The organism is Actinopolyspora biskrensis, assembly GCF_013408175.1.
GTDB lineage: Bacteria > Actinomycetota > Actinomycetes > Mycobacteriales > Pseudonocardiaceae > Actinopolyspora > Actinopolyspora biskrensis.
Genome location: NZ_JACBYW010000002.1, coordinates 288,358 through 346,028 on the forward strand (window position 1 = coordinate 288,358; position 57,671 = coordinate 346,028).

Below are 57,671 nucleotides of genomic sequence, written 5' to 3' on the forward strand. Positions count from 1 at the left end.
GGCTGGCCGAGCGCTCCGGGATCACGTTGTCCCTGCGGGACTGGATGCTGCGCACCGCGTGGACACAGCTCGGCGAGTGGCACGCGCAGGGGCTGTGCCCGCAGCTCGTCGCGGGGCTGAGCCCCAACCAGTCCCGCGACCCGGACCTGGTGGCCGTGGTGCGCGACCTCGTGGACGGGGGAGCGCTCGATGCGGGGTGGCTGCGGCTGTGCGTGTCCATGAAAGCTCTGATGAGCAGTGGTGGTGAAGCGCGGGACAACGTCACCACGTTGGCCGGGACGGGTGTGCAGACCGCGGCGCACGAGTTCAGCGGCGCTCCGTCCGAACTGCGCTTTCTTCGCGAGTTCCCCACCTATGCCGCTTTGCTGGCTCCGGACGTGGTGCGACTGGTCGGTGAGTGCGCGGGCGAGGAGGAGACCCCGGAGGCCCGTGCGTTGGCCGGGGTGATCCCGTTGGCGCGGGACTGCGGGGTGCCGGTAGCCGCCTCGGGGGTGAGCACCGAACGACAGGTGCGCTGGTGGCGGGAAGCCGGGTGCGAGATCGCCTCCGGCCCGTACTACGGCACACCGCTGGACGCGGTGGGGATGACCGAGCTGCTGCGGAGCGGAGTACCTCCCTACGGTCTCGCGGGATGACGGCGCTGGGCGGCCTCCCCGTCACGTGCTCGAGTCGTCTCCACGGAAGGCGCGCAGGACGCGTTCGGCGGCCATGCCGGCGGTCACCTCGCCGTCGCGCACCCGCTGTTCGATCTCCTCGCGCGTCCGCTTCACCCGCGGATTCCCGAGGAGCTCGCTCATGAGCTGGTCCCGCACCAGTTCCCAGGTCCACTCCAGCCGCTGCCGGCTGCGTTTCTCCTCCAGATCTCCTGCCTCGGACAACGCCGCGTGGTGCTCCAACACCTGCTGCCAGAGTTTGTCCAGCCCCGTTCCGTTGAGGCCGCTGCAGGTGGTGATCCGCGGTTTCCAGGACGCGTGCGGCGGGGTCAGCAGCCGCAGCGCGCTCCGCAGTTCGCGGGCGGATCGGCGGGCCTCGTCCTCGTGGGGACCATCGGCCTTGTTGACCGCGACCAGATCGGCCAGTTCCAGCACACCCTTCTTGATGCCCTGCAGTTGATCTCCGGTGCGGGCCATCGTGAGCAGCAGGAAGCAGTCCACCATCCCCGCAACCGTGATCTCGGACTGTCCGACCCCGACGGTCTCCACCAGCACCACGTCGAATCCGGCCGCCTCCATGAGCACGATGGTTTCCCTGGTGGCCCTGGCCACCCCGCCGAGGGTGCCCGCCGTGGGGGAGGGGCGGATGAAGGCGTCCGCCTCGGCGGCGAGCGCGCCCATGCGGGTCTTGTCACCGAGAATGCTGCCCCCGCTCCGGTTCGACGAGGGGTCCACGGCCAGCACCCCGACCCGGTGTCCCTCACCGACCAGTTTGGTGCCGAGCGACTCGATGAAGGTGGACTTGCCGACCCCCGGAACGCCGGTGATGCCGATGCGGTGGGCGCCACCCGCGTGCGGCAGCAGTCGGGTCAGCAACCGCTGCGCCTTGTCCCGGTGTTCGGGACGGGTGGACTCCACGAGGGTTATGGCCCGTGCCAGCGTGGGGCGTGACCCCGCGAGCACGCCCTCGGCGTAGGTGTCGACATCGATGGTTCGTGACATGGTTCAGGTCTCGTTTCGCCGCGGGCGTCGCCCGGACGGCCAGTTCGCGTCCGGGCGCCCCGCTCGGACGAGTGCTCTTGGAACTTCTGACGGAGGGCCTCGTTCGGGGCGGGGCCGTTACTCGAGGTGCCCTGCAACGCGGCAGGGCGCCGACTCACGTGACGGCTACCCGACCAACCGCGCAAAGCTCTGCCGCGGGCCTCAATCCTCGTCGTGTCCCAGCTCGGTGCGCAACCGTCGCAGCAGCCCGTCCGCCGCTTCCGCGATCACGGTGCCCGGTCCGAACACGGCAGCCGCTCCGGCCTCGTGCAGTGCTTCGTGATCGGCAGGCGGGATCACGCCGCCCACCACGATCACGATGTCGTCCCCGCCGACCTCGTCCAGGGCCGCGCGCAGGGCGGGCACCAGGGTCAGGTGGCCCGCGGCCAGCGAGGACACGCCGACCACGTGCACATCCGACTCGACCGCTTGCCGGGCGACTTCGGCGGGGGTCTGGAAAAGCGGCCCCACGTCGACGTCGAAACCGAGGTCGGCGAAGGCGGTGGAGATCACTTTCTGGCCGCGGTCGTGGCCGTCCTGGCCCATCTTCGCCACCAGGATCCTGGGCCTGCGTCCTTCGTCCCGGGTGAACTCCTCGACCAGTGAGCGCGTCCGCTCGATCGTGGAGTCGTCCCCGGTCTCCTCGGTGTACACCCCCGAGATGGTACGGATCTGCCCCGAGTGCCTGCCGAACGCGGTTTCCAACGCGTCGGAGATCTCGCCCACGGTGGCGTGGGCCCGCGCCGCGTCCACGGCCAGGGTGAGCAGGTTGTGTTCCAGGTCGTCGGGACGCTGGTCGTCCACGGTGGCCTGCGCGGCCGCCGCGAGCTTGCGCAGCGCGTCGTTGCAGGCCTCCTCGTCGCGGTGTTCCCGCAGGGTGCGGAGCTTTTCGAGCTGTTCGGCGCGCACCGCGCTGTTGTCCACCTTGCGCACCTCGGGGGCCCCGTCCTCGGTGGATCCGGCGGGGCGGTGGCGGTTGACGCCGATCAGCGGCTGCCTGCCCGAGTCGATACGTGCCTGGGTGCGTGCGGCGGCCTCCTCGATGCGCATCTTGGGGATCCCCGCGTCGATGGCCGCGGCCATGCCGCCGGCCCGCTCGATCTCGTCGATGTGGGTCTGCGCCCGCTCGGCCAGGTCCTGGGTGAGGCGTTCGACGTAGTGGCTGCCGCCCCACGGGTCGATGACCCTGGTGATCCCGGACTCCTGCTGCAGCAGCAGCTGGGTGTTGCGGGCGATGCGCGCCGAGAAGTCCGTCGGCAGCGCCAGTGCCTCGTCCAGCGCGTTGGTGTGCAGCGACTGGGTGTGCCCCTGGGTGGCCGCCATGGCCTCCACACAGGTGCGCGCGACGTTGTTGAACGCGTCCTGCGCGGTCAGCGACCAGCCGGAGGTCTGCGAATGCGTCCGCAGCGACAGCGATTTCGGGTCGGTGGGACCGTACTCCGAGACCAGCCGGGCCCACAGCAACCTGGCCGCGCGCAACTTCGCCACTTCCATGCCGAAGTGCATTCCGATCCCCCAGAAGAAGGACAACCGGGGAGCGAAGGAATCGATGTCCAGGCCCGCGTTCAGCCCGGCCCTGATGTAGTCCAGCCCGTCGGCGAGGGTGTAGGCGAGTTCCAGGTCGGCGGTGGCTCCGGCCTCCTGGATGTGGTACCCGGAGATGGAGATCGAGTTGAACTTCGGCATCCGCGCCGAGGTGTAGGCGAAGATGTCCGAGATGATCCGCATCGAGGGTTGCGGGGGGTAGATGTAGGTGTTGCGGACCATGAACTCCTTGAGGATGTCGTTCTGAATGGTCCCCGCGAGTTTCTCCGGCGGAACCCCCTGCTCCTCGGCGGCGACGATGAACAGCGCCAGCACCGGCAGCACCGCGCCGTTCATGGTCATGGACACGCTCATCCGGTCCAGCGGGATGCCGTCGAACAGCTGCCGCATGTCGAGGATCGAGTCGATGGCGACCCCTGCCATGCCCACGTCGCCGGCCACCCGCGGATGGTCGGAGTCGTAGCCGCGGTGGGTGGCGAGGTCGAACGCCACCGACAACCCCTTCTGCCCGGCGGCGAGGTTGCGCCGGTAGAAGGCGTTGGACTCGGCCGCGGTGGAGAAACCGGCGTACTGGCGCACGGTCCACGGCTGGTTGACGTACATCGTCGAGTACGGGCCGCGCAGGTAGGGCGCTATACCGGGGTAACCGTGCCGGAAGCGCAGCCCTTCGGTGTCCGACTCCGCGTAGAGCGGTTTGACGTCGATGCCCTCGGGGGCGTGCCAGGTCAGCTGCTCGGGGGCTTGACCGGTCGTTTCCCGCACCGCCCGGTGCCACTGCTGCCCGTCCTCAGTGGCCGGAGGCTCGTCCAGCTCGACTTCGGTGAAGTCGGGAATCCTGTCGTGGCTGGTCATGATGTCGCTTTCGGAACGGCCGCGGTGGGCGAGGCCCACCGTTGGTGGATGTCGGTCAGCGCTTGCGGCACGTCGCTGCGGGCGTGGACGAAGCCGTCCACCCCTCGGGGAGCCGGGTCCTGGGGGGTGCGGGCCAGCAGCACGAGCCGCGCGCCCGCCGCCGCGAGGGCCGTGGCGGTGTCCTCCGCGCGCTGCTCGTAGATCTCGTTCGAGGAGCACAGGACCACCAGGGTGGTTCCCGAACGTTCGAACGCCTCCAGCACCTCCCCGGTCGTTTCGGTCTCCCCGGCCTCCTCGGTGGTCACTCCGCCCGTGGCGAGCAGGTTCCGCGTGAAGGAGGCACGTGCGGTGTAGGAGGCCAGCGGGCCGAGCGTCGCGAGGAAGACCTTGGGGCGCCCGGCGGGCAGCTCCTCGGCCATGCGCTCGGCCTCGTCGCGGAGCCGTTCGTAGTCCTCGGCGTAGCGGTGCCGGGGCAGCCCGCCCGTCTCCGGTTCCGGGGGGCGTGCGCGACGGGTGAGCGGCCGTTCGTTCGGGTCCGGGTACTCGCTGACTCCGGTGAGCTGGTCGGTGCGGTGGGCGAGTGCCTCACGGCGCCGTTGCCAGGTGCTGTCCAGCCGTTCGGCGACCATCCCCGAACCGAGTGCCTCGGACAGGCCTCCTGTCGCCTCGATGTCCTGGAACCAGCTCCACGCGGTTTTCGCGAGCTCGTCGGTCAGGGACTCCACGTAGTACGAGCCGCCCGCCGGATCGATGACCTGTCCGATGTGGGCTTCGTCGGTCAGCAGGGCCTGGGTGTTGCGGGCGATCCGGCGGGAGAAGGAGTCGGGCAGCCCCAGCGGGGTGTCGAAGGGTCGGACCGTGACGGACTGCGCGCCACCCGCTCCGGCGGCGAACGCGGCGATGGTGGAGCGCAGCATGTTCACCCACGGGTCGTGACGGGTGAGCATCGCCGAGGAGGTCACGGCGTGCTGCCGTTGACCCCGCGCGTGCTCGGCGACTCCGCAGGCACGCAGCACCCGTTCCCACATTCGCCGGGCCGCCCTGAGCTTGGCGATGGTGGTGAACTGGTCCACTGTGGCCGCGAAGCGGAACTCCAGCAGTCCGGCCGCGTTTTCCGCGGGCAGGTCCGCTTCGGTGAGCATGCGCAGGTAGGCGACCCCGGCGGCGACGGCACAGCCGAGCTCCTCGGCGTCGGAACCGCCTGCGTCGTGGTACGGCAGCCCGTCCACGCTGATGGCGTGCATGCCCGGATACTTCCGCGCGCAGCGGCGGGCGAGCTCCACGGCGGGACCCGTGTCGTGGGGGGCTCCCGTCCGAGCTCGCAGGCCCACGGGGTCGGCTCCGAGATTGCCGCGCAGCGATTCGTCGGCCACGCCCCACTGCTCGGCCAGCCGCAGCAGTTCCGCGGCGGCGCTTTCGTAGTGCTGTCCGGGATGGAGCACCACACCCGCGAGGTCGAGCCGGGTCCCGTGCAGCGCGTCCCCGAGATCTTCCACGGCGATTCCGCCGGGGCCCGTCCGCAGCCACACCGAACCGGCTCCGCCCTCCAGATCGGCCAGTATCTCGCGGTTGCTCGTGGCCGCGTCCGGGTCGTCGTGGTACTGACGAACGTCCCAGCCCCCGTCGACCGCGCCCGCGGGGCGGGAGTGCCTGGTGAACGGGGCCAGCCCGGGCAGTCCGTTCGCGGAGTGCCCGGCGCGCGCCGTGTACAGCGGCTGGACCTCGATCCCGTCGTAGGTCTCGGTTGCCAGCGCCTCCTCCGGTCGCTCCCGGGCGGGTGCGTCCCGGGGCAGCAGACCGGACTTGCGCAGCACCTGATCGACCTGCGCCTGCCACTGCCCGTGGGTGGGCGGTTCGAACCCGGCCATCAGATCGAGCCGGTCTCCGTGCTCGCTCGACGTTGAGCGCTCCGACGCCGTCATGGAAGCCGATGGTATGCCCGTGCTCGGCGAATCGAGACCGGCGTCGGGTGTGACGCGCGTCCCAAATTTGTTAGAGCTCGTTAACCGGAGCTGGGAGTCGCTCCGGGGAAGTGCTCACGCGGGAGCCCGCCGTGAGTTCCGAGTTCGTTCGGTGTTCGTCCGGGTGAAAATCGATCTTTCAGTTGTGCTAATCAGCAGTGCAGAAAGTTTCACTTGTGCTACCTATTTTGAGGGCGCATCCTCGTGTTGATCGACGAAAAGAGCTCCGCTCGGGAGACGGAACGAACCCCGGAGCGGTCACACCGGACGGGAGAGGACGATGACCGGACAGGCCACCGACGAATGCGCCACGCTGCCGCGTGAGGCTCGGGAGGAGATCTTCGGGGGTGACGGTTCCGGACCGCGGGAAGCGCCCCTCGAACGGCAGGACGAGTTCGCCACCCCGGAACCGCCGTCCGTCGGGCGGGAGGACTCGATCCCGGCCGAACAGGATGAACGGGATCCGGTCGAACAAGGACCGGTCGATCAGGATCGGGACTACGTCGAAGCTCCTCCGGGGGCGCGATCCCTGTTCGCCGCGGTACTCGCCGAGATCGGGAGCTGGCGCGCGGACGTCCTCAAGTGACGTCCGCGCGGTCGAACTCGAAAGACTGCCCGCGCGGAACCGTGGCTCACCGCTGCTCGAGCTGCCTCTCCAGGCCGGACACGATTTCGCCGAACCGGGGAAGCGCGCGGAACTCCCGTGCCATGGCCCGGGTGCGGTGGCGGTGGGCGGAGTCGGCGAGCACCGTCCCCAAGGCCGTGCGCAGCGAGTCGTGGGTGAGGTCCTCGAGGTTGAGGCGTTTGCCCGCCTCCAGCTGTTCGACTCGTTCGGCGTTGGCAGGCTGCTCGGCGGATATGGGCAGCACCACCATGGGAATTCCGCTGCTGAGCGCTTCCCGGACTCCGTTGAAACCGCCGTGGGTGATGAAGGCTTCGCAGGCGGGCAGCAGCAGTTGTTGCTGTGCGAAGGAGGTCAGGTACACATTGTCCGGACGGGATCCGGTCCAGTCCTCGGGAGAGACGCCGTCGCCGAGGGCGACCACACCCGTGACACGCAGATCGCCGAGTGCTTCCACGATGGTGTTCAGCAGGTTGAGTTCGCCTCCGCCGAGCATCCCGGCCGCGTTGGAACCGAGGGTGGCCAGCACCAGGGGGCGGTCTCCCGGCAGTTCCGCGATCGCCGGGTCGAGCTGTCCGGCCCTCGCCGGGGGAGCGTTGTAGTAGCTCGCGGAGGGGAGCCGCAGCGACTCCGGGTAGAAGCTTTCCGGGGCCATGCCGATCCTCCCACCCCGGAAGGGGTGCAGCGGATCGGTCACCGGTTCCAGGTCGAGCCTGCCGCGCTGCTCGTTGATCCTGGTGAGCATCGCCTCGGTGTTGAACGGGGCCAGCGGTCCGATGTCCAGGGCGGTGTGCCGCACTCCGAGGTATTCGGCCGCGTAGTAGCTCGCGTGGTCGGTGGATTCGCGGACGAGCAGGTCGGGGGCGAAGGATTTCAGCACCTCCACGGCCTCTTCCGCGCTGTCCCCCGCGACCGGTCCGGCGAACATGGCCGCGAAGTGGTCGTCCTGTGCGCGCAGCGTCTTCCGCCCCAGGTCCTCGAGGAACGCCAGGTCCAGCCCGAGTCGTTCGTGCAGTTCGGGGCGTTGGAGCATCTCGCGCGGGCTGATCGCGTTCCGCAGGGGAAGCGGGGTCAGTCCGAACGCGTGGATCTCTTCGGACAGTTCGGGCGAGGTCAGCACCGCCACTTCGTGTCCGGCCTCGGCCGCCAGCCGAGCGAGTGGAAGCACGGCCGGAACGAGGTGGGAGTAGAGGGGTTGGCTGCCGAAGGCGATACGCAAGACGACTCCAGAAGACGGTGCTGAATCGTGAGTGGTGCTGAATCGTGATCGGGCTCTCGAGATCGACGGTACGCGCCGAAGCGATCACCATCGGTGAGATGGTTGTCACACAACGCTTTCGTGTGGTCTTCGGGAGCCGACTCGCACGGTCCCGAACGGGTCGGGGGCCTCCGTGCCAGGAGCCCAGCGTAGGACGGCGGCCGGTGGGGGGCGGTGGAGGTCCTAACGTGGAGCCGTGCTGATAGCCCGTTCCATCGCCCTGTTCGTGTTGGCCGCTTTCTGCGAGATAGGCGGCGCCTGGCTGGTTTGGCAGGGCGTGCGCGAGCACCGGGGCTGGCTGTGGATCGGAGCCGGTGTGGCGGCGCTCGGGGCGTACGGGTTCGTGGCAACCCTGCAGCCCGACGCCCACTTCGGACGGATCCTCGCCGCTTACGGGGGCGTGTTCGTGGCCGGGTCGCTGGCCTGGGGAACGGCATTGGACGGCTACCGGCCCGACCGCTACGACGTCGTCGGTGCGCTGATCTGCCTGCTCGGCGTGGCCGTGATCATGTACGCCCCGCGTGTTCGGTGAACCACAGTTGCAGGCGAAATCCCGAGGGGCTTCCTCGGACCCGGCGGGCGCCCTTCCGCCGGGCGGGTTGCGCCGTATTCCCGGAGCACTCCCCCGAACGAGTGTGTTCGACCCCACGTGCCCACCACGGACGCCGAACGGGAAGATGGAGGGGAGATGACGCTTACCGACCAGCTCCCCCCGACGCCCGATGCCGATCCGGACACGCTCCTGGAGGGCTTCACCACCTGGACCGCCGATCAGGGGTTCGACCTCTATCCCGCTCAGGAAGAAGCGCTGATGGAGGTGGTGTCGGGATCCAACGTGATCGTCAGCACCCCGACCGGCTCGGGGAAGAGCCTGATCGCGGTCGGCGCGCACTTCACCGCCCTGGCGAGCAAGCAGCGCAGTTTCTACACCGCGCCCATCAAGGCGCTGGTCTCGGAGAAGTTCTTCTCGCTGGTCGACACGTTCGGCCCGGACAACGTGGGAATGCTGACCGGCGACAGCAGCGTCAACCCGGACGCCCCGATCATCTGTTGCACCGCCGAGATCCTGGCCAACATCGCGTTGCGCGACGGGGAGCGCGCCGAGGTCGGCCAGGTCGTCATGGACGAGTTCCACTTCTACGCGGAACCGCAGCGCGGCTGGGCGTGGCAGGTGCCGATGCTGGAACTGCCGCAGGCCCAGTTCGTGCTGATGTCGGCGACGCTCGGGGACGTGACCGGCTTCAAGCAGGACCTCACCCGGCGCACCGGCCGGGAGACGGCCGTGGTCAGTTCCGCCGAACGCCCGGTCCCGCTGACCTTCCGCTACGCCATGACCCCGCTGCACGAGACCATCGAGGAACTGCTCGGTGGCAACCAGGCCCCCATCTACGTGGTGTACTTCAACCAGGCATCCGCCGTGGAGCAGGCGCAGGCTCTGGTGAGCATGAACGTGGCCAGCAGGGCCGAGCGGGACGCCATATCCGAGAAGCTGGGCGGTTTCCGATTCACGGCCGGGTTCGGCAAGACGCTCTCGCGGTTGATCCGGCACGGCATCGGCGTGCACCACGCGGGGATGTTGCCGCGCTACCGCCGTCTGGTGGAGCAGCTGGCCCAGGCCGGGTTGCTCAAGGTCATATGCGGCACCGACACCCTCGGGGTCGGCATCAACGTGCCGATCCGCACCGTGCTGCTGACCGGGTTGACCAAGTTCGACGGCAACCGGACCAGGCACCTCAAGGCCCGGGAGTTCCACCAGGTCGCGGGACGTGCCGGACGCGCGGGCTACGACACGGACGGCTACGTGGTCGTGCAGGCGCCCGAGCACGTCATCGAGAACGAGCGCGCGCTGGCCAAGGCGGGCGACGACCCGAAGAAGCGCCGCAAGGTCGTCAAGAAGAAGGCCCCCGAGGGCTTCGTGTCCTGGGGGCAGAAGACCTTCGACAAACTGGTCGCGGCGGAGCCGGAGCCGCTGGTGTCCAGCTTCAACGTCACGCACGCCATGCTGCTCAACGTCATCAGCAGGCCGGGTGACACCTACGCGGCGATGCGCAGGCTGCTCACCGACAACCACGAGAGCCGCCCCGCTCAGCGCAAGCACATGCTGCGTGCGATCGCGATCTACCGTGCCCTCGTGTCCGCCGGAGTGGTCGAACAGCTGGAGGAACCGGACGAGCAGGGCAGGCTGGTGCGGCTGACCATGGACCTGCAGTTCGACTTCGCGCTCAACCAGCCGCTCTCGCCGTTCGCGCTGGCGGCCATCGAGCTGCTCGATCCGGAGTCGCCGAGCTACGCGGTCGACGTGCTCTCGATCATCGAGGCGACGCTGGACGATCCCCGTCAGGTGCTGGGGGCGCAGCAGGCCAAGGAGCGCGGAGAGGCCATCGCCAGGATGAAGGCCGAGGGAGTGGAGTACGAGCAGCGGATGGAGGTGGTCGAGGAGATCACCCACCCGCAGCCGTTGGCCGACATGCTGGAGGCCGCCTACGAAACCTACCGGCAGGGCCACCCCTGGGTCTCCGAGCACGAGGTGTCGCCGAAGTCGGTGGCCAGGGACATGTACGAGCGCGCGATGAACTTCGTCGAGTTCGTCAACCACTACAGCCTGGCCCGTTCGGAGGGGCTGGTGCTGCGGTACCTGGCCGATGTGTACAAGGCGCTGCGGCACACCGTTCCCTACGACGCGAAGAGCGAGGAGCTCGGCGACATCATCGAGTGGCTCGGGGAACTGGTGCGCCAGGTGGACTCCAGCCTCCTCGACGAGTGGGAGCGGCTGCGCAACCCGACCGCGGAGCCCACGGACGGCGAACCGGTCGACGAGGGCCCCGCCAAGTTGACCGAGAACACCCGCGCCTTCCGCGTGCAGGTGCGCAACGCCATGTTCCGCCGGGTCGAACTGGCCGCACGGGAGCGGTTCGACGAACTCGCCGCGCTCGAGGGCGAGAACGGCTTCACCGCCGAGGACTGGCAAGCGGCGATGGACGAGTACTTCGAGGAGTACGACGAGCTGGCCACCGATGCCGACGCGCGTGGTCCCGCTCTGTTCATGGTCACCGAGGAGTCGCAGCGCTGGTTGGTGCGCCAGGTTTTCGCCGACCCCTCCGGGGATCAGGACTGGGGGATCAGTGCCGAGGTGGATCTGCCCGCCTCGGACGAGGCCGGGGTCGCGGTGGTTCGGGTCACCTCGGTGGGGCGGTTCGAACAGTACTGACGGAGTTCTCCCGAACGGCCCGTCGCTTCGGTTCTCCTTCCGAGGCGGCGGGCCGTTTTCGCGTCCGGAGCGAGTGAGCCCCTCCGCGCTGTGGTGATCGGTTCCGCTCCCGCTCTCCCCGTGGGCGGGTACGCACATAAAGGTTGCGCGCAATTTAGTTTTGGGCTATTGTTTCGGGTGTAGCCGGACAGTGCTCTCAGGAGGGCAGCGAGAATGACGACGTCCTACACGGCCGAGGCCACCGCGACCGGATCTGGCAGGAGCGGGCGCACCCGTTCCTCCGACGGGGTGCTGGATCTGGGACTGTCCGTTCCACGGGAACTCGGTGGAGCGGGCGGTGAGGGCACCAACCCCGAGCAGCTGTTCGCGGCGGGCTACGCGGCCTGCTTCCACAGCGCACTGCAGCTGGTGGCCCGGCGGGAGAAGGAGAACATCGAGGGGTCCTCGGTCACCTCGGAGGTGGGCCTCGGGCCCGACGGGAACGGCGGATACCAGCTGTCCGTGACGCTGCGCGTGGGGCTGCCCGGTTTCGAGCACGCCAGAGCGCTCGAGCTGGCGCGGGCCGCCGATCTCGTGTGCCCCTACTCCAACGCGGTGCGCGGCAATGTGGACATCGAGCTGAGCGCGGAGTGAGCAGCTCGGCGTTCTCCCGAAGCATCCGCTCCGGGAGAGCGCCGCCGCTCCCCGCCGTCGGCTGGAGGCGTCTCAGCCCTCGAGTCGCGCGGAGAGTGCGCACGAATTGCGGAGGACCGGTCCGAGACCCTCGTCGGCGGGCAGCTGTCTGCCGTGCCGTTCGGCGATGTCGGTGAACGACTCGCGCGAGGTGCTCCACCCCGCCGGGCGCAGCCGTTCGGCCGGGTCGGGTTTCCGCTCGCCGGGCACCAGTTCGGTCATGTCGATGCCCCACCGCAGCGCGATCTCGTTCAGCCGCGAGTTCCCGAGGTCCTCGGGCAGCTCCGCGTGCTCGATCATCAGCCGGCTTCCCGGGGCCGAAAGGGAGCGCACGCTGTCCAGCAGGTCGCGCTCCGCTTCCGCGGGAAGGTACGGGAAGAGCCCCTCTGCGAGCCACGCGGTGGGGAGCTCGGCGTCGAAGCCGGCTCGTTCCAACTCGTGGGCCCAGTCCGCGCGCAGGTCGACCCCGATGGAGTGGCGCTCGCACCGCGGTCGCACGTTTTCGGAGTCGAGGACCGAGTCCTTGAACTCGAGGACCTTCGGCTGGTCGACCTCGAACAGCCGGAATCCTTCCGGCCAGTCCCCGCGGAAGGTCCTGGTGTCCAGGCCGCTGGCCAGAATGACGGCTTGCCGAACACCGCGTGCGCCTGCTTCCGCGAACCAGTCGTCGAAGTAGCGGGTGCGTACCGCCATGTAGTCGGCCATCCGGTCCAGGAGGGGCGCCTCGTCGGCGGGGGAGGAGGGGAGCTCGATCGGGGACTCGGCGGCTCGTACGAGATCGGCCGCGTGGGGGTCCTCGACGAGCCGGTCGTTCCTGGCGCTTTCGAGGGCGCGCCCGCTCGCGACGGCGAGAGCCGTGACACCGACTCCGGTCGCGATGTCCCAATCGTTCAGCGCGGTCACCCGAGCACCTCCGAGTCGGACCAATTTATTTCGTTAGCAACACTAACTTTGCTGATTCGACTGGCAAACCGGTGTGATCGATATCGCGTTTTCAACGGTGCGGCGGGCGGCACGCCCCCTGGCGAGGTGCCGGTCGGCCCTCTTCCAGTGGCACGTGAGCACCGGAAACGGCCGTCAGCTCAGCCCGGGGAGGAAGCTCCGCTCCGGGGGCGGTTCTCGGCGCTGCGCGCCGTGGTGATCAGTCGCTCGATAGACTGCGCTCATGGGTCACGGACTCCGCGACGCGACCATCCCGACCGCGCGCCTGGACCACGATTCGGCCGTCTCCGTCGCCGAGACGCTGCAGGCGCTGGCCACGCCGTCCCGCTTGTTGATCCTGAGCGAGCTGCGCCAGGGAGCCCGTTCGGTGAACCAGCTGGCCGAGGCAGTCGGGATGGGGCAATCGGCGGTCTCGCACCAGCTGCGCGTGCTGCGTTCGCTCTGGTTGGTGAAAGGGGACCGGGCGGGCAGGGCTGTGGTGTACTCGCTCTACGACACGCACGTCGCCCAGTTCCTCGACGAAGCGGTTCACCGCGTGGAACACCTCCACCCGAACACGCTCGAACGTCGGCGATCCCTGTGAAAGCGGTTCGTCCCGGCTCGCACAGGAGGTCGGCACTCGAGTCGGTTCCTCGCAGCGCGGGCCGGGGCGGGACGGTGCCTCCGGAGGAGCTCCCGGAAGCACCCGCCCCGGCAGGCGCGGAACCTCCGTCCGGCGCCGGCGGGAAAACCCCGCCCCGAACCGACGACCCGGCCGGAAGAGCCCTGTCAGGACCGCTCCTCCAGCCAGGTGGTGTGCACCGCTCCCTCGGTCAACTCCCCGTCGTCGACCAACTCGCGATGAAGCGGGATCGTGTTCGCCACGCCCTCCACCCGGAACTCCGACAGGGCCTGGCGCGCACGTGCGTAGGCCTGCTGCCGGTCGGCTCCCCAGCAGACCAGCTTCGCGATCAGCGAATCGTAGAAGGGACTGATCTGCTCGCCCCTGGTGAGGGCGGTGTCGAGCCGGACCCCGGGGCCTCCCGGGGCCTCGAAGGAGGTTATCTCCCCCGGGGTCGGGAGGAAATCGTTGTCCGGGTCCTCGGCGTTGATCCGCAGCTCCACGGCCGCTCCCGAGTGTCGCGCCGAGTCCTGCGTGAGGGACAACGACGCACCGTCGGCGATCCGAAGCTGTTCGGCCACCAGGTCCACACCGGTGATGGCCTCGGTGATCGGGTGCTCCACCTGCACCCTCGTGTTCATCTCGATGAAGTAGAACCGTCCGTCCGGATCGACCAGGAACTCGACCGTCCCCGCGTTGCGGTAGCCGACGTGCTCGCCCAGCCGTTTCGCCGCCTCCCCGAGTTCGTTCCTGGTGCGCTCGTCCAGCCCGGGCGCGGGAGCCTCCTCCAGGAGCTTCTGCCTGCGGCGTTGTACCGAGCAGTCGCGCTCGAACAGGTGAACCAGGTTCCCGTGGTGGTCGGCCAGCAGCTGCACCTCGACGTGCCTGGCACGTGGAAGCGCGCGTTCCAGGTATGCGGTCCCGTCCCCGAAGGCGGACTGCGCCTCGGCACGGGCCCCGGCGAAGACCTCGGTCAGCTGGGTGGCGTCCCGTACCGGTCGGATGCCTCGTCCACCGCCGCCCGCCGCGGCCTTCACCAGGATCGGATAGCCGATCTCCTCGGCGACGCGCACCGCGTCATCCGTGTCGGTGACCGGCCTGCTGCCCGGAACGACCGGAACTCCGGCCTCGGTCGCGGCGCTGCGCGCGCTGGCCTTGTCCCCCATCAGTTCGATCACCTCCGGGGGAGGGCCGATGAAGGTGAAACCGGCGGCCGTGACCGCGCGGGCGAAAGCCGCGTTCTCCGAGAGGAAGCCGTAGCCGGGGTGGACCGCGTCGACCTCGGCGTACTTGGCCGCCTCGAGGATCGCGTCGGTGTTGAGGTAGGACTTCGCCGCCGGGGAACCGCCGATGTGCAGCGCCTCGTCGGCCATTCGTACCCAACGCGCGTTCTTGTCCGTGTCCGAGTAGACCGCAACGGCCTCGTGACCCGCCGTGTGGCAGGCCCGCACTATGCGCACCGCGATCTCACCGCGGTTGGCGACCAGGATTCTGCTGCGTCCCGTCATGCTTCATCGACCTCGACAATGCCCTGACCCGCCTCGACCTCGTCACCGTCGCCGAGCAGGAACTTGCTGATGATTCCCGAGCGATCGGCCTTGACTTCGTTGAACGTCTTCATCACCTCGATCAGGGCGACGAGCTGTCCGGGTTCGACCGTCCCGCCTTCCTCGATGAAGGGGGCCTGTTCGGGAGAGGGACGTCGGTAGAACACACCGGGCAGCTGTGCGTTCATCGTGGACATGACAGCCTCCTTCGACGAGAGGTCCGCTTGAGCCGCTGCGCGTTGCTGACCGCCGGGGTGCTTCGCGTCCTCCGGCGCTCAACCAGTCAGAACCGTGCGGAGCTTGTGCAGCCACGCGTCGCGGTCCTGACGAGCTTGTACGGCGGAGTCGACATCGGTGGCGTTGAACCGCACGTAACCGCCCGTGCCGGTCTGGGCCACGCGATCGCGGTCGGCCGACACGACCGTGCCCACGGTCGCGTAACCGCCACCGGTGACAGCGTCGTTCAGCAGGATGATCGGCTCGTTGCCTCCGGGGATCTGGACGGACCCGATCGGATAGCCGAGGTCGACGACGTTGGCCGGATCGCTGCCCGCCCCGAAAGGTTGTTCCCGCTCGACGAAGTCGATCGTCCCGCCGCGAAGACGGTAGCCGATCCGGTCGGCGTCCTTGGTCACTTTCCACGTCGTGTCGAGAAAGGAGTCCAGCGCGTTCTCGGTGAGCCGGTAGGAACACAGCCCGACCACCAGGCGCAGTTCCACCACGTCGGGAAATTCGGGCAGGAACTCCTCGGGAACGGTGGTGCCCTCGGCGGGGGGATCCTGCGCCTGCCCGAGCGGAACGCGGTCCCCTTCGGCCAGCGCGCGGCCCCCGAACCCCCCGATCCCGGTGAGCTTGTAGGTGGAGCGGGAGTTCAGGTACTCGGGAACGTCCAGTCCCCCGCTGATCGCGACATAGGGGCGTGCGCCCGCCTTGAGCGGACCGAATCCGAGGACGTCGCCCGGTCCCACTCGCAGGCTCATCCACATCGGAGCGGAGGCTCCGCTGACCGTGACGGAACAGTCCGCTCCGGTGACCGCGACGGTGCGGGAATCGGTGAACTCGAGTTCCGGTCCCAGGTAGGTCGCTTCCAGCGCGGCGGTCGGCCCCGGGTTCCCGGCGAGGAGGTTGGCGATGGTGAAGGAGTAGCGGTCCATCGCGCCGGAAGGGGGCATGCCGATCGCGTAGTGCCCGTCGCGTCCGGCGTCCTGGACCGTGGTGTACAACCCTCCCGAACGGACTAGTACTTCGTTCATCGGTACAACTCCTCCAACAAGTCGCGGTTGACCGAGTCCGGGTCCTCGAGAAAAGCCGTGGGCGAGAACTCCACCTCACGAATGCGGTAGCGGAAGGTTCCGGCCTCCACCTCCGAGCGGACGTGGTCGTACTCGGCACGATCGATGGGGCGATAGCGCAGAATGTCGCTCGGCCGCGGGAACGCGATCCGGTCGTGGAAGTCGGGCAGGCTCTGGGTGCCGTCGAACACGGGGGCGGGTGCGATTCCGAACAGCTGGTACCCGCCCGCACCGCGAACCGGGTAGACGACCGCGAAAGCACCGCCGTAACCGAACGCCCGCTCCGGGGTGTCCGTTCGCGGGCGCACGTACTTGGGCACCTCGATCTGCCGCTCCCGCGGGACCATCTGGTAGCAGAAGGGCAGGCCCGGGACGAAGCCGAGCATGGTGACGATGAAGGGAGCGCTGCCGATCGCCTCGATCAGCTCTTCGACCGCGGAGAAGCCGTTGATCCGAGCGGCGTACTCCAGATCGGTCACGTTCGGGTCCTGGTGATTGTCCCTGAACCGGAGCAGGGTCTCCCTGGTCCAGGGGTCGTCGAAAAGCACCGGGACGTCCACTACCCGGGTGGAGACCACACGGGTCCCGTCCAGTTCGCCGGCCGAGTGCTCCAACCGTCGCAGTTCCTCGACCAGTTCGGTGGGGTGCAGTTTCCCGGGGTCCAGTCTGACCAGATAGGAGGCGTTGGAGGGGCAGATGTCGACGACCCCCTCCAGTTCCCGGTCACGCAGAGCCCCGGTGATCGCCATGGCCTTGAAGTTGGCCTGCAGGCTCATTTCCCGGTCCAGCTCGACGAAAACGAACTCGTCTCCCCCGAACTCGTAGCGGGCCTCTGGCAGTCGTACCGTCGTTTCCGCCATATCGACCTCCGGGGTTGACTGCGATCTGTCCGTGTGCACGAGCATGCATCGCGCGGATTGATGACGCAGGACTTACCCGCACGGGTTTCGCACGTTCGAGGGACAGGCTGATTGATTTCGCGACGCGCGACAACGTCCGTCTGCATGAATCGTCAATATGAAGTAGGGTGTTTGTGACCGGTCTCACTCGCCGTGGAGGTGCGGAATGCAGACGTTGGTGGACCTCAACGCCGATGCGGGGGAGAGTTTCGGACGCTGGACTCTCGGCGCGGACGACCAACTGATTCCGCTCGTCAACTCGGTGAACATCGCCTGCGGATGGCACGCGGGGGATCCGGGCACAATGCACAGGACGTTGCGGATCGCGCGGGACGCGGGGGCCTCGGTGGGGGCCCATCCCGGTATGCCCGACCTGGCCGGATTCGGGAGGCGGGCCATCGCGCTGAGTCCGCAGGAGGCGGCGGACGCGTGCCTGTATCAGTTCGGGGCGCTGCGCGGTATCGCCGACAGCTTCGGAGTTCCCGTCACGCACGTCAAACCACACGGAGCGCTGTACGGGCTGACGCTGCGGGACGAGAACGTGGCCGACGCGGTGGTCGACGCGCTGGCCAACGCCGCCCCCGAGACGAACATCGTGTTGCTGGCCGGACACACGGCCCAACGGATCGCTGCCAAGGGATACCCCGTGGTGCGGGAGGCGTTCGCGGATCTGGACTACGACGACAGCGGGCACATCGTCATCGAACCGGTGCCTCGGGCGAAATCCCCGCAGCAGTGCACCGAACAGGCGATGTCAGTGCTGCGGGGTGAACTCGTCTCGATGAACGGTGAGACGGTTCCGGTGGACGCCGACACGATCTGCGTGCACGGTGACCGGCCGAACGCGGTCGAGATCGCGGAGACGATCCGTTCCCGTTTCGACGCGGAAGGGGTCGGAACCGCGCCGATGGCCACCGTGCTCGCGAAGCGCGGCTGAAAACCGGCCGCGCCTGTCAGCGGTCTCCGTCAGTCAGGTGCCCCGGACGAACCGGAAGACCCCCTTCCGGGGCAGCCCGTACCGGTCATGTGGCGGGCAGCAGTTCGTGCCGGAGGGAGACCCGGAGGTCGCTGTAATGATCACCTTCCGGGCTGAACGGAGGAATCCGGTCCGGGACGCAGTCGCTGACCAGCAGTGAGTCCACCGAGCGTTCCTCCGGGCCTGCCGCCACCAGAGCACTCCCGTCCGGCGCCCACACGCCGGAGTTGCCGCGGTACTGCCAGTACCCGCGTTCCGTGCTTTCCCAGCCGCGCCGATTGGCGTAGGCGACGAAGACACGCCACACCGAGGCCATGGCCGGAATGATGTGCTCTGTCGCGTCCGGGTAGGGGACCCGTGTCGGTGTTCCGTCGTGCAACACGAAGTGCTGATCCGCGGCCGTGGGGCCGACCACGAGACCGGCCCCCCGCTGCACCAGACTCTGGTAGAGCGGGGGGAACTCGCATTCGTAGCAGTTCAGCAGTCCCACCGGATACTGGTTGATCTTGGACACGGGCGGGAGCTCGGTGCCTGCCGTGAAGTTGGCACGTTCGGCGGCTCCGTAGAGATGGGTTTTGCGGTAGTTGGCGACGAGTTCGCCGTCGGAGACCAGCGCGATCGAGTCGTGCACGGTACCGCGGGAAGCGCGTTCCACGTAGGGCAGCGCGATGGCCGTTTCGTAGCGCAGGGACAGTTCGCAGGCGGTTGTGACGGTGTCGCCCGAGCTGGGCTCGGCCAGCTGCTGGCACTCATCCGGGCTCAGCGCGTAACCGGTGACATAGCACTCGGGGAAGACCGTCAGCTGGCAGCGGTACATGCTCGCCATGCGAACGGCCTCGTGCAGCCGCCGCAGGTTCGCCTCAACCGCGTCCGGCGTTCCCACCGGGTTCTCGGCCTGGAAGATTCCCAGACGTATTCCACTCCCCGCGTAGGGAGGTTCCTGACTGTTGAGCCTACAGACGGCACGGATCGGCGACATTGCCGCTCCTTTCATCCGGTTGGTGTTCGAAACGGTCCGGAGCGCTGTACGGGCCCCGGAAACTCGACGTGGCCGTACGAACTTCCGCAGAGGAGGGGCTTCCGGTACGGGGGCCTCTTCCGGTACCGGGACGGGGCGGCCACGGAGAATCTGTGGCGACTTCAGGGCGTGGTGACGAAACGCCGCACGTTCGACAGCAGGCTTTCGGCCTCTCCCCGAGTCATGTCGTCACGTATCACCACACGCAGCACGTCCGTCTCCTCCATATCGGGCGGAAGTGCGTAGACGGGAACGGACCAGCCCAGCTGGCCCAGGTAGTCGGACAGTTCGTGCAGCTTCCACTGCACGTGGTCCCGGAGCCGAAGCGCCACCACGGGCAGTTGGCGGCCGTCTCCGAGTATTTGGAACGGCCCCGTCTCGGCCAGTGCGTCGGCCAGCATCGCGGCGGTCTCGCGGGTCCGTGCGTGCGCGGCGCGGTAACCCTCGAAACCGAGTCGAACGAAGTTGTAGTACTGCACCACCACCGGTGCGGCGGAACGCGAGAAGGTCAACTCGTGGTGCGTGCGGGGACTGCCCAGATAGTTCGTCCGGAAGTTCAACCATCCGGTGCGTGCCTGTCGGTTCCGCCAGAGCATCCAACCCAGCCCCGGGGGGACCAGACCGTACTTGTGTCCGGAGGTGTTGATGGACTGCACCCGGGAGAGCCGGAAGTCCCATACCAGTTCGGGGTCGAGGAACGGTGCTATGAAACCGCCGGAAGCCGCGTCGATGTGCAACGGCACGTCGACACCGCCCGACTCGGCGAGCTCGTCGAGGGCGGCGGCGATCTCGGCAATCGGTTCGTAGCTGCCGTCTATGGTGGATCCGAGGATGCCGACCACCCCTATGGTGTTCTCATCACACAGCTCGGTGACCGACTCGGGGGTCAGGTGCAGTGCCTGTGGTCCGACCGGGGCGACACGGGGTTCGACGTTCCAGTGCCTGCAGAACTTGTGCCAGCAGACGTGTGCGTTGGCCCCGAAGACCAGGTTCGGCCGAGCGTTCCGGCCCCGGTAGCGGGAGTTGTGCTCCCACCTGCGAAGCAGGGCCGCTCCCGCGAGTAACGCGGCCTCGCTGGAACCGGTGGTGGCTCCGCCGACCACGCCCTTGGGATCGCCGTTCCACAGCTCCCCGAGGATCCGGACGCACTGCTGCTCGATTTCGGTCGCCGCGGGGTACTGGTCCCGGTCGACCAGGTTGTATTCGAGATATTCACTGAACAGCTGGGCGGCTTCCGGCTCGTAAGAGGTGGCCAGGAAAGTGGCGAGGTTCATCGTGGGGGACGTGTCACCCCCCAGGCGCTTCCTGAGCACATCCGCGGCAGCGGAAGCCTCCCTACCGTGTTCGGGCAATTCGCCTGGCGGTACCTGTGTGGAAGCTGGTGTGCCAGGTCGGCTGACCGCCGGCCTACCCGACATGTTCATCTCCTAGGAATCGAGTTGTCGTTGTACCGACTTTCCGAAACCTATGGCGGGAGAGCGGTGCGAGCACATAGGAGGAAGGTTCCACTCCTCGTGATCACGGGCTGGAATGGCGGTTGGCTTTAATGGTCCGTTAGTACGAATTCTATGAACAGAAGTGCTAAATCGACGCCGGGAAGGTGGAATGTCCCCTCGGACGTGACGACAACCAGGATGGTGTCCGAGCCGGCCCCGGCCGCGAAAAGTGACCGAGATCACCGCGGTGGCTCGAAACACCGCCAGGGGACCGTCAGGTCGATAGGTGGCAATGGTGGAGAGTGGCGGGAGTCATTTCATGATCGATTCTTACCGGAAGGCACTCGATTCGGCAATCACGGCGATGCTGCGCGAGGCCATGGAGCACTCGGAGGCCTTGGACCATCTGGTCGACCAGATCAACCAACTGGTCACGCTGCGGGTGAGGCTGGCTGGGTACCAGGGGGAGGACCAGGACGGCGACGGGGAGGTCGTGAAGTCCGAACCTTCCGGGCTCGACCGGCTGACCCGGCGTGAGGGGGAGGTCCTCGACCACTTGGTGCGTGGCAGGTCCAATCGTCAGATCGCGCGCTCGCTGTCGATATCGGAGCGGACCGTGAAAAATCACCTGCACGGTATATTCACCAAGTTGGGTGTTGCGGACCGCACTTCTGCGGCGATCACCGCGCTCGACGAAAGTCGGGATTCTTGATCATCTTCTCGGTGGCGCTTCGACGCGGGAAGCCTTTTCGCTGAAATGATCAAGTTGGGTCGGTCGATGAGCGGGAAGCGGGGATAAAACGTGCCTGTGTGGAGCTTCGGCCGTGCGAGCACGAAGTGTTTGGCACGATGGTGTGAGAATTTAAAACGAAAAATATTCGGAAGATTTCCGGTTCTCACGTCGCGGAGAACGGTCGTCTTCCGGTGTCGTCGCCGGGCAGCCTGGAAACATCGGCACGTGTGCCCCGGAGGTCCGCTGTCGGCCACCTCGTACCACGGCGGTGCCCGGCACGGGCCGAGAAGGTGCCGGAAGCCGACCGAGCGGAATCGGCGCCGTCACCGCACCGAGTCACCGCACCGACCCGACGGTTGTCGTGACCGGTGCGGTGCGGGCGGAGCGGGAGCGTTCAACTCAATCCGACGACCTCACCGCGGTCGTCGATGTCGATCCGTTCCGCTGCGGGGCGGGAACTGAGCCCCGGCATGGTGCGGATATCGCCGCAGATCGGGTAGACGAACCCGGCTCCCACCGAGGCGCGGACATCGCGTACGGGCAGCGTCCACCCAGTCGGAGCCCCGAGCAGGCTCGGGTTCGAGCTCAGCGACAGATGTGTCTTGGCGACACATACCGGCAACGAACCGAAGCCGTTCTCCGCGTAGCTCTTCAGCGCTTTCGCCGCCGCGGGCTCGTAGGAGACGTCCTCGGCCCCGTAGACCCGGGTGGCTATCGTCTCGATCTTGCTCCGCAGGTCGGCGGAGTCGGGATAGAGCAGCTCGAACCGGCTCGGTTCCTCGGCGGCCTCGGCGACCGCCTCGGCGAGTTCGACAGCTCCCTTGCCGCCATCGCTGAAATGGGTGCTGATCGCGACCCTGGCCCCCGCCTGCTCGGCGATGTCACGGATCGCCTGGTGCTCACTGGCGTAGTCGGACGGAAAGGCGTTGACCGCCACCACCGGGGAAACACCGTGCAACCGGAGGTTGTCGATCTGCTTGCGCAGGTTCGCCGCCCCGGCCAACACGTCGTCGGGGTTCTCGGCCAGCATCTCCTCCGGCAGGTCCTTGCCCGCCACCACCCGGAAACGACCGGAGTGAGCCTTGAGCGCCCGGACGGTGGCCACCAGCACCGCCGCGTCCGGGCTGAGCCCGGAGTTGCGGCACTTGATGTTGAAGAACCGTTCGGCCCCCATGTCGGCGCCGAACCCCGCCTCGGTGACCACGTAGTCGGCACACCTGCTGGCTATCCGATCGGCCACGATCGAGGAGTTCCCGTGGGCGATGTTGCCGAACGGGCCCGCGTGCACCAGCACGGGGGTGTTCTCCACCGTCTGCATCAGGTTGGGCTTGATGGCCTCGCGCATGATCACCGTCATGGCTCCGGCCGCGCCGAGCTGCTCGGCGGTGACCGGCCCGCCGTCGTAGGTGTATCCGACGACGATCCGTCCGAGCCGGGCACGCATGTCGTGCAACGAGGTGGACAGCGCGAGGACCGCCATCACCTCGCTCGCCGCGGTGATGTCGAAACCCGTCTGGTGCGGTGAACCGTCGTCGTTTCCGCCCAACCCGGTCACGATGTTGCGCAGGTCCCTGTCGTTGACGTCGGTAACCCTCCGCCAGGTGATGCGACGCGGATCCAGCCCCAGCCGGTTCCCCTTGTGCAGATGGTTGTCCACCATCGCGGCCAACATGTTGTTGGCGGCGGTGACCGCGTGCATGTCCCCGGTGAGATGCAGGTTCAGTGCCTCCATCGGCACGACCTGGCTGTAACCACCGCCCGCCGCCCCACCCTTGATGCCGAAGGTGGGCCCCATGGAGGGCTGGCGGACGGTCACCGCCGAGGTCTTGCCCAGGTGGCGCAGCGCCTGGCCGAGCCCGACGGTGGTGGTCGTCTTGCCCTCCCCCAACGGGGTGGGAGTGATGGCCGACACCAGGACGTACTTGGCACGGTTCTCCGTGCCGGCCTCCTCGAGGGCGTCCAGGGAGACCTTGGCCACGTCCCGGCCGTACGGTTCGAGCAGATGAGGAGCCAGCCCCAGCTGCGCGGCGATCTCCTCCAGCGACCTGCGCGGGGAGGATCGCGAGATGTCCAGGTCGGACGGCATGTTCATGCGGGCACCTCCTGCAAACGGTCGGCCGTTTCCATGGCCCACTGCCTGGTTTTGGTGATCTCGTTGAAGGTGAACAAGTGACAACCGGCGATGTTGTAGTCCGGATCCACGAGGTAAGGGGAGAGCTCGTCGAAGACGTTCTCCGGGGTGTAACGGGTGAGCAGCTTCCCGACCACCCCGTGCTGCTTGCGCAGGAACCTCATGGACTGCCCCAGCCCGATCTTCATCGAGATCCGCAACAGCTTGCTCGGATCGATGGAACCGGGAGCACCGATGTAGACCGGAAGGGTCACCCCTCTGGCCCGCATGGTTTTGACCCACGAGGCGATCGTGTTCGGGTCGTAGCAGATCTGTGAGACGATGTAGTCCGCGTACCGCGCCTTCTCGTCGGTGGCCTGGATCGTCATCTGGTCCGAGATGAAGGAGTGCGGTTCGGGGTAGCCGGTGATGCCCACCCGGTGCGGTCTGTTTCCGATCTCCTCCATCCCGCGGAGCAGGGAAAGCGCGTCGGTGAACCTGCCCGCGGGGTCGTCCGCGTCACCGGCGATCACGAACACCTCGGTGAGTCCCAGCGCCTCGATCCGTGCCAGCAGCTCGTCGAGATGCGCGTTGTCCCTGACGAGCCTCGCCGCCAGGTGCGGGACGACGTGCATCCCCGAACCGCGCAGTCTGGCGGCGAGATCCAGGGTGGCCTCGGTCCCCTTGGAAGGCGAGGAGGTCACGGTCACCGTCGTACCGGGGGGCAGCCCCTGCGCCTGTTCCAGTGCTCCGCGCAACGGCAGAACTTCGTAGCGAGCGTTGCGCAGGTAGTGCTGTAGCTGTTGCCGCGCGTTCGTGTTCATTTCGACACCGCCGCTTCTTCCTGCCGCTCGAGCTGCTTGGGGATCTGCTTGTTCGGGTCGAGGAAGGGCTTTTCGGCCACCACGGCGTCCTGCGGTCCGTGCTGGGTCTCGACGACGAGGGGAGTGCCCGTCTCGCGGTAGCTGATCGGCACCATGGCGTAACCGATGTTGCTCTCCACCCGCGGTGAGTAGCAGGCCGAGGTGACGTCTCCGATGTGCAGGCCGTTCGGGTCCCGCACGGGGAAGGTGTCGATCATCGAGCCGTCGTTGAAGCTGCCCACTTCCGGGCCACCGATCTTCACGCCCACCAGCCTGCGGCTGATCCCCTCGTTGTAGATGCGGGTCAGTGCCGACTTTCCGATGAAGTCGGCCTCCTGGTTGAGGTCGACCATCCAGGTCGCCTCGAATCCGTAGCCGACCTCGAACGGGTTGGTGTCGTAGGTGATGTCGCATCCCCAGGAGAGGATCCCGGCCTCGATCCTGCGGATGTGGCAGGGACCGATCACCTGCATGTCGTAGGGGCGGCCGGCCTCCCAGATCTTCTCCCAGAGTCGTACGCCGTCGCGGCTGGCGTTGTGCAGGTAGATCTCGTAACCGAGCTCGGCGGTGTACCCGGTCCGCGAGACGATCACTTCCATGCCGTCGAGTTCGCGGTCCACCGCGTAGTAGTAGGGGATGTCCTGGATGGACTCACCGAACAGGTCGATCATGACGTCGCGGGACTTGGGGCCCTGCACCTGCACGGGCCCCACGTCGGGTTCCCGGATCTGGACGTTCATGCCCATGCTGTAGGCGAGCCCCTTGGCCCAGAGGAGCACGTCGCTGTCGGCCAGCGACAACCAGAAGTGGTTCTCGCCGAGCCGCAGCAGCACGGGATCGTTGATGATCCCCCCGTCCTCGGAGGTGATGAACACGTACTTGCACTGCCCGACCCGGCACTTGTTGAGATCACGGGGGACCAGCATGTTGGTGAAGTCGAAGGCGTCCGGCCCGGTGATCTCGACCTGCCGCTCGACGCCGACGTCCCACAGGGTCACACCGTTCAACAGGTGCCAGTACTCGGCGACGGGGTCTCCGTAGTGCCTGGCGTGATAGGTGTGGTTGTACACGCTGTACATCCCCACCCCGTGCCTGCGCGAGGCGTAGAAGAAGGGCGACTTGCGGATGCGGGGGTACTGCAGGATCGCAGGGGTCGGGTTGATGCTCATGGGGGACTCCTCAAGGGGTCATCGGGTTGAACGGATCATCCCCATCGCTTCGCGGAGGACGGTGGGGACGACGATCGGGGGGATCGGTTCGGATGCGCTTCAGCAGCGCATCCGTTTCATCTCGGGGTCGAAAACCGGATCGGACATCACCGTCGCGGGGTGCCGCTGTCCGAAGTAGGAGACCTCCACCGGAGTTCCCGCCTCGGACAACTCCGAGGGCAGCCAGGCGTAGGCCAGGCTGAGCCCGATGCTGTGGCCGTAGCCCGTGCTCGTGGTGAAGCCGCAGGCACGCCGGGCGGTCGGGTCGGGAAAGACCGGCTCGGATCCCATGACCACGGTGCCGTCGTCGACCGACAGACAGCACAACTTGCGTCGAATCGGGTTCTCGCGGCGGCGGAGAAGAGCGTCACGACCGATGAACTCGCCCTTGTCCGGTTTGACCGCGAAGGCGAGCCCGGCCTCGTCGGGAGTGTGCTCGCTCCACATGTCGCCGCCCCAGGCCCGATATCCTTTCTCCAGCCGGAGGTTGCTGAAGGCGCCTCTGCCTCCGGCGATGACGCCGTACTCGGCGCCCGCGGCGGAAAGCAGGTCCCACAGTCGGAGACCGAAATCCGCCGAAGTGTAGAGCTCCCACCCCAGTTCACCGACGTAGGACAGCCGTAGCGCGGTGACGGGGACGTCACGTACGAACATCCTTTTTGCCCGGAAGAAGCGGAATCCCTCGTGGGAGACGTCCTCGTCGGTCAACGACTGCAACACGGCCCTGGCGTAGGGGCCCCAGAGACCGATGCAGCAGGTTCCGCCGGTCGTGTCCCGCACCGTGGTCGTCTCGTCCGCGTGCTCGCGCATCCAGGCGATGTCGCGCTGCCCGTTGCAGCCGACCTGGAAGGTGTCCTCGGACAGCCGGGCCACCGTGACGTCGGAGCGAACTCCTCCGGTGGGGTCCAGCATCAGCGTGTAGGTGACGTAGCCGGGGGCGCGGTCCAGCTGGTTGGTGGTCAGCCGCTGCAGCAGGTCCAGGGCGCCGCGGCCGCTGACCTCGGCACGGCACAGTGAGGTCATGTCGTACAGGGCGACCCGTTCGCGGGTGATCTGGTGCTCGGCTCCGACGATCGGGGACCAGTACCGACTCGCCCACTCGCCGGGGGCGACTATCTCGCGCTCGGCGGTCAGCGGTGCGTTCGACTCGAACCAGTGCGGGCGTTCCCAACCGCTGGCTTCGAGGAACACGGCGCCGAGTTCCCGCTGCCTGGGGTAGAACGGACTGGTTCGCAGCGGACGCGGGTGTTCCGGGGGCTGTTGGGGGTGGATGATGTCGTAGACCTCGCGGAAGGTCTGCGCGCTGCGCTCGGCCACGTAGCTGTCGCTGTGGGCGAAGTTCTCGAAGCGGCGTACGTCGGCGGACCGCAGGTCGGTGCCGGGGACACCGTCGGTCATCCACTCGGCCACGGCTTTGCCCACACCGGCCGAGTGAGTGATCCACACCGCTTCGGCGAGCCAGAAGTTGTCCACCTCGCGGGTCGGTCCGAGAACCGGCCCGCCGTCCGATGTGAACAGGAAGACTCCGTTCATCCCCTCGGAGATCTGGGTCCGCCGCAGCTCGGGGACGAGTTCGCGGCCGCGTTCGAACGGTTCGGCGAAGTCCTCCGGAGTGAAGGGGTGCACGGAGGACATCCCCTTCCAGCCACCGCCCTCCGGAGGAGCTTCGGTCCCTTCGCCGGGAGCGGAGGTCGGGCCGATCTCCTCCGTGGAGACCGGGATGACGCGGTGCCGGTAGGAGCCGACTCCGTAGCGGTCGTGGATCTGGCGGAAGTACATCGAGCTGTCCTGCTGCCGCAGGATCGGCTGTTCGACCTCCTCGGAACCGGCCGTGAGCCCGGGAACGGGCTCGGTGACGGCGTACTGGTGCGCCACCGGTTGCACGGGGACGGAAACTCCGGCCAGTTGTCCTACCCGGGGTCCCCAGATTCCCGCGCAGCACAGCACGGAATCGGTTTCCACGGTGCCGGCCGAGGTGTGTACGGCGTGCACTTTGCCGCCCGAGACGTCGAAGCCGGTGACTTCGGTGTGCTCGGCGAAACGGACACCGAGCCGCTCGGCCTCGTGGGACATCGCCTCGGCCGCGCGCACGGGCTTCGCGATCCCGTCGGTGGGAACGTACAGCCCGCCGTAGATGTGGTCCGGGTCCACCTGCGGGATCTTTTCCCGCACCTCCTCAGGGGTGAGCAGTGTGCCGTGCACTCCCCACGCGGTGGCCAGGCCGAGCTTGCGGTGCAGGTCGTCCCACCGGGCCCGGGTAGTGGCCACCTCGATACCGCCCACCTGGTGGAAGCAGGGGCGGTCGTCGACGCTCAGCGAGTTGAACAGCTCGACCGTGTAGCTGGCGAGCTGGGTCATCGTCTGGGACCCGCTCGTCTGGAAGACCAGCCCGGGGGCGTGTGAGCTGGATCCTCCGGTCGCGAAAAGCGGGCCCTGCTCGATCACGAGCACGTCCGTCATCCCGCGTTGGGCGAGATGATACGCGGTACTGCATCCGACGATTCCGGCACCGATTATCACAGTGCGTGCACGCGAACCGAGCGCCGAAGCCATAGCCGCCCCCTGTCGAAGTCGGGAACCGGTGTTGCGTTTAGAACAACAATCTGCGTCACTCGCAACAGTGCGCCCGGTGGTCTGGGTGCGTCAAGACACACATTCGGGCGAAAGGTGGTTGTTCCGGGCAAGTGGAATCACGCGTTTGAACAGGGAGTTCCCGAACATTTCTTCGGGTTTCGGCGGCAGGGCGCGGGCGGCGCCTCAGATGGCCCGGCGGATGGCGCTCTCGAAGTGATCGACGTGCTCCACGGCGATGCGGTCCGCGCGTTCCCCGTCGCCGGAGACCACCGCCTTCAGCAACTCTGCGTGCTCGGTGACGTGTCCCGTCACGTCGGGCAGTCGATCGAAGAACAGTCCCCAGATGCGCAACGCCAGGTTGTAGTACTGGCCGAGGGTGTTTTCCAGGTACCCGTTGTGGGTGCAGCGGTACAGCGTGCGGTGGACGCGCGCGTCCACGCCCATCACCGCGTCCCGTTCCTCCGGCAGGTGCTCGACCGCCCCCGCCAGCTCGCCGAGTTCCGCGCGCTCCGCTTCGGTGGCCCGTTCGGCCGCCCTGCGGGCCGCGTGTCCTTCGAGGCGGCGGCGCACATCGGCGATCAGTGCGTGGTCGGTGATGTTGACCTCGGTGACGAACGTCCCCCGGCGGGGGTAGATCGCGACGAGGGACTCGGCCGCGAGTCGTTTCACGGCCTCCCGGAAGGGGGTGCGCCCGAGGTCGAGTTCGCGGGTGAGGGCTTCCTCCTGCACTGGTGAACCGGGTTCCAGTCGTAACGAGAGGATCTCCTCCCGCAGGGTCAGGTAGGCCCGCTCCGCCTGCGAGAGGTTCCGGGGTGAGCCATCACCCGATGGGGAATTGACCGCTTCCGACACGGCTCGTAGTCTACCGTACAGACTGACATTTCAGTTGTTGGTTAGTTGTGTGTAACTATTCGTGTGCTGTGGCCATTCAAAAGTGGACCGCAACTCACTCCGGAGTGGGAACCGGCGAATTACGAGAACACTGCGAGCAATCCGAACGCACTCCCAGCAAGGAGCCCCGTTGGTCGTTGACGGACACACTTCTCCCGCTCCGGACCGGCTGTGGCGCAATCCGGAGCCGAAGAGCAACTACGACGTGGTGATCGTCGGTGCGGGTGGGCACGGGCTCGCCACCGCCTACTACCTGGCCCGCAATCACGGTGTGACGGACATAGCCGTCCTGGAGCGCGGTTGGCTCGCGGGCGGCAACATGGCGCGCAACACCACGATCATCCGCTCGAACTACCTCCTCGACGCCAGCGCGGCGCTCTACGATCACGCCCTGCGGCTCTGGGAGGAGCTTCCGGAGGAACTGGACCACGAGTTCCACTTCAGCCAGTGCGGAGTGCTGAACCTCGCCCACACCGAACAGGAAGCGCGGGACGCGCGCAGACGCGCCTTCGCCAACGAACTCAACGGGGTGGACGCCGAATGGCTGACCCCGGACGAGATAGCCGAGGTGTGTCCCATCCTGGACACCTCACCGCGGTTGCGATATCCGGTGATCGGGGCCACCTACCAGCGCAGAGCCGGGGTGGCCAAACACGATCACGTCGCATGGGCGCTGGCACGCAAGTGCGACGAGATGGGCGTGGACCTCATCCAGAACTGTGAGGTCACCGGGTTCGTCACGGCCGGCGACCGGGTGACCGGGGTGCACACGAGCAGGGGAACGATCGGTGCGGGACGGGTCGGACTGGCCGCGGCCGGTAGGACCAGCGTCCTCACGGACACGCTGGGGATCTCCCTGCCGCTGCAGAGCCACCCACTGCAGGCGATGGCCTCCGAGATCCTCGAACCCGTGCACCCGTGCGTGGTCATGTCCAACCACGTCCACGTCTACACCAGCCAGGCGCACAAGGGGGAGCTGGTCCTCGGAGCGGGAATAGACACCCACAACGGGTACGCGCAGCGCGGTTCGGTGCACGTGGTCGAGAACCAGCTGGCGGCGGCCGTGGAGCTGTTCCCGATCTTCGGCAGGGCACACCTGCTGCGCACCTGGGCGGGAACGGTGGACGTCACCCCCGACGCCTCTCCGATCATCGGCCCCACCCCCTACGGGAACCTCTTCGTCAACTGCGGCTGGGGAACCGGCGGATTCAAAGCCACGCCGGGGGCGGGGTGGGTGTTCGCCCACACCATCGCCACCGGAGCTCCGCACCCGCTCAACGAGCCCTACGGGATGGAGCGGTTCACGAGCGGGGCGCTCATCGACGAACACGGTGCTGCGGCCGTGGCCCACTGAGGGGGGAGATCAATGCTGCTCATCCGATGCCCGTGGTGCGGAGACCGCGACGAGGTCGAGTTCCGCTACGGAGGACAGGCCGATGTCGCCTATCCGACCGATCCCCACGAGCTCGACGACGCCGAGTGGGGGAACTTCCTGTTCGTGAGAGCGAACCCGATGGGGGCACTCACAGAGCGCTGGGTGCACACCGCCGGTTGCCGCCGGTGGTTCTCCGTCGTCCGTGACACCGCGACCAACGAGATGACGCCGGACATCCCCCGGCGCCGGGAAAGTCGGTAGCGCCATGATGAGTTCGTCCAATCCCAACCGGCTCAACGCCTCCGTCCGCTCCGGACGGATCGACCGCACCCGAGTGGTCAACTGCACCGTGGACGGAACCACGGTGCAGGGGCGCCCTGGAGACACCCTCGCATCGGCACTGCTGGCCAGCGGAACGATCGAAGTGGGCTCCTCCGTGCACCGCGGACGACCGCGCGGGATACTCACGGCCGACTGCACCGAGCCGAACGCGCTGGTGCAGCGGCTGGACGGTTGTCCGGAACCGATGCTCGCCGCCACCGAGATCGAACTGTACGAAGGACTGGAGGCCCGCACGCTGTCGGGCGTCGGCTGGCTGAGCGGGGAACGGGACACCGCCCGCTACGACAAGAAGTTCGTGCACTCCGACGTCGTCGTGGTCGGGGCGGGTCCCGCGGGCATGGCCGCGAGCCTGGCCGCGGCCCGCAGCGGCGCGCGGGTGATCCTGATCGACCAGCATCGTGAGCTGGGCGGCATGTTGCTGGACGGGCAGTCGCACATCTCGGGGCATCCCGCCACCGAATGGGTGGGCCGGGCCGCCAGGGAACTGGCCGAGAACCAGAACGTGCGGGTGCTGACCCGCTCGGCGGTGCTCGGTTGCTACGACCACAACTACCTGCTCGTGGCCGAACGCAGGACCGACCACCTGCCCACGAGCTCCGGTGCGGCCACCAGGCAACGGCTCTGGCACGTCAGGACGGGACAGCTGGTGCTCGCCACGGGTGCGCACGAGCGGCCCCTCGTGTTCGCCGACAACGACCGTCCCGGGGTCATGCTCGCCTCGGCGGTGCGTTCCTACCTCAACCGCCACGCCGTGCTGCCCGGGCGGAACGCGGTGGTGTTCACGACCTCGGACAGTGCCTACACCACGGCTCTCGACCTGCTCTCCTCCGGAGCGCGGGTTCCCGCGATCGTCGACACCCGGCCGGATCCCCCCGCGCGGCTGGTCGAACAGGCCCGTGCGGCCGGGGCGCAGGTTTACCCCGGTGCGGCCGTGGTCGCCACGGAGGGGGCCCCGCGGATTTCCGCGGTGAGAATCCGCGGCCTGGACACCGGCGGTGCGCTCAACGGCTCGCCCGTCGACGTTTCCTGTGACCTGCTGGCCGTCTGCGGTGGGTGGAACCCGGCCGTTCAGCTGTTCGCGCAGAGCGGTGGCACGGTGCGCTGGGACCCGGTTGTCGCCGGGTTCGTGCCGCTGAACACCGGGGGGCGCTCGACGCGAGTCGTGGGAGCGGCGCGCGGGACCTACGACCTGGCCGGTTGCCTGGCACAGGGGTTCGCGGCGGGCGCCGAAGCCGCGACCGTCGCCGGTTTCCGGATCGCGCCGCCCCCCGTGCCCCAGGTCGACGGGGACCGCCCCGGAGCCCGTCCCCGTCCCGTCTGGGCGGTTCCGGACGAATCGCGTCCACCGGAAGCCTGCACGGACCACTTCGTCGATCTGCAACGCGACGCAACCGTGGCCGACATCCACGCCGCCACCGAGACGGGGATGCGTTCGGTCCAGCACGTCAAGCGGTACACGACCATTTCCACGGGCGTCGAGCAGGGCAAGAACTCCGGGGTGAACGCGATCGGCGTGCTGGCCGAGACGCTCGCGGCGAACTCCCCCGGCGAGGTCGGCACCACGACGTTCCGCCCGCCCTACACGCCGGTGCCCATCGCCCTGTTCGCGGGCCGAACCCACGGGTCGCTCTACGACCCGGTGCGCACGACTCCCATGCACTCCCGGCACGAACAGGCCGGAGCGGTCTTCGAGGACGTGGGCCAGTGGAAACGGCCGCGTTACTACCCCCGTTCGGGCGAGGACATGCACAGCGCGGTCCTGCGGGAGTGCGCGGCGGCGCGCACCGGCGTGGCCATTCAGGACGTGAGCACGCTGGGGCGCATCGAGGTGGTCGGTTCGGACGCCCCGACCTTTCTCGACCGCGTGTACACCAACGGTTTCGCCAACCTCCCCGTCGGCAGAGCCCGCTACGGGATGATGTGCGGGGCGGACGGAATGGTCCTCGACGACGGTGTGTCGATGCGGCTGGCCGAGGACCGGTACCTGATGAGCACCACCACCGGTGGGGCGGCGAAGGTGCTGGACTGGCTCGAGGAGTGGTTGCAGACAGAATGGCCCGAACTGGACGTCTACTGCACTTCGGTGACCGAGCAGTGGGCGGCCGTCGCCGTTGTGGGACCCGATTCCAGGACGGTGGTGGGGCGCCTGGCCCCCGATCTGGACGTCTCCGCCGAGTCCTTCGGCTTCATGCGGTTCCGGGAGACGGTCCTCGGCAACGGGACGCCGGCCAGGGTGGCAAGGGTGTCCTTCTCCGGGGAGCTGGCTTTCGAGATCAATGTGGCCGGGTGGTACGGCCGGGCGCTGTGGGACGCCGCGATGGCGGCGGGCGCCGATCTGGACATCACTCCCTACGGCACGGAGACGATGCACGTGCTGCGTGCCGAGAAGGGGTTCGTGATCGTCGGGCAGGACACCGACGGCACCGTCACACCACTGGACCTGGGCATGGACTGGGCGGTCTCCCGCCGCAAGGATTTCATCGGGAAACGTTCGTTGAGCCGCCCCGAGATGCTGCGCGAGGACCGCAAGCAGCTGGTGGGGCTGCTGCCCGTGGACACCGACACCCTGCTGCCCGAGGGAGCTCATCTGGTCGAGCCCGATGCTTCCCGGCGTCCTCCGGTGCCGATGCTGGGGCACGTCACTTCGAGCTACCACAGCGCCGCTCTCGGACGCACCTTCGCGCTCGGGCTGGTCAGCAGGGGGCAGGAACGGGTCGGGGAAGTGCTGCGCTCCCCCGTGGACGGTTCCGACATCGAGGTGGAGATAACCACCCCCGTTCTCTACGATCCGGAAGGAGTTCGACGTGACGGTCCTGCACAGGGTTGAAACCGATCTCGCCGAAGCGGACACCGCCACGGCGGCGCCACGGCACAGCCCGCTGGAGCACCGCGGTGCGGAGTTCGAACGAGCCACGGCGCTCGGCCCGAGGGGAGTCCGCCTCCGGGAGGAACCGTTCCTGACCCAGCTCAACCTTCGAGTCCCTCCGGACGATGCTGTTTCGGAGGCGGTGGCCGAGGCGCTCGATCTGACACCGCCCGCTGCGAACAAGGTCAGCGGCGACGAGGGGCGGGCCCTGCTGTGGCTGGGGCCGGACGAGTGGCTGCTCGTGGCCGAGGAGGAGCGCGCTCGTGGAGCGCTGCGGGCGGTTCGTTCCGCGCAGCAGGACGCCAGCGGTTCCTCGGTGGACGTGTCCGCGAACAGGACGACGCTGCGGCTCGCCGGTCCGGCCGCGCGTGAGGTGCTGGAAAAGGTGTGCTCCCTGGATCTGCACCCGCGTGCTTTTTCGGTCGGCGACTGCGCGCAGACGCTGCTCGGTCGTACTGTCGCTGTGCTGTGGCAGGTGGGGCCGGACCCCGAGTACCGCGTTCTGGTGCGTTGCTCGTTCGCGGAGTACCTCGCGGATCTCCTGCTCGACGCCATGGCCGAGTTCCTGGAGGGATGAGTCCGCGGAGGCGATCGCATCAGCGCTCGACCGAGTCCGTCGGGCCGGGGTCGCGTCGTCGGAACCGATCGGCGCGATGCCGGTCCGCCGCACGGAAGGGCTCAGCCGGTGGAGGGCCGGTTTCGCGGGGGTCGTGGTGGTTCCCTCGCGCGGTAGGATAAAAGTGACGGGTCCCGGTTCGGGCGAATTCCCCGCCCAGGCCGGGTGGTGGTAGCGCAACCGGTGAACTCGCCGGTACCGCCGGGTTCGTCCACACGGACGAGCATTGTTGCGAACAGGGAGTCCAGCGAAATCCCGGTCGTGCTTTTGGTTCGACGGTACGGCTGGGCAGGCAGCTGGTTCCGGCAGTTGTCCCCGGACGGATACGGTTGAGTAGTGAGTGAAGCAGCGGACGCACGAGGTAAGGGATCGGGAGCGCTCGTCCAGTCGGTGGATCGGGCCGTGACGATCCTGGAACTCGTGGCGCGCAACGGCGAAGTCGGGATCACCGAGATCGCCGGTGAGCTGGGTGTGCACAAGTCTACCGCGTCGCGGCTGGTCAGCGTGTTGGAAACGCGCGGCCTGCTGGAGCAGCTCAAGGACAGGGGCAAGTACGTGATCGGGTTCGGGGTGGTGCGCCTCGCGGGCGCCGCGACCGAACGGATGGACCTTCCCCGGTTGGGAGGCCCGTACTGTGACTCGCTCGCGGCCGAACTCGGTGAGACCGTCAACATCGCCATCCGTGACCACGACGTGGCAATCAACATCAGCCAGGCCCGCGGCACGGCCGCAGTCACGGCGCACAACTGGGTCGGTCAGCGGACTCCACTGCACGCGACCTCCAGTGGGAAGGTGCTGTTCGCGCACTCCCCGGAAGAGGATCGCGAGGACCTGCTCAAGGAGGAGCTGCAGCAGTACACGGCCCGTACCATCACTGACCCGGAGGAGCTCCGCAAAGAGTTCCAGTCGATCGTCAGGGACGGTTTCGCGACCAGTTACGAGGAGTTGGAACTGGGACTGAACGCCGCCGCCGTCGCCGTGTACAACCACGACGGCGGGGTCATAGCCGCGTTGAGTGCCTCCGGGCCCTCCTACCGCTTCTCCCGCAGGCGGATGCGTGAACTGGTCGACGCGATGACGGTGGCCGCCAAGGAGCTCTCCGCCCAGCTCGGCTACCTGGAGTCCTGAGCCCTTCGTCCCCTTCCGGACGGAGGGCGTGCGGAACCGGAGCCGAACGGGCTTCCCGGACCCGCGCGGCTCCTGATCCGTTTCCCGCCGGGGAGACGGGATCAGTGCTGTTCGCTCCCTCCGGTGGGGGACTCTCGCGCGTGGTGGGGGAAGTCGGCGTCGTCGATCACCGCGGTCGAGGTCTCGGAGTCCTCCGCGGCCCCGGAAGACGAGTAGTGGGCGCGGATGCTGGAGGCCTCCCGGGGCATCCGGTGCGTGGTGAACATGTCCGCGATCCGGTCGGCGAACAACGCACGCTGGTGCTCGTCCTCCGGATGCGCCGTTTCGATCATGTGTTTGGCGAAGTAGACCCGCAGCGCGGTCCGGTCGCCCTGATCGTTGATGGGCAGGATTCCGGGATCGGGGTTCTTCCCGTCGAACTCGAACCCGTGCTGCCGTGACCCGTCGAGCTCGGACTCGGTGCCGGTCCTTTCGGAGGTGGTCCACCACGTGGTGGACGAGGCCGGTGCGGAACGGGCCGTTCCGGAGCTGTGAGCCAGCTCGGAAAGACGGTCCAGGGCGTCCACCAGCTCGAGGGTCTCCTCGAGGTGCCGTCTGGTCATCTCGCCCTGGGCCAGCCACCACACCACCGCGGTGGCGGTGTCCTTGAGCGCGTCCTCGGCCAGGTACTCGCGCAGACCGCGCTCCTGGTCCCGCCTGCGCTGCCGGAGCTCCTCGTCCTTGGCGGCCTCGCTGAGCGCACGCAGTCGTTCCGCGTCCTCCACCCCGAGGGACAGGGAGATGTCGGTTGCCCAGGCCTGCAGGTACCCCTCTCCGTCCTGCCGCAGTGTCCCGAGGGCGGCCTGCAACCGATGGGCGGTGATCTCGTGGTCCAGCGCCCCCGTCTCGGCCGTCACCGCGCTGGCGCGGTCGTGCACGGATTCCACGGCGATGGCTCGCTGACGCTCCGGCCCGGGACCGGCCGCTCCCGGGCCCGGTACCCAGTGCACGGTGGCGGAGAGCAGCAACGGGTACTCGGGGTGAACGGTGGGCACCCGGAGTCCGCTCACTTCGTAGGAGGGATGGGGCGCCGGAGGATCCTCGTTGCGCTGCTGTTTTTCATGCATCTCCCTGCGGATCTGCTGCTGTGCGCGTCGTTGGAGTATCCGCCTGCCGAGAAGAACCGGGACCGCCAGCAGAGCGAGCGCCAGCGGCAGCCAGGCCCAGACGGGCCACCCCAGGCCGATCCCGAGAAGAACCGGAGCGAGCAGGAGTACTCCGGCCAGCGTTCCGAGCAGCGTTTTCTCCTCGTACGTCATCGGCTGACCTCCTCATCGTGCCGGTGTGTGAATCCGGCTCCGCGTTTCCCGTTCCCCGGCGCGTTCCGGTCTCCCGCGCGGCCGGTTCTCACAGGGGGCGGCAGTGGTCCGGTCGTGTGTTGCCGGGACCGCGGTCCCGGTCGACGGTTCCTGCCGGCGACGCGTTCCGATGGGGTTCGCCGAGCGGTTTCCGCAAGCTCCGAAGGGCGGATCGGATGGCACACCCCCGTGCGTACCGCTCGGACGCGGGGGAGAGGTACCTCCCGTGATCGAGTTCGCTCGAACGGAGTAGGTGTGTTCGTGTTGAACGGCACCTCCGCCTGCTCTCGGGGCAGGGCCTGACATCGGGCGGGGACCGCACGGTGTCGGGCCGTTCCCGGGAGAGCGCGACCGGGAGAACCCGCTGCCGTTCGGGACACGAACCCGAGGACGACCTCTAAGAGGTGCCCCACACCTCCTGGGCGGTTTCCACGATCAGCTTCAGCTTCGCGACCTGCTGCTCGTGGTTCAGGGCGTTGCCCTCCTCGGTCGAGGCGAATCCACACTGGGGGGACAGGCACAGCTGGTCGAGATCGATGTAGCGGCTCGCCTCGTCGATGCGGCGTTTCAACGTGTCCTTGGACTCGAGCTCGCCGCGTTTGGTGGTTACCAGCCCGAGAACCACCATCTTGTTCTCGGGGACGAAGCGCAGCGGAGCGAAGCCGCCGGAGCGCTCGTCGTCGTACTCGAGGAAGAATCCGTCCACGTCGAGCTCGCTGAACACCGCCTCGGCGACGAACTCGTAGCCACCCTCGGCGACCCAGGAGGAGCGGTAGTTGCCCCGGCACATGTGCGTGGTCACGGCCATGCCCGCCGGTTTTCCGGCCAGCGCCGCGTTGATCTGCTTTATGTTCCGCAGGTGCTGGCGCTCGGCATCGGCTCCCGTCGCCGCGAGCTGTTCCCGCTGCGCCGGGTCGTTGAGGTAAGCCAGGCTGGTGTCGTCCAGCTGCAGGTAGCGGCACCCGAGCCGTCCCATGGCGCGGATCTGGTCCGCGTAGGCGGCGGAGAGGTCGTTCCAGAACTCCTCGATGTCCGGGTAGACCTCTTCACTGATGGCAGCGGGACCACCTCTGTAGTGAACCATGCTCGGAGACGGAAGGGTGAGTTTCGGAGTGTTCGTGGTGACCTGGCCGCTCAGGTACTCGAAATCCTCGGTGAATATGGGCTCTTCCAGAGCTATCATCCCGTCCACCCTGGTCGCCGCCGGAGTGAATTCGACGTCTCCGGAATCGTTGTGGAACCGTACGTTCATGGTCGAGTCGGACTTTCCGATCCCGGCGAGCCGGTAGATGAAGTCCATGTGCCACGTGCTGCGCCGGAATTCCCCGTCGGTGGCGGTGGAGAGCCCGATCTCCTCCTGCATGCGCACCACTTCGGTGACGGCGCGGTCCTCGACCTCGCGCAACGCCTCCGCTGTGATGCGGCCCGCCGCGAAGTCCTCGCGGGCCGTGCGCAGGTAGGTGGGGCGTAGCAGACTGCCGACGTGGTCGGCCCGGTACGGTGGAGAGCTGCGCTGAGTCATGTGGCGCACACTAGGGCAGGGCGGAAGCGGTGCACAGGATCCAGCAGGAGCGCTGTCCGTGCGCTGCTGTTCTTCTTCGGATTCCGCAGATCGGGAAAAACAGTTCGCGGTTTGATTTCCGCTGAGCGGGAAACGGGGTTCATGGACCGGCCGTTCTCCTGCATTCTGTCCGGGTGTGCCCGTCGTGGAGGACACAACGAGTGATTCACTCTCGGGAGACGTATGGAGTCCGACGCGGGAAAGGCCGGCGAGAGACCGGAAAAAGAAACCGTCGTGGGGAAACTGGTCGATCTCCTCGCGGCGTTCTCGCCCCGGCGCCCGGAACTGACTCTCAGCGAGATGGCCCGCTTGTCCGGGCTGGCCACCACCACCGTGCACCGGATGGCCGGGGAGCTGACCGAACGCGGGCTCCTGGAACGGGGCCCGGACCGCAGATACCGGATAGGTCTGGCTCTGTTCGAGATCGCGGCGCTCGCTCCGCGCGGTCCGGGGCTGCGCGAGGTGGCACTGCCGTTCATGGAGGACCTCTACGAGGTGACCAGGGAGAACGTTCAGCTCGCTGTGCGCGCGGGTGACGAGATGGTGTTCGTCGAGCGGATCGCCGGACGTTCTTCGGTCGGGGTCCGCACCCGTATCGGCGGGCGTTTTCCGATGCCGCCCACCGGAGTGGGGCTGGTGCTGCTCGCGCATTCCCCCGTGGACGTCCAGCAACGCGTGCTGGAAGCACCGCTGGCCCGGTACACGCCGTACACGCTCACCGATCCGGAATCGCTGCGGAACACGTTGGCCGAGGTGCGCCGCACCGGGGTGGCGATCAGCGATCGCCAGGTGACCTCGGACGCTGTGTCGGTGGCCGTCCCGGTTCACGACGGCCACGACGTGGTGGCCGCCCTGTCCGTGGTTCAACGTTTCGGGGGCGCCCGGCCGAGCTCCCTGACGCCGGCTGTGCGTGCCGCCGCGCTGGGGATGTCCCGCTCGCTCTCCGCGGCGGGCAGTGCTCCCGCCGGACGTTGAGCGCGCGGAGTCCCCGGACGGTCGCCCCCGTGCCGGGACGCCCGCTCACGAGCCGGCGGGAGGCCGCGTCGTCCGCACCGCCAGGCGTACCGAACGGAGGACTTCAACGAACGCGGGACTCGGGGGCCTGTTCGTGCTGCCGCTTCAGTTCCAGGTAGTGCTCGGCGTTGGCCTTCACGAGTTCGCGTTCCTCGGCGGAGGTCTCCCTGCGGACCTTGCCCGGAACGCCCGCGACCAGCGAATTGGGCGGGATTTCCGTGCCCTCGAGGATCACGGTTCCGGCGGCGACGAGGGTGCCCGTACCGATGTGGGCACCGTTGAGCACCGTCGCGCTCATCCCGACCAGTACCTCGTCGTCGACGGTGCACCCGTGGAGCACGGCCCGGTGCCCCACCGAGACGTGCTCGCCGATGGTCACCGGGAACCCGGGATCGGCGTGCAGCACGCAGCCGTCCTGGATGTTGCTGCACCCGCCGATGGAAATGCGATCCCCGTCGGCGCGCACGACCGAGCCGTACCAGACGCTGGCCCCTGCGGAGAGCGTGACGGAACCCGCCAAAGTGGCCCCGTGGGCTGCCCAGGAGTCCTCCGCGAGTCGCGGAGCGGTCCCGTTGATCTCCACCGCGTACATGAAACCTCCGTGGATTCGGACTCGTGCAGGGGACAACCTACACACGAATGGATGGGGTTCGTGGGCACGTTCGCGTTGTGGTCCGGATGTTCCGCCGAGGACCGGGCGCCCGGCGGGTCCGGCACGACTCAGACCGGACGGTCCCCGGACGGATCCGGGGGGTGCCGACTCACACCCCGTAGATCCTGGTCCGGGCCCGTCGGTAGGCGTCCCGGACCTCGGCCCCCGAATCGACGTCGCCGACCTCGTACCGCTCGTAGCGCAGTTGCCAGTCCGGTGGCTGCTCGGTCCCGGCTGCGACCCACGCGGCCTGCTTGGCCGCGCCCAGCGCGACGTACTCCGCCGGTTCCGGCACGTGCACGTCCACGCCGAACAGGGAGGGGGCCATCGCGCGTACGGCGGGGGAGTCGGCCGCTCCTCCTATCAGCAGGACACGGCGCACCGTCGCCCCGACTTCGCGCAGCGCCTCCACTCCGTCGGCCAGGCCGCACAGCATCCCCTCCACGGAGGCCCGTGCCAGGTTCTCCGGGGTCATGTTCGTGCCCCGCATGCCCGTGAGCGAACCGGTGGCCTCCGGCAGGTCCGGAGTGCGCTCCCCCTCGAGGTAGGGGATCAGGGTCAGTCCCCCCGCTCCGGGGGCCGCCGACAGCGCGAGGTCGCTGAGCCCGTCCAGATCGGTCCCCAGGGCGTTGGCGGCGGAGTCCAGCACGCGAGCGGCGTTCAACGTGCACACGAGCGGGAGGTAGCGGCCGGTCGCGTCGCAGAACCCGGCCACGGTTCCGGTCTCCTCGGCGGTGGGGTGGTCGGAGACGGCGAAGGCGGTGCCCGATGTTCCGAGCGAGACGACCACGTCGCCCGGACCGATGCCCATCCCCAACGCGGCCGCCATGTTGTCGCCGGTACCGGGGCCGAGCACGGCACCGCTGAGCTCGTCCAGTCCGTTGACCTCGCCGGCCTTGTCGGAGGAGCCCAGGACCTCGGGGAGCCGCGGTGTGCGCCCGCCCAGCACCTCCCGGCACAGCTCCGGCAGCCACTCCCCGGACCGCGGGGAGAAGTACCCCGTCCCGGAAGCGTCACCACGATCGGTGCAAGCCCTCTCCGGGCGGCCCGCCAGCCGCCATGTCACCCAGTCGTGCGGCAGGAGAACCCGGTCCAAACGATCCGCGTTGTGCGGTTCGTTCTCGGCGAGCCAGGCCAGCTTGGTCAGGGTGAAGCTCGCCACCGGCACGAGCCCGGTTCGTTCGGCGAGCTCGTTCGCTCCGTGGCGTTCGATCAGCTCACGAGCCTGCGGGGCCGACCTGGTGTCGTTCCACAGCAGCGCGTCCCGCAGGGGCGTTCCGCCGTTGTCGAGCGGAACCAGGCCGTGCTGTTGACCGGCGACCGAGACGGCGTCGACGGGTCCGGGGGCCTGGTCGATCGCCTGCCGAACCGCCTCGCCGCAGGCCGTCCACCACACGGCGGGGTCGATCTCGGTCTGAGGAGGGTGCGGGGACTTCCCCTCGGAGACCACCACGCCGTCCTCCGAGTTCACCACCACGGCCTTGGTGGACTGAGTGGACGAGTCGATACCCAGAACGAACACGACTTCCTCCTCGAAAAGCACTGCGTCGTGAATGTGCGAGACTACGCCGAACGCGGGCTGCGAGGCAGCCCGCGTTCGACGACTGACCGATGTCTTCCGTTCGCCCCCGTCGCGGGTGGTCGCCCGGCGGAACCCCGACCCGGAAAGCATCGTTCCGCGAGGCCCCGATCCGTGCTCAGCCGACTCCCATGAGGTGTTCCAGGGCGAGCTGGTCGAGGCGTTCGTAGCGCATGGCCCGCTTGCCCACCTCCTCCGGATCGAAGTCCTCCTTCGCGGTGAGCAGTTCCGCGGCCTTCTCCCCCGGAGCGAGCGTGGGTCGGCGGAGCTCGGTGACACGGGAGGCTTCCAGCGCCTCCCGCACCCTGGGATCGGCGCGGAAGGCCGCGGCGCGGTCCCTGAGGATCAGGTAGTTGCGCATGCAGCCCGCCGCCGAGTCCCACACACCTTCCTCGTCCTCGGTCCGCGACGGTTTGAAGTCGAAGTGCCTCGGGCCGGAGTAGCCCGCGCTCTCCAGCAGGTCGACCGTGAAGAAGGCGCTTTTGAGATCACCGGCGCCGAAGCGCAGATCCTGGTCGAACTTGGCACCGTGCTGGCCGTTGAGGTCGAGGTGGAACAGCTTGTCCGACCACAGTGCCTGGGCGATTCCGTGCACGTAGTTGAGCCCGGCCATCTGTTCGTGCCCGACTTCCGGGTTCACACCGACCATCTCGGGGTGCTGGAGACGTTCGATGAACGCCAGCACGTGCCCCACGGTGGGCAGCAGGATGTCCCCGCGGGGTTCGTTCGGCTTGGGTTCCAGAGCCAGCCGCAGGCCGTAACCCCGGTCGCGGATGAACTCGCAGATCAGGTCGACACCTTCCTTGTAGCGCTCGAACGCGCTGTGGGCGTCGATCGCGGCATCCGATTCGGAGCCTTCCCTTCCACCCCAGGCCACGAAGGTCTCGGCTCCCAGCTCGGCCGCCAACTCGACGTTGCGCAGTACCTTTCGCAGCGCGAAACGCCTGATGTCGCGGTCGTTGGCCGTGAGGGCACCGTCCTTGAAAACCGGGTGTCCGAAGAGGTTGGTCGTCACCATCGGAACGGTCATCCCGGTCTCGTCGAGTGCCGCGCGGAAGCGGGAGACGGCTTCCTCGCGCTCCGAGTCGGACGCGGCGAACGGGATCAGGTCGTCGTCGTGGAAGGTGACTCCCCACGCGCCCCGCTCCGCCAGCTTGTGCACGGCCCGGACCGGATCCAGATCGGGACGGGTGGCGGCGCCGAACGGATCGGCGCCCTGGAAGCCGACCGTCCACAGGCCGAACGAGAACTTGTCGGCCGGGGTGGGTGAGTAGTCGTTCATTCGGTTTCCTCTCCTTCGGAGTGGTTGCGCACCTGTCGTTGACGAGATGGACACCGATCGGCCCCTGCCGGCGGGGCCGAGTTCCCGCAGGATCGGTGTCCGCTCTCGTGCTCCCGGACCGGAGCCCCGGTCTCCGATGGGCCGTGGGCTCCGCTCCGGGGCTCGCGTCACTCGACCTTGACGACGAAGCTCGTCGACTCGGATGTGCCGCGGTACCGGACGTTCGCCGTGACTGTGGCCACGCCCCGGTCCCGGGTGCGGATCCCGCCGTGCCGGTTCACGGACACGACGTCGGGCCGGTTGCTCCGGTAGTCGACCCGCATGCCCCTCGGGAGGGGCGCGTCCTGGGAGTCGGCGATGTGCCCACGCAGTGTTCCGTCGTTCATCGACACGGTGATCCGCGGTTTCACCACGGTGTCCTGCGGAAACATCTTGCGGACCGTGATGCCGCGCTCACCGTCGCCCGCCGCGCGCGGTGTGGTGCTGACAGCGGCGGGTGCGGGCTTGAGCTCACCGTGCACGCCGACCGTCGCGCGTTGCGCGACCTCGGAACTCGAATGCGCCAGCCGGAACTCGTAGTTTCCGTTCGCCACCTCGTAACGCCCGGCCTGCTGGTCGAAGAACGCCAGATCACGTACGGGCACCTCGAAGTGCACCTGCTTGGTCTCACCCGGTTGCAGCGACACCTTCTCGAAGCCGGCCAGACGTTTGTCCGGACGTTGCGTCGGTGCTGGTCCGTCCGGGGGAGCGGTGTACAGCTGGACCACGTCCGAGCCCTTGGTCTCACCCGTGTTGGTGACCTCGGCGGTGGCCCGGACAGTGCCGTTGGCGTTCACCTGGTTGCGGTCCACCCGCAGATCGGAGTACTCGAAGCGCTCGTAACCGAGGCCGTGCCCGAAGGGGTAGGAGGCCCGACCGTCGAAGTACATGTAGGTCCGCCCCGGACCGCTACCGCTCTGTCGAATGCTGTAGTCCCCCATGGCCGGGAGCTGCGATTCGTCGCGGTACCAGGTGAAGGGCAGGTGCCCGCTGGGGTTCTGCGTGCCGAGCAGCACGTCGGCCAGGGCCTGGCCCTTGCGCTGCCCGTTGTAGGAGCTCCACAGCATCGCCGACACGTCGGAGGAGAAGCTGCTCACGTCGACCTGACCGATGGTCTCCATGTAGACGACCGTGTCGGGGTTGCGCGCCGCGACCTCGTTGATCAGCGAGGTCTGCGGTCTCGGCAGGTCGATCGACTTGCGGTCCTGGTCCTCCTTGGCCGTGCTCTCGTCGGTACCGGCGTAGACGATCGCGGCGTCGTAGTCGGCCGACTCGCGCACCGACTCCCGGTTGAGCTTCTGCTCGTTTCCGGGAGCGGTTCCGGGCAGGTGGTCCACCACGGCGTCCGGGTTGACGGCTTTGACCGCGGCCTTGACGCCAACGTGTCCGTTGACCCCGTTGGCCCGGCCCGCGGAGTGCTGGTTGCTGGAGTAACCGCCCAGGTACATCTCCTCCGGATCGGCGTGGTCACCGATCACGGCGACGCGGTACTGGCCGGACTCGGGGACCTTCAGCGGGAGGAGCTTGTTCCCGCTGTCGCCGGAGGACTTGTTCTGCAGCAGCACGATCGACTCGGACGCGGCCTCACGAGCCAGTTTCAACCGCTGCGGCGTCTGAGTGACCGCGTTGTTGGAGTCCGAGTTCTCCCAGCTCCCCTCGGGGACGCGTTCACGTGCCCGCCGCACCCAGGGGACCTTCTCCGGGTCGTCGAACTCGCCGAGCTTGATCCGGATCGTGAACATCCGGATCAGCGAGGCGTCCATGAAGTTGGCCGTGTAGACCCCGTTGCCGGTTTCGATTCCCTGCTCGGCGGCCTTGGTCAGCGTGTTCGCGAAGTTGTGCTCGTCGTGGTAGCCCTTGTTGCAGTTCAGGTCCACCCCGGCAGCGTTCGCGTACGCGTTGCGTTCGACGTGGTCGAGCGGCTCGCCCGCGGGCTTCCATTGGTGCCCGTGCTGGATCTCGTAGACCGAGTCGCAGTCTGAGGTGAAAAAGCCCTCGAAGCCGAAGGTCTTGCGCGCCAGCGTGTCCAGCAGCTTCACGCTGGCCGAGGTCGGCACCCCGTTGACCCGGTTGTAGGAGCTCATGATGGACCCGGGGGAGCTGTTGCGGATCACCTCCTCGAACGGGGCCGTGTAGTACTCGCGCAACGTGCGCTCGTCCATGTCGGAGGATCCGGTGAGCCGGTTGAACTCGCTGTTGTTCGCCGCGAAGTGCTTGATGGTGGTGCTGGTCTTGAGGTAGCCGTTCGCGGAAGGCAGAAGTTCGCCGTCCTCGTCCTTGCCCTCCATTCCGTTGACGTACTGCGCGGCCATCTTCGCCGTCAGCCCGGGGTCCTCGCTGAACGTCTCGTCGTTGCGCCCCCAACGGGGGTCGCGGGCGAGGTTGATCGTCGGGGAGTAGAAGTTGAGGTCGCGCGTGTTGTCGCGAACGACTTCCCTGGCCTCACTGGAGGTCTCCTGGGCCACCCGGTACATCAGGTCCGGGTTCCACGTGGAGCCCATGGACAGGCTCACCGGGTAGGAGGTGGTGTTGGTCAGCACCTCTGGTTCGGAGTCGTCGGCCAGCTGTTCGCGGGCGACACCGTGTGCGGCCTCGTTCCACCAGCCGTAGGCGCGCACCCCGAGGCGAGGGATCGCCGGAGCACGGCTGCTGACCATCTGTTCGGCCTTCTCGGAGGGAGTCATCCGCGACACGAGGTCCGCGGCCCGCTCCCGGGCGGAGAAGCTCGGGTCGAGGTAGACGGGTTCGTCGTCGTCCGTGCTCGGTTCCTGTGCGGTGGCGGGTGCGGTGGACGCGGTGCACGCCATGCACAGACCGATCAGTGCCAGTAATCGTGTCGGTCGTCTGTTCACTTCCGTCCCTCCTGGACTTGCTGTCGGGGTCAGACCTGTTGGGACTCGATTCCTTCCTTGGCCGGACCTTCGTGCAGGTCCGTTTCCAAGCCCTCCAAACTCCGGCCGGTGGTTTCCGGCACGAACGCGCTGACGAAGACGAAGGACAGCACGCCGAGCGCGGCGAAGATGAGCATCGACCAGCCCTGTCCGATGGCGCCGAGAACGACGGGGAAGGCCAGCGAAACCACGAAGTTCGCCGCCCAGTTGCTCCAGGTGGCCAGCCCTTCGGCCGGCCCGCGGATCCGCAGCGGGTAGAGCTCGGGCAACATCACCCAGACGACCGGCCCCCAGGTCGCCCCGAAGGAGGCGATGTAGGTGGCCAGGCAGATGACGGTGATCACCGCGACGGTTTGTCCGGAGGCACCGACTATCAGGGTGAGGATCCCCAGCACTCCGAGACTGACGCTCATGCCGGTACTGCCGGTCAGCAACAGCCGCTTGCGGCCGATCCGGTCGGTGTAGCGGACCGCGATCAGGGTGAACAGCAGCATCACGGTCCCGATTCCGACCTGTGCGGCGATCGAGGCCCCGTCACCCATGCCGAGCTGCGTCAGCGTCGTGGGCGCGTAGTAGATGATGGTGTTGATGCCGACGAACTGCTGGAGCACGGCGAGTCCGATCCCGATGAACAGGGCGGGGCGGATCCATTTCGCCGTCAGGTCCCGCCAGCCCAGCTGTTCGCCGGTCTGGCGTTGCGCGGCCCGGATCTCCTCGAAGCCCTCAGCGACCTCTTCCGGTGGGCGGGTGCGTTCCAGGACCGCGCGGGCTTCGTCCGTGCGGTCGCGGCTGGCCAACCAGCGCGGGGTCTCGGGCATGAACAGCATCCCGACGAACAGCGCCACCGCGGGAATGACCGCCAGCCCGAGCATCCACCGCCAGGCCTCCCACGGGGCCAGGGCGTAGTCGACGATGTAGGCGAGCAGGATGCCCGTGGTGATCAGCAGCTGGTTCAGCGAGGTCAGGGTCCCGCGGATCCGGGTGGGCGAGATCTCGGCGATGTACATCGGAACGATCACCGAGGCGAGGCCGACCCCGATGCCGATCACGAAGCGGGCGAGAACGAGATTGGCCACGTCGGGGCTGAACGCGGCCCACAGCGACCCGAGCGCGAACACGCACGCCGCGATCAGGGTCATCATTCGCCTGCCCAAACGGGCGGCCAGGCCGCCGCTGGTCAGTGCGCCGACCATCGCGCCGACGAGGATCCCGCTGGTCACCAGCCCCTGCAGGAACTCGTTGTCGGCTATTCCGAGCGGTCCTTTCAAGTAGAGCAGCGCTCCGGAGATCACCCCGGTGTCGTACCCGAACAGCAGCGCGCCGATGGCGCAGATCGTGGCGGGCAGATACACGGAGCGAGCGCTGCCGTGGCGCTGTTTCGTCTCTGTCATCGGGCGTGCACTCCTGCGAGCCAATATGATTTGTAAGAGGTAAAAACAAATTTGCCGATGTGTCAACCCCCACACCGATTGGCGCTGCTCAGCAGTGCCGAGTTGACTGGGCTTCGGCTATCCGCGAGAACGAGTGAGGACGTCTTGACCGCATCGACCGTGCAGGGCCGTGATCCGGCCAGCCTGCGACGCCACAACCTCCGCACCCTGTTGCGCCATCTGCACCTGCAGGGAGCCACCAGCAGGGTGCGGCTGGGAGAGGTGACCGGACTGACCCGCAGCACCATCGCGGATCTGGTCGGAGAGCTCGCCGAGCGGGGGCTGGCGGTCGAGACGGGATCCAGCCGGCCGCAGTCGGGCCGCGGCCGTCCTCCGATGATCGTCTCCCCCAGGGAGGAGACCGCCTACGTGCTGGCCGTGTCGGTCGATGTGGACACCATCGGGATCGGACGTGTGGGGCTCGGCGGCACCCTGCTGGAGGAGTCGGAAGCCCGGCACGAACGGGGTCCGGGGGATCCGGCCGCGAGCGTGAGTCAGCTCGTCCGGCTGATCCACGCGGAAGTGGAGCCGTTCGAGCACGCGCCCCTCGCGGTGGGCATCGCGGTTCCCGGCCTGGTACGTGCCGAGGACGGAGTGGTCACCCGCGCCCCGAATCTGGGGTGGCGCGAGTTGAACCTGGCCGAGCGGTTGCGCGACGAACTCCGGTTCACCGGACCGATCGTGATCGGAAACGAGGCGCGGCTGGCCGCGTTGGCCGAGCACCGCCGGGGTGCGGGCAGGGACTGCGCCGACCTCGTCTACGTCTCCGCCGGGGTCGGAGTCGGCGGGGGAATAGTCACCCACGATCGACTGCTGACGGGAAGCACCGGCTACGCCGGAGAGGTCGGTCACATGATCACTAATCCCGGTGGGCGCTCCTGTCACTGCGGTGGCCGGGGGTGCTGGGAAACCGAGATCGGTGCGGACGCCCTGCTGAGCCAGGTGGGGGTGGTCGCCCCGACGAACCGGCACACGGCCCTGGAGGAACTGTTCGCCGGGGCCGAGCGCTCCGATCCGGAAGTCCTGGAAGCGTTCCGCCGGATGTGCCCCCCGGTCGCCGTCGGCCTGGCCAACCTGGTCAATGTTTTCGACCCGCGTCGGGTGCTGCTCGGGGGATGGCTGCGGTTGATGCTGCGGCACACCGGGGAGGAGCTGCGCACGGCCCTCGACCAGCTCCGCGGGCTGCCCGAGCTCCCGGCGGACCTGCGGACCGCGCGGTTCGGTGAGCAGGGACGTCTGCTCGGGGCGGCCGAAGCCGCGGTCAGCGGTTTCCTCGCCGAGCTGCGCTGAGGGAGCCAGGGGCACGACCCGGAGCACCGGATCGAGCCGGCACTGCTCGCCCGGGGCAGGACGCGTCACCGGTTCGCCCGGTACTTCACCGCGCTCGAACCGGCGGGAGCGGTGACGAGTTGTTCGATGGCCCACGGCGTGCTGCTCTGTGACCATGGCGGAAGACGAAACGGAGCGGTCCGCTGACGGGCACGCCGAGGAAGTGAGGGTCGCTCAGGTCGAAAACGGCCTGAGTGTTTACGGCAGCGGTGTTCGTACCGCTCTGCGGAACAACGCCACGGCCTACGGTTTCTCGATAGCGATCACCTCCTCCTACGGTCTGGTCAACGGAGCCAGCGGTCCGGCCAGGAGCTGGGAGACGGTTTCCTTCGCGCTGGGAGCCGCCGTCGCGTTCGTGCTGGTGGGCGGGGTGTTTCTCAGCCGTTTCCGCAAAGGCGCTCTGCCGGAGAGCGCGCGGGTGGCCACGATAAGCGGGGCCGTAGACCTGTTGTCGATCTCCGCGTCCGTGGCCGTGGCTTACGGGTGTTCGCGAATCGCGGGGTACTGGGCGTGGCCCTTGACCGCCACGGGCACCGTGGTTACCTATCTGCTGGTGGGAGGGGCCGACATTCTGATAGCACGCAGCGCGGCGAACAGGACGTCGCTGGCGCAGCGTCAGTGAACACGGCCACGGGGGCGGAGGGCGGGCTTGTTCCGGGAGGAGTGTGTGGGGGTGGAACGGGAGGAATCAACTCGGAACCGACGCGTAACCTCATCGGAGTACCCCGATCCTGGCCGCCCAGGTCGCCGGACAGCTGTCCCGGCCCTCCGGCGGACGCGGGCGTGGCGGAAGGGGCCGCGGACCGCGTGCTGTTCCGTCCGAGGAGAGAATGGGAGCGGCGACGCGGAGACGATCGAGACGTCGGCTCGGCCGGCTCGAGGGAGTGAGAACATGGGCGGCACCGGGATGGCCCCGGAGACGATCAGCGTTGTGCCCATGCGTATGGCGCACCTGGAAGGTGTGTTGGACCTGGGGTTTCGGACCTTCGACGTCTCCACCATGCCGTACACCTCGTGGTCGCTGTCGAGCATCACGGAGCACTTCGACACTCAGCCGGAGGCGTGCTGGGTGGCCGAATCCGAAGGTGAGGTCCTCGGTTTCGTGCTCGGGTCCATGTCCTACGACGAACGCGAGGACTGGGGCTACATGGAATGGATCGCTCTCGACCCCCGTGCGCGCGGCAGCGGTGTGGCCAGTCATCTGGTCGAGGCCTGTTGCCAGGCCCTTTTCGACGCGGGAGCGGCACGGATCATCACCGACGTCGAGCACGGGAACGACCCCTCCGCGCGGATGATGCGGCGCAACGCGTTCGCCGAGGGGGTGACTGTGACGCTGTTCGTCAGGAAGCGCCCGGAGGAATCGCCGAGCTTCGGACGCGCGCCCCACGTGCGCAGCAAGCCGGAGGATCCGGCCAGGGCACGGGTGCGCACGGTGGCGCGTCGTTCCACGGGAGGATCGGGGCCCACCTGACCCCGGGACTCCTCCGCGCCGGCCTCTCGGCCGGGAGACCGGAGCGGAGGTTCCGCGATGGAGCGGGGTGAACCTTTCCGCCCCGGCGCGCGGGCCTGCGGCGGTACTTCGGGCGGGGACGTGCGGGCGTGCCGCGAAGCGGCCCGTAAAGCTCCGCGGCGATATCGTGGTTGTATTGTGGGTGCAGGGAAAGCACTGTATGGAAGGGGACGTACGTATGGGGCGCAAGCGCGCCAAGGCCAAGCAGGCCAAAATCGCACGTGAGCTCAAGTACAGTTCGCCACCGCTCGATATCGAGGCCTTGCAGGACGAGTTGGCCGAAGGTGAATCCGAGGAAGAGGACGAGGACGAAGGGGAAAGTCGTGATTCGGAGAAATACGATCGGAACTCCGAATGAGCGCTGCTCCGCGGGGCGGTGGTGACTTTCCCGCCCACGTCGTGGTTCCGCCCCCGGGGAGTGGGCTCGGCTTCCGGTCGGCTCCCTCGCGCCACCGCGCGTCCTGACAAGGAGTCGAGGACGGGAGTTGGGCCGGGTACGTCACTCTTCGACCATTCCTCGTGTCGCTTTCCGTGCTTTCGGTTCTTGTTCCCGTACCGGCGTCGCGAGGATTTACGTCTCGGTTTTTGTGGATTTTTCGGACGGCGTCACGAAAAAGAAGTCCTGAATGTCGCCCCCGGAAAGCGCGCTCTCGGTTTTTCCGTGCGCTCGAATCGAATTGCCCGGATCACGTTCCCGGCCCGGGCCGTGCCCGGACGGGGGAAGTGGTGTCCGGGGGTGTTGCACGCCCCGGCGGAGCCGGTTTTCCGAGCTGTCGTCGCGGGAGTTTCCGGCAGGACCTTCCCCGCTTCCGGCGTCGGAGCCGAGGCCGGTGGGGAGTTCGCGAACTCCGCGACGAGGCGCGCACTCCGCGGAGCGTCCTGCGTGCGGGCGCTCCGCGTGGAGCTCCTCGGTGAACAATCGTGTCGGAACGACCACGAACCCGGCTTCCGGAAAAAACGAGCCTCTTCACGGGAGGCCGGACGAGATCCGTGCGGTCTTTCACGGTTCTTCGATTCTTCCGGAAGACCGCCCGCGAACGGGGCCGTGCCGTGCGGAACGGGTGGCGATGTGTTTCCGCGGCGACCCCGAGGACGCCCTCGTCGCGGTGGGATGTTCACGTCGGCGGAGCAGAAGAGCAAGCGGGTGCTTCCCGGGCCCGGTGCGGGGGGTTAGGGGCCGCACCGGGACCCCCGGCGGCCCACACGGGTGCCGGGCGGGGCGCCCCCGCCCGGCCGTGTCCCGGACAGCCCCGCCCCGCCCCGGCCGTTCCGAGCACGACCGGGTGTCGGCTACTGCTCGGCCCTGCCGAGCGCCTTGTACACCGTCTGGGGGGACACGCGGGCCAGAGCCGCGATCTCCCTGCGGTTGAGTCCCGCACCGTCCGCCTCGCGGATGGTCCGGCGCGTGCGTTCCCAGAGCTCGTCGAGCTGCTGCTCCACCGTGGTTCGTTCGTGGGCGAGGTCGTTCAGTTTCTCCCGCGCCGTTTCAGCGTCCTCCATGGTGGCCGAGTCTGCCCGCGGCGGTGTGTTCCCGCAGCGGGCACCCCGGGGCTTCCCCGGCGGGGAGCGGACGGAACGCGAGCACCTACTCCTTGACGCCGCCCCCGGTGATGCCCGCAGCCACGTACCGTTGCGCGGTCAGCAGCAGGATCGCCGCTGGCACGGAGGCCAGTACGGCGGTGGCCATCACCCCGTTCCAGTTCGTGGTCTGGTTGCCCACGAAGCGGTAGATCCCCACGGTTATCGGCTGGATGGTGTTGCCCGTGGTGAAGCTGACCGCGAACAGGAAGTCCGCCCAGGCGAAGAGGAAGCTGAACAGCCCCGCGGTGATCAGGGCGTTGCGGCACACCGGCAGCACCACGCTGCCGAACGTGCGCCACTGGCCGCAGCCGTCGACCCGGGCCGCCTCGATCAGCTCCCCCGGGACCCCGCTCATGAAGGTGCGCAGGATCAACACCGCGAACGGGACGGTCAGCGTCGAGTCGGCGAGGATCATGCCCGCATAGCTGTCCAGCAGCCCGAGCTGGCTGAACACCGGGTAGAGCGAGTTGGCCATCACGATTCCGGGCACCATCTGCACCAGCAGCACGACCAGAACCAGCGCCAGCGTGCCGCGCAGCCGGAACCTGGCGAGCGCGTGGGCGGCGGGTGCGCTCACCAGCAGCGTGAACAGCACCGTCCCCAGCGCGATCACCAGACTCGTGAGCAGGTGCGAGCCCTGGGTGCGTATCGCCTCGACGTAGCCGTCCCAGGTCGGATCGGCCGGGAACCAGGCCGGCGGTGTCCGCAGCAGGGCGTCGCTGCTCTGCAACGACACGTTGATCATCCAGTACACCGGTGCCAGGAAGGTGAGTACCAGCACGATGCCGACAGCGGTGTCGGTCACGCGTCGTGCGCTCATCGGGGCTCTCCTTCCGAGCGGAGCGAATCGCGGATGGAGCGCAGGTAGAGCAGCGCGAACACCAGTGCGATCACTATGAGGACGTTGCCGACGGCGGCCCCCTGCCCGAAGTCGAACTCCTCGAACGACAGCGCGAAGGACCACGTGGTCAACGTCTCGGTGGCGTTGGCCGGGCCGCCACCGGTGAGAACCATGATCATGTCGAAGACCTTGAGCGTGTAGATCAGTCCCAGCATCAGCACGATGGCGATGACCGGCCGCAGCAGCGGAAGCGTGATCTTCCGGAAGCGCTGCCACGGGCCCGCGCCGTCCAGAGCCGCGGCCTCGTACAGCGACGCGGGAACGGCCTGGAGGCCGCTGTGGAGAATGACCAGGTTGAACGGAACCCCCACCCAGATGTTGGCGATGACCGCCGCGGTCAACGCGTACTGGGTGCTGGACAACCAGGGGATCGGGTCCTGGATCAGCCGCAGGCCGAGCAGGACCTGGTTGAGCACCCCGAAACCCTCGTCGTAGATCCAGCGGAACACGGCACCGGAAACCACCAGCGGCAACAGCCACGGCAGCAGCAGCAACCCGCGCAGCACTCCGCTGAGCGGGAAACGTCGTTGGAAGAACACCGCCAGCCCCAGGCCGATCACGAACTGGAAAGACAGCGATCCAGCGGTGAACAGAGCCGTGTTCAGCACGGCGGTGCCGAACAGCGGGTCGGTGACGAGCTCGACGTAGTTGTCCAGTCCGACGAAGGGGGCACCGCCCTCGTAGAACGAGGCAACTGTCCACTGCTGGAACCCCATCATCAGGTTCCGGCTGACCGGATAGCAGAAGAACAGCAGGAGGAAGACCGCCATCGGCAGGACGAAGGTCCACCGGACCAACCGCTCACGTCCGCCGCCGATCCCGCGCCGGCCGCGTCGTGGCGGGGCGGCCCCGGTCTTCGTGGTTTTCGCGCTCGCCGTCGTCATGACAACCACCCGTTCAGCACCGTTGACGTCAGTCCGCGGTTTCCGCGACACGTGCGGCTCGTTCCAGGGCCTGCTCGGGACTGGCCGACCCGGCGATGGTGGCTTGGACGGCGTCGGCCAGGGCCTGGGAGACCTCCCGGTACCGGGGCCCCAGTTCGGCCGTGCGCGCTCGTCCGGTGGCCACTTCCGTGACGAAGGGCTTCATGGCCGGAACGTCCCGGGCGTACTGCTCGGCGGTGTCCACCCGGGACGGAACGTAGGCGTGGTCGGTCGTCCAGTCCAGCATGTTCTCCCGTTCGAGCATGCAGCCCAACACGCGTGCGGCGTTCTCCTGCCGTCGCGGAGTGGTTTCCGGAACGACACCGACCTCGCCGCCGAGCGGTACCTGCGGCGCGACGTCGGGGCTCGGAGTCGGGATCGGCACGACTCCGTAGTCCGTTCCCGAGTCGTCCAGAGCGGACAGGGACCAGGAACCGTTGATCATCATGGCCGCGTGGCCGCTCGCGAAGCGGTCGATGACGTCGTTCTGGTTCCAGTTGACCACCGATCTGGACGCCAGTCCGTCCTCGACCAGTCCGGACCAGAACTCCAAAGCCCGCACCGACTCCGGGGAGGTGAGGTCGTCGAGCTCACCTCCGTTGCTCCACAGGAAGGGCTCGAACTGCCAGGAGCCCTCCTCGGAGGCGATCGCGGAGAACGCGAGACCGTGCGTGGATCCCCGGGTCAGGGTTCGGGCCGCCTCGCGCATCTCCTGCCAGGTTTCCGGTGGGTCCAGCCCGGCCCTCTCGAACACGGTGCGGTTGTAGAACAGCGCGAGCCCGTTCACCCCGGGAGCGAGTCCGTAGAGTTCTCCCCGGTAGGAACCCGCCTCCACGATGGCGGAGAAGTGCCCTTCGCCGCTGAGGCCGTACTGGCCCAGCTCGGTGAGCGCTCCGGTCTCGGCCACGGTTTGCAGGTCGGGATTGTCCACGAACAGCAGGTCCGGCAGCGAGTGCGCGGTGGCGTCCCGGAGCACTTTGGGCATCAGCTGGTCGGTGGGCACGTCCTGCCGTTGGATCCGCAGGTCGAATCGCCGCGCGCAGCGGTCGAGCACCGCTCTGAACTGTCGGCCGGCCGCGGCGTCCGTGTAGTGGTCGAGTTCGATCACCACGTTCGGGTCGCGTGAACGCACCCCACCCGCGCAGCCCGCGGTGACCAGCAGCACGACCAGGCCGATGGTGACGACACGGGCGGGGGAGCGGTTTCCCCTGCCGTCCGGGGCGCCACCGAATGCCGGGGCTTTCCCGGCCGGTGTGCGGTTGTCGGTCGGATGTCGTTCGACCCGGCCGGAACGAGCTTGTCGAATCGCTTCGACAAAGCCGACGAGTGACCACATCGTCGCCACCTCCTTCCGGTGCTGTCGTGCTCCTGTCAGTCGTGTGGTTCCGGCGCGCCGCTCTCGCGCACGTGCGGCCGGGAGTCCGGCGGCTCGGGGGCGTCGGCCGGGGGAGTTCCGGCGTGTGGGCGGTGTTCCGGTTGCCGGAGCCCGCGTTCGTCACGTTTCCGCGTGCTGTCCGGCGTGGAGTCCCCGTCGGTGAGCGGGCGGGGCGCCCAGCCGGGAGAGGTCCGAACGTCCCGGGTGGTCCCGGCGATCGTGGGCATGTGTGGTTCCCGTTCGGGATAGGGTTTCCACTTTTCGAATCGCTTCGAAGGAAGATAGGGGGTGATCGAGGTCACGTCAACAGTGAGCTGTGCGGAGCGGAGCCGACTCCGGTGCTTGTCGGCTCGCTCGGAGTGGAAAGGGCGAGCCGGATGAACGTGGGCAGCCCGAACACCGGGCAACGGGAACTACTCGTCGTGCCGCCGGTTCCGCTGCCGCCGCACTGCGAGCAGTGCGACGGCCACAACGGCGGCGAATCCGATCAGGCACCCCAGGGCGAGTGGTGTGGTAACTCCGGGTGATGCGTCCAGTGGGCCTGCCGGCGTGGCCTCCCGCATCCTCTTCTCGGTCCAGTACTCGGTGCTCGGGGCGGCCGAGAACCGGGTGGACACCGTGTCGGTGTTCGTGCGCGTGTCCTGCAGCGCGAGCAGCGTGAGGAGCCCGGCCGCGGATACCAGGCCGACGACTCCGGCCACCAGTCCGGCGCGAGCTCCGGTCCTCATAGGACGCCCCCGCGCCAGGGATACCACGCGATGGGCCGTTTCCGGTGCGGTTCACCGGGGCCCGGCCGTTCACGGTGTTGGTGCTGTTTCCGCCTGCGCGATGTCATCCCGGGGGCTCGGAGTCGAGGCGGGACCCCATCGTCGTAGTACGACGCGGTGGTGGTCGGTGGCGGCGCGGCAGGGTTGAGCGCCGGAACGATGCTGGGCAGATCCCGCAGGCGGGTCGGTCGTCGACGGCGGGCAACCGCGCAATGCTGCTTCCGGACACCTGCACGGCTTCCTGTCGCGGGACGGGGCTGAACCGGCGGAGTTGCTCGCCACCGGCCGGGAGGAGTTCCTCGGTTACGGCGGTGAGCTGCTCACCGAGCTGGTGGACGGTGTCGAGCGCGGCGCTGTGCACGGATTCGTGGTGCGCCTGGCCGGTGGAAAGGAGCTGACAACCCGCAGCGTGCTGGTGGCAACGGGGCTGCGGGACGAACCGCCCCGGATTACCGGTGTGCGGGAGCAGTGGGGCGAGGCCGTGCTGCACTGCCCGTACTGCCACGGCTACGAGTTCCGCGATTCACCGCTGGCCGTGCTCGGCGGCGACAACCGGCCGTTCACCCTGCACCAGGCACAGCTGGTGCGGCAGTGGTCTTCCGACGTCGTGTTCCTCCCCAACCGGATCGCGCTCACCGAGGACGAGCACGAGCGGTTGACCGCCCGCGGGGTCCGGGTCGTCGAAGGGGAGGTGGCACGGGTCCTGACGCACGAGGACGGTGTGTCCGGTGTCGAGCTCGCCGATGGTCGGGTGCTGTCGAGGTCGGCGGTGTTCGTCGGTCCCAGGTTCGTGCCGCACGACGAGCTGTTGACCGCTCTGGGGTGTGATCTCGGCGAGAACGGTTGGGTGGCTACGGACACCACGGGCCGTACGAGCGTGGACGGAGTGTGGGCCGCGGGCAACGTGGTGGACGATCCCGCTCAACTGATCAACGCCGCGGGAGCCGGATCGACCGCAGCGGTCGCGATCGACCACTACCTGCTGGTCGAGGACGTCGAACAGGCCCTCGCGGGCCACCGTGCGTCCGAAGGTGCGTTCTCCCGGCCGTGATGGGCGGTTGCGGAGTTCCTCCGTTCCGTCGGAAGCGTCCGGTGCGGCCCCGCTTGCTCGATGGTTCGGGTCACTGCTCGCCTTTCGGAGCCCGGGTGTCCCGGTTCCGTGCTTTCCTGAGCCAGTTGCGGGCATCCTGCTTCCGGCCGTGTCGTAAGAGCAGTCCTCCGAGAACGAGCATGGCTTTCGGATCTCCCGAACCGGCAGCGCTGCGGAAGGCCGCTTCCGCGGCGACGGTGTTGTCGCTCTGCCAGGCTGTCTGGCCGATGTGCAACGCTTCCTGCGGAGTGGAGAGAGTCAGCACTGCGCTGCGGGTCGTGTCCGGGGTGGTTCGGCCGTGCAGGGGGCTCGCCGGAAGTTCCGCGCTGTCGAGGAGGTAGTCGGAGGCGAGGTAGGTGCCGTCCCTATGGGGCTGGAGACACGAGCTGGCGCCGAGCACCCTCTTGCAGGCCCAGGCGAGACCTTCTGTGAAAGCGGGGAGATCGCCGCGGTGCCGCCAGCCGGGAGCGAGGTAGTGCGCGTGCAGTCCTTCCAGGACTTCAGCCGGGATGGGCCGGTGGTATCCGGCGCGGCGGCAGTCGACGGCGGCGCTGATGACGGCTTGGCCGAGGTGGTAGAGATCGCCGTCACCGGTGGTCCACCGGCCGAACATGGCTTTGCCCGCGGCCAGGTATTCGGCGAATCCTTCTTCGGCGTGCAGAGCGGAGTGGATGCGGTGGTCCGTTTGGCGGGAAGCCGCGTCGCGTTCGGTGCCACTGAGACGTCGGGCGAGGTTGACGCGGTGCTCGTCCCGGAGCTGTTCGACGAGCGGGACAGCGCTGTGCACGACGTCCGGGTAATCGTGGCTTCCGGAGATCGAGGCGTGGTCGTACCGGGCCAGTTCGTCGTCGCGGATGGTGGCGACGATCCTCGTGCTCCGGGCGTTCGGGCACAGTCGGTGTGCCAGGCCGAGGTCGAGTCCGTCCGGGGTGAGGAAATGTTCCAGGTCGTCGAGCCAGATCACGGTGTCGGTGAGGTCGATGCCCGCTTCGGCGATCTCGCGTAGCGCCGGTCCGTCGTTGGGCACGAGCAACTTGTGGTCCGGAACTCGTCGGCGCAGGGCCTCGAGGGCTACTCGGCTCTTGCCCGCGGCGGCTCGACCGTGCACCAGCACCATGCCACCCCGGGCGATCGCCCGGTCCAGCTCCGCGTCCCGATCGCGCGGGACGAAGGGCGGGAGC

47 protein-coding genes and 1 pseudogene (2 of these 48 only partly in view) are annotated in these 57,671 nt (G+C 68.0%); 19 read left to right on the top strand and 29 right to left on the bottom strand.

Annotated features, from left to right (window positions below; all coding sequences use genetic code 11):
- Positions 1–635, top strand: partial view of a putative bifunctional diguanylate cyclase/phosphodiesterase gene (locus FHR84_RS07030; RefSeq protein ID WP_343075194.1) — the final stretch only. 1,510 nt of this gene lie to the left of the window's left edge; 635 of the gene's 2,145 nt are visible here — the last part of the coding sequence; the start codon falls outside the window, past its left edge; the stop codon is at positions 633–635.
- A 21-nt stretch (positions 636–656) separates the two neighbouring features.
- On the opposite strand, the gene meaB is transcribed toward FHR84_RS07030, so the two are convergent.
- The 3 genes from meaB to FHR84_RS07045 all read right to left on the bottom strand — a co-directional run bounded on the left by meaB (position 657) and on the right by FHR84_RS07045 (position 6,013).
- Entirely contained in the window at positions 657–1,655 is a 999-nt protein-coding gene (meaB, locus tag FHR84_RS07035) for a methylmalonyl Co-A mutase-associated GTPase MeaB (protein WP_179534647.1), read from the bottom strand.
- A gap of 201 nt (positions 1,656–1,856) precedes the next feature.
- Positions 1,857–4,091: a methylmalonyl-CoA mutase gene (scpA, locus tag FHR84_RS07040; RefSeq protein WP_179534648.1), complete on the bottom strand. Its 2,235-nt coding sequence runs from the start codon at positions 4,089–4,091 to the stop codon at positions 1,857–1,859.
- Entirely contained in the window at positions 4,088–6,013 is a 1,926-nt protein-coding gene (locus FHR84_RS07045; protein ID WP_179534649.1) for a methylmalonyl-CoA mutase subunit beta, read from the bottom strand. The genes scpA and FHR84_RS07045 overlap by 4 nt, the downstream gene beginning before the upstream one ends.
- A 319-nt stretch (positions 6,014–6,332) precedes the next feature.
- On the opposite strand from FHR84_RS07045, the gene FHR84_RS07050 reads away from it, so the two are divergent.
- Positions 6,333–6,638, top strand: a complete 306-nt coding sequence (locus FHR84_RS07050; protein WP_179534650.1) for a hypothetical protein — start codon at positions 6,333–6,335, stop codon at positions 6,636–6,638.
- A gap of 46 nt (positions 6,639–6,684) precedes the next feature.
- Here FHR84_RS07050 and FHR84_RS07055 read toward each other — a convergent pair whose 3' ends face one another.
- The gene (locus FHR84_RS07055; RefSeq protein WP_179534651.1) at positions 6,685–7,893 is read right to left on the bottom strand and encodes a glycosyltransferase; all 1,209 of its coding nucleotides are present in this window, start codon (positions 7,891–7,893) and stop codon (positions 6,685–6,687) included.
- A gap of 235 nt (positions 7,894–8,128) precedes the next feature.
- Between FHR84_RS07055 and FHR84_RS07060 the strand changes: the two genes are divergently transcribed.
- The 3 genes from FHR84_RS07060 (at position 8,129) to FHR84_RS07070 (ending at position 11,773) form a co-directional block, all read left to right on the top strand.
- Complete coding sequence (locus FHR84_RS07060) at positions 8,129–8,464, top strand: YnfA family protein (RefSeq protein ID WP_179534652.1); 336 nt, start codon at positions 8,129–8,131, stop codon at positions 8,462–8,464.
- A 156-nt stretch (positions 8,465–8,620) separates the two neighbouring features.
- Positions 8,621–11,140, top strand: a complete 2,520-nt coding sequence (locus tag FHR84_RS07065) for a DEAD/DEAH box helicase (protein WP_179534653.1) — start codon at positions 8,621–8,623, stop codon at positions 11,138–11,140.
- Positions 11,141–11,353: 213 nt separating this feature from the next.
- Entirely contained in the window at positions 11,354–11,773 is a 420-nt protein-coding gene (locus tag FHR84_RS07070) for an organic hydroperoxide resistance protein (RefSeq protein ID WP_179534654.1), read from the top strand.
- Positions 11,774–11,845: 72 nt separating this feature from the next.
- Here the strand turns inward: FHR84_RS07070 and FHR84_RS07075 are convergent, their stop codons facing one another.
- Positions 11,846–12,715 (bottom strand): SAM-dependent methyltransferase, encoded by an 870-nt coding sequence (locus FHR84_RS07075; RefSeq protein WP_179534655.1) that lies wholly within the window; start codon positions 12,713–12,715, stop codon positions 11,846–11,848.
- Between the two features lie 262 nt (positions 12,716–12,977).
- On the opposite strand from FHR84_RS07075, the gene FHR84_RS07080 reads away from it, so the two are divergent.
- Complete coding sequence (locus FHR84_RS07080; RefSeq protein WP_179534656.1) at positions 12,978–13,337, top strand: ArsR/SmtB family transcription factor; 360 nt, start codon at positions 12,978–12,980, stop codon at positions 13,335–13,337.
- Positions 13,338–13,522: 185 nt separating this feature from the next.
- Here the strand turns inward: FHR84_RS07080 and FHR84_RS07085 are convergent, their stop codons facing one another.
- From FHR84_RS07085 to FHR84_RS07100, 4 genes are all read right to left on the bottom strand, one after another.
- Positions 13,523–14,863, bottom strand: a complete 1,341-nt coding sequence (locus tag FHR84_RS07085; RefSeq protein WP_179534657.1) for an acetyl-CoA carboxylase biotin carboxylase subunit — start codon at positions 14,861–14,863, stop codon at positions 13,523–13,525.
- Positions 14,860–15,099, bottom strand: a complete 240-nt coding sequence (locus FHR84_RS07090; RefSeq protein WP_017974282.1) for an acetyl-CoA carboxylase — start codon at positions 15,097–15,099, stop codon at positions 14,860–14,862. The genes FHR84_RS07085 and FHR84_RS07090 overlap by 4 nt, the downstream gene beginning before the upstream one ends.
- Positions 15,100–15,177: 78 nt before the next feature.
- A complete protein-coding gene (locus tag FHR84_RS07095) occupies positions 15,178–16,155 on the bottom strand; it encodes a 5-oxoprolinase subunit C family protein (protein WP_179534658.1) in 978 nt (325 codons plus the stop codon).
- Positions 16,152–17,054: a 5-oxoprolinase subunit B family protein gene (locus FHR84_RS07100; RefSeq protein ID WP_179534659.1), complete on the bottom strand. Its 903-nt coding sequence runs from the start codon at positions 17,052–17,054 to the stop codon at positions 16,152–16,154. The genes FHR84_RS07095 and FHR84_RS07100 overlap by 4 nt, the downstream gene beginning before the upstream one ends.
- 205 nt (positions 17,055–17,259) lie before the next feature.
- On the opposite strand from FHR84_RS07100, the gene FHR84_RS07105 reads away from it, so the two are divergent.
- Positions 17,260–18,030, top strand: a complete 771-nt coding sequence (locus tag FHR84_RS07105) for a LamB/YcsF family protein (protein ID WP_179534660.1) — start codon at positions 17,260–17,262, stop codon at positions 18,028–18,030.
- An 85-nt stretch (positions 18,031–18,115) separates the two neighbouring features.
- On the opposite strand, the gene FHR84_RS07110 is transcribed toward FHR84_RS07105, so the two are convergent.
- The gene (locus FHR84_RS07110; protein WP_179534661.1) at positions 18,116–19,048 is read right to left on the bottom strand and encodes a nitrilase-related carbon-nitrogen hydrolase; all 933 of its coding nucleotides are present in this window, start codon (positions 19,046–19,048) and stop codon (positions 18,116–18,118) included.
- Positions 19,049–19,209: 161 nt separating this feature from the next.
- Complete coding sequence (gad, locus tag FHR84_RS07115; protein WP_179534662.1) at positions 19,210–20,511, bottom strand: glutamate decarboxylase; 1,302 nt, start codon at positions 20,509–20,511, stop codon at positions 19,210–19,212.
- 331 nt (positions 20,512–20,842) lie between these two features.
- Here gad and FHR84_RS22810 point away from each other — a divergent pair, with 331 nt between their 5' ends.
- Positions 20,843–21,235, top strand: coding sequence for a helix-turn-helix transcriptional regulator (locus FHR84_RS22810; protein ID WP_179534663.1), 393 nt, complete (start codon positions 20,843–20,845; stop codon positions 21,233–21,235).
- A 415-nt stretch (positions 21,236–21,650) separates the two neighbouring features.
- Here FHR84_RS22810 and FHR84_RS07125 read toward each other — a convergent pair whose 3' ends face one another.
- From FHR84_RS07125 to FHR84_RS07145, 5 genes are all read right to left on the bottom strand, one after another.
- On the bottom strand, positions 21,651–23,348 hold the full coding sequence (locus FHR84_RS07125; protein WP_179534664.1) for a formate--tetrahydrofolate ligase: 1,698 nt from the start codon (positions 23,346–23,348) through the stop codon (positions 21,651–21,653).
- Positions 23,345–24,190 carry a methylenetetrahydrofolate reductase gene (locus tag FHR84_RS07130; RefSeq protein WP_179534665.1) on the bottom strand — a complete coding sequence of 282 codons (846 nt, stop codon included), beginning with the start codon at positions 24,188–24,190 and terminating at the stop codon, positions 23,345–23,347. The genes FHR84_RS07125 and FHR84_RS07130 overlap by 4 nt, the downstream gene beginning before the upstream one ends.
- Entirely contained in the window at positions 24,187–25,398 is a 1,212-nt protein-coding gene (locus tag FHR84_RS07135; protein WP_179534666.1) for a glycine cleavage T C-terminal barrel domain-containing protein, read from the bottom strand. The genes FHR84_RS07130 and FHR84_RS07135 overlap by 4 nt, the downstream gene beginning before the upstream one ends.
- A 99-nt stretch (positions 25,399–25,497) precedes the next feature.
- Complete coding sequence (locus FHR84_RS07140) at positions 25,498–27,990, bottom strand: GcvT family protein (RefSeq protein ID WP_179534667.1); 2,493 nt, start codon at positions 27,988–27,990, stop codon at positions 25,498–25,500.
- A gap of 204 nt (positions 27,991–28,194) precedes the next feature.
- Positions 28,195–28,863: an FCD domain-containing protein gene (locus tag FHR84_RS07145; protein WP_179534668.1), complete on the bottom strand. Its 669-nt coding sequence runs from the start codon at positions 28,861–28,863 to the stop codon at positions 28,195–28,197.
- A gap of 169 nt (positions 28,864–29,032) precedes the next feature.
- Between FHR84_RS07145 and FHR84_RS07150 the strand changes: the two genes are divergently transcribed.
- The 5 genes from FHR84_RS07150 to FHR84_RS07170 all read left to right on the top strand — a co-directional run bounded on the left by FHR84_RS07150 (position 29,033) and on the right by FHR84_RS07170 (position 35,229).
- Entirely contained in the window at positions 29,033–30,256 is a 1,224-nt protein-coding gene (locus tag FHR84_RS07150; protein ID WP_179534669.1) for a sarcosine oxidase subunit beta family protein, read from the top strand.
- A gap of 12 nt (positions 30,257–30,268) precedes the next feature.
- A complete protein-coding gene (locus tag FHR84_RS07155; protein ID WP_179534670.1) occupies positions 30,269–30,538 on the top strand; it encodes a sarcosine oxidase subunit delta in 270 nt (89 codons plus the stop codon).
- Between the two features lie 4 nt (positions 30,539–30,542).
- On the top strand, positions 30,543–33,446 hold the full coding sequence (locus FHR84_RS07160) for a 2Fe-2S iron-sulfur cluster-binding protein (RefSeq protein WP_179534671.1): 2,904 nt from the start codon (positions 30,543–30,545) through the stop codon (positions 33,444–33,446).
- On the top strand, positions 33,424–34,062 hold the full coding sequence (locus tag FHR84_RS07165) for a sarcosine oxidase subunit gamma family protein (protein ID WP_179534672.1): 639 nt from the start codon (positions 33,424–33,426) through the stop codon (positions 34,060–34,062). The genes FHR84_RS07160 and FHR84_RS07165 overlap by 23 nt, the downstream gene beginning before the upstream one ends.
- Positions 34,063–34,437: 375 nt before the next feature.
- Positions 34,438–35,229, top strand: a complete 792-nt coding sequence (locus tag FHR84_RS07170) for an IclR family transcriptional regulator (RefSeq protein ID WP_425489868.1) — start codon at positions 34,438–34,440, stop codon at positions 35,227–35,229.
- 101 nt (positions 35,230–35,330) lie between these two features.
- Here the strand turns inward: FHR84_RS07170 and FHR84_RS07175 are convergent, their stop codons facing one another.
- Both FHR84_RS07175 and FHR84_RS07180 read right to left on the bottom strand, forming a co-directional pair.
- Positions 35,331–36,527, bottom strand: coding sequence for a hypothetical protein (locus FHR84_RS07175; protein WP_179534673.1), 1,197 nt, complete (start codon positions 36,525–36,527; stop codon positions 35,331–35,333).
- Positions 36,528–36,963: 436 nt separating this feature from the next.
- Positions 36,964–38,088, bottom strand: coding sequence for a 5-methyltetrahydropteroyltriglutamate--homocysteine S-methyltransferase (locus tag FHR84_RS07180; RefSeq protein WP_179534674.1), 1,125 nt, complete (start codon positions 38,086–38,088; stop codon positions 36,964–36,966).
- A gap of 222 nt (positions 38,089–38,310) precedes the next feature.
- Here FHR84_RS07180 and FHR84_RS07185 point away from each other — a divergent pair, with 222 nt between their 5' ends.
- Entirely contained in the window at positions 38,311–39,102 is a 792-nt protein-coding gene (locus FHR84_RS07185) for an IclR family transcriptional regulator (protein ID WP_179534675.1), read from the top strand.
- Positions 39,103–39,205: 103 nt separating this feature from the next.
- Here the strand turns inward: FHR84_RS07185 and FHR84_RS07190 are convergent, their stop codons facing one another.
- From FHR84_RS07190 to FHR84_RS07210, 5 genes are all read right to left on the bottom strand, one after another.
- Positions 39,206–39,733 (bottom strand): gamma carbonic anhydrase family protein, encoded by a 528-nt coding sequence (locus FHR84_RS07190; protein WP_179534676.1) that lies wholly within the window; start codon positions 39,731–39,733, stop codon positions 39,206–39,208.
- A 169-nt stretch (positions 39,734–39,902) separates the two neighbouring features.
- A complete protein-coding gene (xylB, locus tag FHR84_RS07195; protein WP_343075185.1) occupies positions 39,903–41,315 on the bottom strand; it encodes a xylulokinase in 1,413 nt (470 codons plus the stop codon).
- Positions 41,316–41,490: 175 nt separating this feature from the next.
- On the bottom strand, positions 41,491–42,654 hold the full coding sequence (xylA, locus tag FHR84_RS07200; RefSeq protein ID WP_179534678.1) for a xylose isomerase: 1,164 nt from the start codon (positions 42,652–42,654) through the stop codon (positions 41,491–41,493).
- A 167-nt stretch (positions 42,655–42,821) separates the two neighbouring features.
- Positions 42,822–45,545, bottom strand: coding sequence for a glycoside hydrolase family 3 C-terminal domain-containing protein (locus tag FHR84_RS07205; RefSeq protein ID WP_179534679.1), 2,724 nt, complete (start codon positions 45,543–45,545; stop codon positions 42,822–42,824).
- Between the two features lie 29 nt (positions 45,546–45,574).
- Positions 45,575–46,975, bottom strand: coding sequence for a sugar porter family MFS transporter (locus FHR84_RS07210; protein ID WP_179534680.1), 1,401 nt, complete (start codon positions 46,973–46,975; stop codon positions 45,575–45,577).
- A 144-nt stretch (positions 46,976–47,119) separates the two neighbouring features.
- On the opposite strand from FHR84_RS07210, the gene FHR84_RS07215 reads away from it, so the two are divergent.
- The 4 genes from FHR84_RS07215 to FHR84_RS07230 all read left to right on the top strand — a co-directional run bounded on the left by FHR84_RS07215 (position 47,120) and on the right by FHR84_RS07230 (position 50,211).
- Positions 47,120–48,304: an ROK family protein gene (locus FHR84_RS07215; protein WP_179534681.1), complete on the top strand. Its 1,185-nt coding sequence runs from the start codon at positions 47,120–47,122 to the stop codon at positions 48,302–48,304.
- Positions 48,305–48,458: 154 nt separating this feature from the next.
- A complete protein-coding gene (locus FHR84_RS07220; RefSeq protein WP_179534682.1) occupies positions 48,459–48,965 on the top strand; it encodes a hypothetical protein in 507 nt (168 codons plus the stop codon).
- A gap of 270 nt (positions 48,966–49,235) precedes the next feature.
- Positions 49,236–49,814: a GNAT family N-acetyltransferase gene (locus tag FHR84_RS07225; RefSeq protein ID WP_179534683.1), complete on the top strand. Its 579-nt coding sequence runs from the start codon at positions 49,236–49,238 to the stop codon at positions 49,812–49,814.
- Positions 49,815–50,031: 217 nt separating this feature from the next.
- Positions 50,032–50,211 carry a DUF3073 family protein gene (locus FHR84_RS07230; protein ID WP_179534903.1) on the top strand — a complete coding sequence of 60 codons (180 nt, stop codon included), beginning with the start codon at positions 50,032–50,034 and terminating at the stop codon, positions 50,209–50,211.
- A 932-nt stretch (positions 50,212–51,143) separates the two neighbouring features.
- Here FHR84_RS07230 and FHR84_RS07235 read toward each other — a convergent pair.
- From FHR84_RS07235 to FHR84_RS07255, 5 genes are all read right to left on the bottom strand, one after another.
- A complete protein-coding gene (locus FHR84_RS07235; protein ID WP_179534684.1) occupies positions 51,144–51,353 on the bottom strand; it encodes a hypothetical protein in 210 nt (69 codons plus the stop codon).
- Positions 51,354–51,438: 85 nt separating this feature from the next.
- On the bottom strand, positions 51,439–52,254 hold the full coding sequence (locus FHR84_RS07240) for a carbohydrate ABC transporter permease (RefSeq protein WP_179534685.1): 816 nt from the start codon (positions 52,252–52,254) through the stop codon (positions 51,439–51,441).
- Positions 52,251–53,219 carry a carbohydrate ABC transporter permease gene (locus FHR84_RS07245; RefSeq protein ID WP_179534686.1) on the bottom strand — a complete coding sequence of 323 codons (969 nt, stop codon included), beginning with the start codon at positions 53,217–53,219 and terminating at the stop codon, positions 52,251–52,253. Before FHR84_RS07245 ends, FHR84_RS07240 begins: the two co-directional genes overlap by 4 nt.
- Positions 53,220–53,247: 28 nt before the next feature.
- A complete protein-coding gene (locus tag FHR84_RS07250) occupies positions 53,248–54,594 on the bottom strand; it encodes a sugar ABC transporter substrate-binding protein (protein ID WP_179534687.1) in 1,347 nt (448 codons plus the stop codon).
- Between the two features lie 452 nt (positions 54,595–55,046).
- A complete protein-coding gene (locus FHR84_RS07255) occupies positions 55,047–55,361 on the bottom strand; it encodes a hypothetical protein (RefSeq protein WP_179534688.1) in 315 nt (104 codons plus the stop codon).
- Positions 55,362–55,559: 198 nt separating this feature from the next.
- Here FHR84_RS07255 and FHR84_RS07260 point away from each other — a divergent pair.
- Positions 55,560–56,451, top strand: a pseudogene (locus FHR84_RS07260) (NAD(P)/FAD-dependent oxidoreductase).
- A 70-nt stretch (positions 56,452–56,521) separates the two neighbouring features.
- On the opposite strand, the gene FHR84_RS07265 reads toward FHR84_RS07260, so the two are convergent.
- Positions 56,522–57,671 carry the 3' portion of a hypothetical protein gene (locus tag FHR84_RS07265; protein ID WP_179534689.1) on the bottom strand. The gene runs 356 nt beyond the window's last position, so only the last 1,150 of its 1,506 coding nucleotides appear in the window; its start codon lies off the right edge, out of view; it ends in the stop codon at positions 56,522–56,524.

Bases quoted from the DNA above. Each gene is read 5' to 3' on its own strand.
- FHR84_RS07245 (WP_179534686.1), bottom strand. From the start codon at position 53,219: ATGACGACGGCGAGCGCGAAAACCACGAAGACCGGGGCCGCCCCGCCA.
- FHR84_RS07160 (WP_179534671.1), top strand. From the start codon at position 30,543: ATGATGAGTTCGTCCAATCCCAACCGGCTCAACGCCTCCGTCCGCTCC.
- FHR84_RS07100 (WP_179534659.1), bottom strand. From the start codon at position 17,054: ATGGCGGAAACGACGGTACGACTGCCAGAGGCCCGCTACGAGTTCGGG.
- FHR84_RS07185 (WP_179534675.1), top strand. From the start codon at position 38,311: ATGGAGTCCGACGCGGGAAAGGCCGGCGAGAGACCGGAAAAAGAAACC.
- FHR84_RS07235 (WP_179534684.1), bottom strand. From the start codon at position 51,353: ATGGAGGACGCTGAAACGGCGCGGGAGAAACTGAACGACCTCGCCCAC.
- FHR84_RS07135 (WP_179534666.1), bottom strand. From the start codon at position 25,398: ATGAGCATCAACCCGACCCCTGCGATCCTGCAGTACCCCCGCATCCGC.
- FHR84_RS07080 (WP_179534656.1), top strand. From the start codon at position 12,978: ATGGGTCACGGACTCCGCGACGCGACCATCCCGACCGCGCGCCTGGAC.
- FHR84_RS07220 (WP_179534682.1), top strand. From the start codon at position 48,459: ATGGCGGAAGACGAAACGGAGCGGTCCGCTGACGGGCACGCCGAGGAA.
- FHR84_RS07140 (WP_179534667.1), bottom strand. From the start codon at position 27,990: ATGGCTTCGGCGCTCGGTTCGCGTGCACGCACTGTGATAATCGGTGCC.
- FHR84_RS07105 (WP_179534660.1), top strand. From the start codon at position 17,260: ATGCAGACGTTGGTGGACCTCAACGCCGATGCGGGGGAGAGTTTCGGA.
- FHR84_RS07085 (WP_179534657.1), bottom strand. From the start codon at position 14,863: ATGACGGGACGCAGCAGAATCCTGGTCGCCAACCGCGGTGAGATCGCG.
- FHR84_RS07240 (WP_179534685.1), bottom strand. From the start codon at position 52,254: ATGAGCGCACGACGCGTGACCGACACCGCTGTCGGCATCGTGCTGGTA.
- gad (WP_179534662.1), bottom strand. From the start codon at position 20,511: ATGAACATGTCGGGTAGGCCGGCGGTCAGCCGACCTGGCACACCAGCT.
- FHR84_RS07110 (WP_179534661.1), bottom strand. From the start codon at position 19,048: ATGTCGCCGATCCGTGCCGTCTGTAGGCTCAACAGTCAGGAACCTCCC.
- FHR84_RS07095 (WP_179534658.1), bottom strand. From the start codon at position 16,155: ATGAACGAAGTACTAGTCCGTTCGGGAGGGTTGTACACCACGGTCCAG.
- FHR84_RS07190 (WP_179534676.1), bottom strand. From the start codon at position 39,733: ATGTACGCGGTGGAGATCAACGGGACCGCTCCGCGACTCGCGGAGGAC.
- FHR84_RS07255 (WP_179534688.1), bottom strand. From the start codon at position 55,361: ATGAGGACCGGAGCTCGCGCCGGACTGGTGGCCGGAGTCGTCGGCCTG.
- FHR84_RS07175 (WP_179534673.1), bottom strand. From the start codon at position 36,527: ATGACGTACGAGGAGAAAACGCTGCTCGGAACGCTGGCCGGAGTACTC.
- FHR84_RS07250 (WP_179534687.1), bottom strand. From the start codon at position 54,594: ATGTGGTCACTCGTCGGCTTTGTCGAAGCGATTCGACAAGCTCGTTCC.
- FHR84_RS07180 (WP_179534674.1), bottom strand. From the start codon at position 38,088: ATGACTCAGCGCAGCTCTCCACCGTACCGGGCCGACCACGTCGGCAGT.
- FHR84_RS07125 (WP_179534664.1), bottom strand. From the start codon at position 23,348: ATGAACATGCCGTCCGACCTGGACATCTCGCGATCCTCCCCGCGCAGG.
- xylA (WP_179534678.1), bottom strand. From the start codon at position 42,654: ATGAACGACTACTCACCCACCCCGGCCGACAAGTTCTCGTTCGGCCTG.
- FHR84_RS07130 (WP_179534665.1), bottom strand. From the start codon at position 24,190: ATGAACACGAACGCGCGGCAACAGCTACAGCACTACCTGCGCAACGCT.
- FHR84_RS07045 (WP_179534649.1), bottom strand. From the start codon at position 6,013: ATGACGGCGTCGGAGCGCTCAACGTCGAGCGAGCACGGAGACCGGCTC.
- scpA (WP_179534648.1), bottom strand. From the start codon at position 4,091: ATGACCAGCCACGACAGGATTCCCGACTTCACCGAAGTCGAGCTGGAC.
- FHR84_RS07070 (WP_179534654.1), top strand. From the start codon at position 11,354: ATGACGACGTCCTACACGGCCGAGGCCACCGCGACCGGATCTGGCAGG.
- FHR84_RS22810 (WP_179534663.1), top strand. From the start codon at position 20,843: ATGATCGATTCTTACCGGAAGGCACTCGATTCGGCAATCACGGCGATG.
- FHR84_RS07230 (WP_179534903.1), top strand. From the start codon at position 50,032: ATGGGGCGCAAGCGCGCCAAGGCCAAGCAGGCCAAAATCGCACGTGAG.
- FHR84_RS07065 (WP_179534653.1), top strand. From the start codon at position 8,621: ATGACGCTTACCGACCAGCTCCCCCCGACGCCCGATGCCGATCCGGAC.
- FHR84_RS07225 (WP_179534683.1), top strand. From the start codon at position 49,236: ATGGGCGGCACCGGGATGGCCCCGGAGACGATCAGCGTTGTGCCCATG.
- FHR84_RS07210 (WP_179534680.1), bottom strand. From the start codon at position 46,975: ATGACAGAGACGAAACAGCGCCACGGCAGCGCTCGCTCCGTGTATCTG.
- FHR84_RS07050 (WP_179534650.1), top strand. From the start codon at position 6,333: ATGACCGGACAGGCCACCGACGAATGCGCCACGCTGCCGCGTGAGGCT.
- FHR84_RS07090 (WP_017974282.1), bottom strand. From the start codon at position 15,099: ATGTCCACGATGAACGCACAGCTGCCCGGTGTGTTCTACCGACGTCCC.
- FHR84_RS07155 (WP_179534670.1), top strand. From the start codon at position 30,269: ATGCTGCTCATCCGATGCCCGTGGTGCGGAGACCGCGACGAGGTCGAG.
- meaB (WP_179534647.1), bottom strand. From the start codon at position 1,655: ATGTCACGAACCATCGATGTCGACACCTACGCCGAGGGCGTGCTCGCG.